This window comes from Paenibacillus sabinae T27, assembly GCF_000612505.1.
GTDB lineage: Bacteria > Bacillota > Bacilli > Paenibacillales > Paenibacillaceae > Paenibacillus_AQ > Paenibacillus_AQ sabinae.
The window spans coordinates 4,492,501-4,548,272 of the sequence record NZ_CP004078.1 but is presented as its reverse complement, the minus strand read 5'-3'; the positions used below and the strand labels follow the sequence as shown (position 1 = coordinate 4,548,272).

General features: G+C 54.5%; 59 protein-coding genes and 2 rRNA genes (2 of these 61 only partly in view). 47 read left to right on the top strand and 14 right to left on the bottom strand.

The features are described from left to right. Window positions 1-778: the 3' portion of a transglutaminase domain-containing protein gene (locus tag PSAB_RS20985; protein WP_025336535.1), read on the top strand. Its footprint begins 347 nt before the window's first position; 778 of the gene's 1,125 nt are visible here — the last part of the coding sequence; the start codon falls outside the window, past its left edge; it ends in the stop codon at window positions 776-778. Between the two features lie 107 nt (window positions 779-885). On the opposite strand, the gene PSAB_RS20980 is transcribed toward PSAB_RS20985, so the two are convergent. After that, the gene (locus tag PSAB_RS20980) at window positions 886-2,025 is read right to left on the bottom strand and encodes a conserved virulence factor C family protein (RefSeq protein WP_025336534.1); all 1,140 of its coding nucleotides are present in this window, start codon (window positions 2,023-2,025) and stop codon (window positions 886-888) included. 176 nt (window positions 2,026-2,201) lie between these two features. Between PSAB_RS20980 and PSAB_RS20975 the strand changes: the two genes are divergently transcribed. Both PSAB_RS20975 and PSAB_RS20970 read left to right on the top strand, forming a co-directional pair. Next, a complete protein-coding gene (locus PSAB_RS20975) occupies window positions 2,202-3,191 on the top strand; it encodes an MBL fold metallo-hydrolase (RefSeq protein WP_025336533.1) in 990 nt (329 codons plus the stop codon). 155 nt (window positions 3,192-3,346) lie between these two features. Next, window positions 3,347-4,972, top strand: a complete 1,626-nt coding sequence (locus PSAB_RS20970; protein ID WP_025336532.1) for an ABC-F family ATP-binding cassette domain-containing protein — start codon at window positions 3,347-3,349, stop codon at window positions 4,970-4,972. A 150-nt stretch (window positions 4,973-5,122) separates the two neighbouring features. Here the strand turns inward: PSAB_RS20970 and PSAB_RS20965 are convergent, their stop codons facing one another. Continuing rightward, on the bottom strand, window positions 5,123-5,740 hold the full coding sequence (locus PSAB_RS20965; RefSeq protein WP_051529799.1) for a cyclase family protein: 618 nt from the start codon (window positions 5,738-5,740) through the stop codon (window positions 5,123-5,125). Between the two features lie 15 nt (window positions 5,741-5,755). After that, on the bottom strand, window positions 5,756-5,938 hold the full coding sequence (locus tag PSAB_RS20960) for a hypothetical protein (RefSeq protein WP_025336530.1): 183 nt from the start codon (window positions 5,936-5,938) through the stop codon (window positions 5,756-5,758). Window positions 5,939-6,210: 272 nt separating this feature from the next. On the opposite strand from PSAB_RS20960, the gene PSAB_RS20955 reads away from it, so the two are divergent. Both PSAB_RS20955 and PSAB_RS20950 read left to right on the top strand, forming a co-directional pair. Beyond that, window positions 6,211-7,035, top strand: coding sequence for a cation diffusion facilitator family transporter (locus tag PSAB_RS20955; RefSeq protein ID WP_193373934.1), 825 nt, complete (start codon window positions 6,211-6,213; stop codon window positions 7,033-7,035). A 209-nt stretch (window positions 7,036-7,244) separates the two neighbouring features. Continuing rightward, window positions 7,245-8,057, top strand: a complete 813-nt coding sequence (locus tag PSAB_RS20950) for a C40 family peptidase (protein ID WP_025336528.1) — start codon at window positions 7,245-7,247, stop codon at window positions 8,055-8,057. Window positions 8,058-8,344: 287 nt separating this feature from the next. Here PSAB_RS20950 and PSAB_RS20945 read toward each other — a convergent pair whose 3' ends face one another. After that, window positions 8,345-8,782, bottom strand: coding sequence for a hypothetical protein (locus PSAB_RS20945; RefSeq protein WP_025336527.1), 438 nt, complete (start codon window positions 8,780-8,782; stop codon window positions 8,345-8,347). 133 nt (window positions 8,783-8,915) lie between these two features. Between PSAB_RS20945 and PSAB_RS20940 the strand changes: the two genes are divergently transcribed. Beyond that, on the top strand, window positions 8,916-9,536 hold the full coding sequence (locus PSAB_RS20940) for a hypothetical protein (RefSeq protein ID WP_158442612.1): 621 nt from the start codon (window positions 8,916-8,918) through the stop codon (window positions 9,534-9,536). Between the two features lie 94 nt (window positions 9,537-9,630). On the opposite strand, the gene PSAB_RS25205 is transcribed toward PSAB_RS20940, so the two are convergent. Then, on the bottom strand, window positions 9,631-9,798 hold the full coding sequence (locus PSAB_RS25205) for a DUF1328 domain-containing protein (RefSeq protein ID WP_025336525.1): 168 nt from the start codon (window positions 9,796-9,798) through the stop codon (window positions 9,631-9,633). 201 nt (window positions 9,799-9,999) lie between these two features. On the opposite strand from PSAB_RS25205, the gene PSAB_RS20930 reads away from it, so the two are divergent. From PSAB_RS20930 to PSAB_RS20885, 10 genes are all read left to right on the top strand, one after another. Further along, on the top strand, window positions 10,000-10,500 hold the full coding sequence (locus PSAB_RS20930; RefSeq protein WP_025336524.1) for a DUF948 domain-containing protein: 501 nt from the start codon (window positions 10,000-10,002) through the stop codon (window positions 10,498-10,500). Between the two features lie 56 nt (window positions 10,501-10,556). Then, the gene (locus tag PSAB_RS20925; RefSeq protein WP_025336523.1) at window positions 10,557-11,111 is read left to right on the top strand and encodes a hypothetical protein; all 555 of its coding nucleotides are present in this window, start codon (window positions 10,557-10,559) and stop codon (window positions 11,109-11,111) included. 100 nt (window positions 11,112-11,211) lie between these two features. After that, window positions 11,212-11,559 (top strand): YflT domain-containing protein, encoded by a 348-nt coding sequence (locus tag PSAB_RS20920; protein ID WP_025336522.1) that lies wholly within the window; start codon window positions 11,212-11,214, stop codon window positions 11,557-11,559. Window positions 11,560-11,811: 252 nt separating this feature from the next. Further along, entirely contained in the window at window positions 11,812-12,981 is a 1,170-nt protein-coding gene (locus PSAB_RS20915; protein ID WP_025336521.1) for a PP2C family protein-serine/threonine phosphatase, read from the top strand. A 3-nt stretch (window positions 12,982-12,984) separates the two neighbouring features. Beyond that, entirely contained in the window at window positions 12,985-16,668 is a 3,684-nt protein-coding gene (locus PSAB_RS20910) for a response regulator (protein ID WP_025336520.1), read from the top strand. Window positions 16,669-16,751: 83 nt separating this feature from the next. After that, complete coding sequence (locus tag PSAB_RS20905; protein WP_025336519.1) at window positions 16,752-17,621, top strand: CheR family methyltransferase; 870 nt, start codon at window positions 16,752-16,754, stop codon at window positions 17,619-17,621. Between the two features lie 18 nt (window positions 17,622-17,639). Next, window positions 17,640-19,325 carry a response regulator gene (locus tag PSAB_RS20900; RefSeq protein ID WP_025336518.1) on the top strand — a complete coding sequence of 562 codons (1,686 nt, stop codon included), beginning with the start codon at window positions 17,640-17,642 and terminating at the stop codon, window positions 19,323-19,325. Window positions 19,326-19,422: 97 nt separating this feature from the next. After that, window positions 19,423-19,761: an STAS domain-containing protein gene (locus tag PSAB_RS20895; RefSeq protein ID WP_025336517.1), complete on the top strand. Its 339-nt coding sequence runs from the start codon at window positions 19,423-19,425 to the stop codon at window positions 19,759-19,761. 18 nt (window positions 19,762-19,779) lie between these two features. Continuing rightward, entirely contained in the window at window positions 19,780-20,229 is a 450-nt protein-coding gene (rsbW, locus tag PSAB_RS20890) for an anti-sigma B factor RsbW (protein ID WP_025336516.1), read from the top strand. Then, window positions 20,226-20,996, top strand: coding sequence for a sigma-70 family RNA polymerase sigma factor (locus PSAB_RS20885; protein WP_025336515.1), 771 nt, complete (start codon window positions 20,226-20,228; stop codon window positions 20,994-20,996). The genes rsbW and PSAB_RS20885 overlap by 4 nt, the downstream gene beginning before the upstream one ends. 121 nt (window positions 20,997-21,117) lie before the next feature. On the opposite strand, the gene PSAB_RS20880 is transcribed toward PSAB_RS20885, so the two are convergent. From PSAB_RS20880 to PSAB_RS20870, 3 genes are all read right to left on the bottom strand, one after another. Continuing rightward, complete coding sequence (locus PSAB_RS20880) at window positions 21,118-21,450, bottom strand: DUF5665 domain-containing protein (RefSeq protein ID WP_025336514.1); 333 nt, start codon at window positions 21,448-21,450, stop codon at window positions 21,118-21,120. A gap of 209 nt (window positions 21,451-21,659) precedes the next feature. Further along, entirely contained in the window at window positions 21,660-22,118 is a 459-nt protein-coding gene (locus tag PSAB_RS20875) for a YtxH domain-containing protein (RefSeq protein WP_025336513.1), read from the bottom strand. A gap of 37 nt (window positions 22,119-22,155) precedes the next feature. Continuing rightward, a complete protein-coding gene (locus tag PSAB_RS20870; protein WP_025336512.1) occupies window positions 22,156-22,413 on the bottom strand; it encodes a GlsB/YeaQ/YmgE family stress response membrane protein in 258 nt (85 codons plus the stop codon). A gap of 296 nt (window positions 22,414-22,709) precedes the next feature. On the opposite strand from PSAB_RS20870, the gene PSAB_RS20865 reads away from it, so the two are divergent. Together PSAB_RS20865 and PSAB_RS20860 are read left to right on the top strand one after the other, a co-directional pair. After that, complete coding sequence (locus tag PSAB_RS20865) at window positions 22,710-23,711, top strand: asparaginase (RefSeq protein WP_025336511.1); 1,002 nt, start codon at window positions 22,710-22,712, stop codon at window positions 23,709-23,711. A gap of 131 nt (window positions 23,712-23,842) precedes the next feature. Continuing rightward, window positions 23,843-24,559, top strand: coding sequence for a pirin family protein (locus tag PSAB_RS20860; protein WP_025336510.1), 717 nt, complete (start codon window positions 23,843-23,845; stop codon window positions 24,557-24,559). A 108-nt stretch (window positions 24,560-24,667) separates the two neighbouring features. Here the strand turns inward: PSAB_RS20860 and PSAB_RS20855 are convergent, their stop codons facing one another. Continuing rightward, window positions 24,668-24,889, bottom strand: coding sequence for a DUF1128 domain-containing protein (locus tag PSAB_RS20855; protein WP_025336509.1), 222 nt, complete (start codon window positions 24,887-24,889; stop codon window positions 24,668-24,670). Between the two features lie 142 nt (window positions 24,890-25,031). Here PSAB_RS20855 and yyaC point away from each other — a divergent pair, with 142 nt between their 5' ends. Then, a complete protein-coding gene (gene yyaC / locus PSAB_RS20850; RefSeq protein WP_025336508.1) occupies window positions 25,032-25,562 on the top strand; it encodes a spore protease YyaC in 531 nt (176 codons plus the stop codon). Between the two features lie 78 nt (window positions 25,563-25,640). Continuing rightward, complete coding sequence (locus PSAB_RS20845; protein ID WP_025336507.1) at window positions 25,641-26,432, top strand: alpha/beta fold hydrolase; 792 nt, start codon at window positions 25,641-25,643, stop codon at window positions 26,430-26,432. Window positions 26,433-26,666: 234 nt separating this feature from the next. Here PSAB_RS20845 and PSAB_RS20840 read toward each other — a convergent pair whose 3' ends face one another. Beyond that, entirely contained in the window at window positions 26,667-27,944 is a 1,278-nt protein-coding gene (locus PSAB_RS20840; protein ID WP_264370910.1) for an MFS transporter, read from the bottom strand. Then, entirely contained in the window at window positions 27,944-28,459 is a 516-nt protein-coding gene (locus PSAB_RS20835; RefSeq protein WP_025336505.1) for an ArsR/SmtB family transcription factor, read from the bottom strand. The genes PSAB_RS20840 and PSAB_RS20835 overlap by 1 nt, the downstream gene beginning before the upstream one ends. 245 nt (window positions 28,460-28,704) lie before the next feature. Between PSAB_RS20835 and PSAB_RS20830 the strand changes: the two genes are divergently transcribed. The 6 genes from PSAB_RS20830 to PSAB_RS24755 all read left to right on the top strand — a co-directional run bounded on the left by PSAB_RS20830 (window position 28,705) and on the right by PSAB_RS24755 (window position 35,965). Beyond that, entirely contained in the window at window positions 28,705-29,376 is a 672-nt protein-coding gene (locus PSAB_RS20830; RefSeq protein WP_025336504.1) for a DUF6483 family protein, read from the top strand. Continuing rightward, window positions 29,376-30,182: a PhzF family phenazine biosynthesis protein gene (locus PSAB_RS20825; RefSeq protein WP_025336503.1), complete on the top strand. Its 807-nt coding sequence runs from the start codon at window positions 29,376-29,378 to the stop codon at window positions 30,180-30,182. Before PSAB_RS20830 ends, PSAB_RS20825 begins: the two co-directional genes overlap by 1 nt. Window positions 30,183-30,256: 74 nt before the next feature. Beyond that, window positions 30,257-31,450 carry a class I SAM-dependent methyltransferase gene (locus PSAB_RS20820; protein WP_038596164.1) on the top strand — a complete coding sequence of 398 codons (1,194 nt, stop codon included), beginning with the start codon at window positions 30,257-30,259 and terminating at the stop codon, window positions 31,448-31,450. A 454-nt stretch (window positions 31,451-31,904) separates the two neighbouring features. Continuing rightward, the gene (locus tag PSAB_RS26255) at window positions 31,905-32,222 is read left to right on the top strand and encodes a transposase (protein ID WP_025332950.1); all 318 of its coding nucleotides are present in this window, start codon (window positions 31,905-31,907) and stop codon (window positions 32,220-32,222) included. Between the two features lie 11 nt (window positions 32,223-32,233). Further along, entirely contained in the window at window positions 32,234-33,094 is an 861-nt protein-coding gene (locus tag PSAB_RS20810; RefSeq protein WP_264370884.1) for an IS3 family transposase, read from the top strand. Between the two features lie 654 nt (window positions 33,095-33,748). Further along, a complete protein-coding gene (locus tag PSAB_RS24755) occupies window positions 33,749-35,965 on the top strand; it encodes an O-antigen ligase family protein (protein WP_025336499.1) in 2,217 nt (738 codons plus the stop codon). On the opposite strand, the gene PSAB_RS20795 is transcribed toward PSAB_RS24755, so the two are convergent. Both PSAB_RS20795 and PSAB_RS20790 read right to left on the bottom strand, forming a co-directional pair. After that, window positions 35,944-36,597 carry an SdpI family protein gene (locus PSAB_RS20795; protein ID WP_025336498.1) on the bottom strand — a complete coding sequence of 218 codons (654 nt, stop codon included), beginning with the start codon at window positions 36,595-36,597 and terminating at the stop codon, window positions 35,944-35,946. The genes PSAB_RS24755 and PSAB_RS20795 overlap by 22 nt on opposite strands. Before the next feature lie 12 nt (window positions 36,598-36,609). Further along, window positions 36,610-36,948: an autorepressor SdpR family transcription factor gene (locus tag PSAB_RS20790; protein WP_025336497.1), complete on the bottom strand. Its 339-nt coding sequence runs from the start codon at window positions 36,946-36,948 to the stop codon at window positions 36,610-36,612. Between the two features lie 237 nt (window positions 36,949-37,185). Between PSAB_RS20790 and uptA the strand changes: the two genes are divergently transcribed. From uptA to PSAB_RS20700, 18 genes are all read left to right on the top strand, one after another. Continuing rightward, complete coding sequence (gene uptA / locus PSAB_RS20785; protein ID WP_025336496.1) at window positions 37,186-37,803, top strand: undecaprenyl phosphate transporter UptA; 618 nt, start codon at window positions 37,186-37,188, stop codon at window positions 37,801-37,803. Then, window positions 37,800-38,366 carry a thioredoxin family protein gene (locus PSAB_RS20780; protein ID WP_025336495.1) on the top strand — a complete coding sequence of 189 codons (567 nt, stop codon included), beginning with the start codon at window positions 37,800-37,802 and terminating at the stop codon, window positions 38,364-38,366. Before uptA ends, PSAB_RS20780 begins: the two co-directional genes overlap by 4 nt. 3 nt (window positions 38,367-38,369) lie before the next feature. Then, window positions 38,370-38,996 carry an MBL fold metallo-hydrolase gene (locus PSAB_RS20775; protein WP_025336494.1) on the top strand — a complete coding sequence of 209 codons (627 nt, stop codon included), beginning with the start codon at window positions 38,370-38,372 and terminating at the stop codon, window positions 38,994-38,996. Between the two features lie 184 nt (window positions 38,997-39,180). Next, window positions 39,181-39,498 (top strand): hypothetical protein, encoded by a 318-nt coding sequence (locus PSAB_RS20770; protein ID WP_025336493.1) that lies wholly within the window; start codon window positions 39,181-39,183, stop codon window positions 39,496-39,498. An 80-nt stretch (window positions 39,499-39,578) separates the two neighbouring features. Continuing rightward, on the top strand, window positions 39,579-40,109 hold the full coding sequence (gene sigY / locus PSAB_RS20765; protein ID WP_025336492.1) for an RNA polymerase sigma factor SigY: 531 nt from the start codon (window positions 39,579-39,581) through the stop codon (window positions 40,107-40,109). Continuing rightward, the gene (locus PSAB_RS20760; RefSeq protein ID WP_025336491.1) at window positions 40,102-40,509 is read left to right on the top strand and encodes a YxlC family protein; all 408 of its coding nucleotides are present in this window, start codon (window positions 40,102-40,104) and stop codon (window positions 40,507-40,509) included. Before sigY ends, PSAB_RS20760 begins: the two co-directional genes overlap by 8 nt. Continuing rightward, window positions 40,506-40,727 carry a hypothetical protein gene (locus PSAB_RS20755; protein ID WP_025336490.1) on the top strand — a complete coding sequence of 74 codons (222 nt, stop codon included), beginning with the start codon at window positions 40,506-40,508 and terminating at the stop codon, window positions 40,725-40,727. Before PSAB_RS20760 ends, PSAB_RS20755 begins: the two co-directional genes overlap by 4 nt. Next, window positions 40,724-40,912: a PLD nuclease N-terminal domain-containing protein gene (locus PSAB_RS20750; RefSeq protein ID WP_025336489.1), complete on the top strand. Its 189-nt coding sequence runs from the start codon at window positions 40,724-40,726 to the stop codon at window positions 40,910-40,912. Before PSAB_RS20755 ends, PSAB_RS20750 begins: the two co-directional genes overlap by 4 nt. Next, entirely contained in the window at window positions 40,909-41,832 is a 924-nt protein-coding gene (locus PSAB_RS20745) for an ABC transporter ATP-binding protein (RefSeq protein WP_025336488.1), read from the top strand. The genes PSAB_RS20750 and PSAB_RS20745 overlap by 4 nt, the downstream gene beginning before the upstream one ends. Then, entirely contained in the window at window positions 41,829-42,611 is a 783-nt protein-coding gene (locus tag PSAB_RS20740) for an ABC transporter permease subunit (RefSeq protein WP_025336487.1), read from the top strand. The genes PSAB_RS20745 and PSAB_RS20740 overlap by 4 nt, the downstream gene beginning before the upstream one ends. Window positions 42,612-42,763: 152 nt before the next feature. Continuing rightward, window positions 42,764-43,147, top strand: a complete 384-nt coding sequence (locus PSAB_RS20735) for a hypothetical protein (protein WP_025336486.1) — start codon at window positions 42,764-42,766, stop codon at window positions 43,145-43,147. Window positions 43,148-43,390: 243 nt separating this feature from the next. Then, window positions 43,391-43,678 (top strand): Asp-tRNA(Asn)/Glu-tRNA(Gln) amidotransferase subunit GatC, encoded by a 288-nt coding sequence (gene gatC, locus PSAB_RS20730; protein ID WP_025336485.1) that lies wholly within the window; start codon window positions 43,391-43,393, stop codon window positions 43,676-43,678. Window positions 43,679-43,703: 25 nt separating this feature from the next. Continuing rightward, the gene (gene gatA, locus PSAB_RS20725; RefSeq protein ID WP_025336484.1) at window positions 43,704-45,161 is read left to right on the top strand and encodes an Asp-tRNA(Asn)/Glu-tRNA(Gln) amidotransferase subunit GatA; all 1,458 of its coding nucleotides are present in this window, start codon (window positions 43,704-43,706) and stop codon (window positions 45,159-45,161) included. Between the two features lie 29 nt (window positions 45,162-45,190). Next, entirely contained in the window at window positions 45,191-46,630 is a 1,440-nt protein-coding gene (gene gatB / locus PSAB_RS20720; protein ID WP_025336483.1) for an Asp-tRNA(Asn)/Glu-tRNA(Gln) amidotransferase subunit GatB, read from the top strand. An 84-nt stretch (window positions 46,631-46,714) separates the two neighbouring features. After that, a complete protein-coding gene (locus PSAB_RS20715) occupies window positions 46,715-47,185 on the top strand; it encodes a GNAT family N-acetyltransferase (protein ID WP_038596159.1) in 471 nt (156 codons plus the stop codon). A 36-nt stretch (window positions 47,186-47,221) separates the two neighbouring features. After that, window positions 47,222-49,147 (top strand): DUF4097 family beta strand repeat-containing protein, encoded by a 1,926-nt coding sequence (locus PSAB_RS20710; RefSeq protein WP_025336481.1) that lies wholly within the window; start codon window positions 47,222-47,224, stop codon window positions 49,145-49,147. A gap of 131 nt (window positions 49,148-49,278) precedes the next feature. Then, on the top strand, window positions 49,279-49,710 hold the full coding sequence (gene perR / locus PSAB_RS20705; protein WP_025336480.1) for a peroxide-responsive transcriptional repressor PerR: 432 nt from the start codon (window positions 49,279-49,281) through the stop codon (window positions 49,708-49,710). 180 nt (window positions 49,711-49,890) lie between these two features. After that, a complete protein-coding gene (locus tag PSAB_RS20700) occupies window positions 49,891-51,603 on the top strand; it encodes a glycosyl hydrolase family 18 protein (RefSeq protein WP_025336479.1) in 1,713 nt (570 codons plus the stop codon). 124 nt (window positions 51,604-51,727) lie between these two features. Here PSAB_RS20700 and PSAB_RS20695 read toward each other — a convergent pair whose 3' ends face one another. After that, on the bottom strand, window positions 51,728-52,093 hold the full coding sequence (locus PSAB_RS20695; protein ID WP_025336478.1) for a DUF2614 family zinc ribbon-containing protein: 366 nt from the start codon (window positions 52,091-52,093) through the stop codon (window positions 51,728-51,730). A 139-nt stretch (window positions 52,094-52,232) separates the two neighbouring features. Between PSAB_RS20695 and PSAB_RS20690 the strand changes: the two genes are divergently transcribed. From PSAB_RS20690 to PSAB_RS20680, 3 genes are all read left to right on the top strand, one after another. Beyond that, on the top strand, window positions 52,233-53,105 hold the full coding sequence (locus PSAB_RS20690) for a nucleotidyltransferase-like protein (protein ID WP_025336477.1): 873 nt from the start codon (window positions 52,233-52,235) through the stop codon (window positions 53,103-53,105). Window positions 53,106-53,437: 332 nt separating this feature from the next. After that, window positions 53,438-54,994: ribosomal RNA gene (locus PSAB_RS20685) — 16S ribosomal RNA — on the top strand. Window positions 54,995-55,202: 208 nt separating this feature from the next. Beyond that, window positions 55,203-55,772, top strand: a 23S ribosomal RNA gene (locus PSAB_RS20680); it runs 2,361 nt beyond the window's last position. The 16S and 23S rRNA genes sit together here, the layout of an rRNA operon.

The following is a 55,772-nucleotide window of genomic DNA, read 5'->3' as shown; positions in this document are numbered from 1 at the left end:
ATCGCTTCAGCAGACCGCTTACGTCAACGGGCGGGTGAAGGCGATTTTGAGTAAGATTATCACTCCGGGAATGACGGGCGATGAGAAGGTCAAAGCGATCCATGACTGGGTGGTACTGAATCTGAAGTATGATACCACTTACACCAAATTTACGGCGTATGAAGGGCTGAAAAGCGGCAGCGCCGTATGCCAGGGCTATTCGCTGCTGACCTACAAGCTCCTGAAGGGGGCCGGGATTGCGAATAAAATCGTCGAAGGCACCGCCTGGCAAGGGGGGACGGGGCAATCGCACGCCTGGAACCTGGTTCAATTAAACGGACGCTGGTACCACCTGGATACGACCTGGGATGATCCTACACCTGACCGGAAGGGGGCTGTCAGCACGGCTTACTATTTACGCACCGACAATCAGATGCGCCGCGACCATACCTGGACACGCGCCTATCCGGCGGCGGCTGTAGAATACTCACGCACGCTTGATGAATTGGCGCAAGCCGGGGGAGAGAAGCGGGCGGTCTATCAGAAGCTGCAGCGGGAGCTGCGGTACGATTTATATGAGGAAAGCGCCATTGTTGATACAGCGGCCGACCTGACCCGTCTGGCGCAGCAGGCACGGAGTGCGGGAGAAGCTTCACTGCTGCTGCGCTACGGCGGAAGCGAGAACAGGCTGGTGAGCGATCTGCGGCAGCTGTACAAGGCAGGCTTCACAAGCCTGAGCTACAAGGCCTCCTCGTTCGAAGATACAGGAGATTTGAAGGTGGAGCTCTTTTGGCAATAGTCCGGAATATAAAAAAGATCGCCCTTCCATCCGTCCTTAAAGGACGCCCGGAAGGGCGATTTTTCATTTAAGTAAGCAGGGCAGGGTTGCCCGTTGCCCGGAGCAGCTCATCCGCGTCCGCGTTCCGCCATCTGCTGCCAGACGGTTCCGGCCGCTTCCTCGCCAGATTCGATGCGTTCCAGCGCCATGCGCGCCTGGAGCCCGACTTCGAACTCGGGATCGTTAACCGCCGCCTCCAGCGCCTCGCGCGCTTCGGACGTGCCGACTTCGTACAGGAAGCGGGCGGCGCGCCAGCGGACGATTTTGCTGTCGTCCTTCAGCGCGCCGATCATGACCGGCGTGGCCGCGTGATCGCCGATGTCGGAGAGGGTGTCACCGGCGGTACGCCGAACGGCCGGAGCCTTATCCCGCATCGCCTCGTACAATAGCCCCATCGCTTCTGGCGTGCGCAGATCGCCGAGGTAAACGACGGCCAGCCGGCGGATTTGCAGCTTCGGATCGCGCAGGGCGGCGGCGATGTGCGGCAGCAGCTCCGGCGAAGGTGTCAAATCCTCCAGCGCCGCGTAGCGCACGCGCCAGTCTTCGCTCGCCAGGCCCTGCAGCAGTTCGTCCTGTCCGCGCTTTCGGCGCTGCTCGACGAACTCGCCACCCGCGGCCCCATGCTCGATCGCTTGCTTCACGAGCGAATCAAGACGCTCCTGCGGATAAGCGGCCTCGAGCTCCTGCTCGACCTCACGGGCAATGTCCTTCGGATCGCCGTAGCGGACGCCGTAATCGCTAAGCTTGCGCTCCTTGATGAGGACGGCGCTCGCGACATCCGTCACCGCCTTGGTGAACCGCGGCGCCAGCGCGATGCGCTCCTCGCTTGCTCCGGTCTTGACCCGGATCTGCATCGGGATGGCGCGGAACATCTGGACGAATACCTGCGCCTCCCCGAAGCTGGCTCCGGCACTCTCATCCGTCAGGCTCCAGTCAGTCTCCCCGGATGCTTCACCGCCGAAGCGGGACTGCACCTCGCGGAGGATCGCCGCCCAATCCGCAGATGGCTTGCGCTCAATCGCCGCGAAATCGGCGGTATGAAAGACGCTCGTCACGCCCGGAATGGACAGCATCTCCCGCGCCCAACTCGGCGCCGAGCGCAGGGTCTCCGGCGTATAGGTTCGGCGTACCCCAGGCTCGAGACTTTCATCCAGATGAAGCTTCATCGTATGCGGACTCGGCGTCGGTTCAATAAATGTGATCTTCATTCGGGTAAAACCTCCTTTAAGGCGGCAGCGCCGCAAAAGATATACGAAAGGATGTATCCGCATTTTACATCAAATTTGAATGGAAATACAAAGCAGGGCAGAGGAGGAAACGGAAAGGGCAAATCTGGTAAAATGGAAGCATTCCGTGTTTCAGACGTTCAAGGAGAGAAACGGCCATGCCCAAAATCCGCTATAGCAATATAGATAATATCAGCGTCGTCAAAACGTTCAAGGAAATCCGCGAGTGGCGCGCAGAGCGGCGGCGAAAGGTTAAAGACCTCTCATTCGTCGTTCCCAGCGTGCTGCCGCAGCTGGCCTATCTGGGTGCGAACAGCCTGGATACCACGATAACCTGGATCGGCCATTCGACGTTTTTTATTCAATATGAAGGAATGAACATCATCACCGACCCGGTTTGGGCCGGGAGATTGGGTTTGGAAAAACGGCTGGTGCCGCCGGGAATGGCGATCGGCGATGTGCCGCCTGTCGACCTGATCCTTATCTCCCACTCCCACTATGACCACATGCATGTGGCGTCGATCCGGAGGTTGTACCATGCGAAGACGACCGTGGTCGTACCCGCGGGGCTGGGACGGAAAATGCAGCGCAAAGGCTTCCGGAACTGCATGGAAATGCAGTGGTGGGAAAGCCTGAATTTCGGCGGCATCAAGCTGTCCTTCGTTCCGACCCAGCACTGGACGCGGCGGACGCTTTTTGATACGAATACCTCGCACTGGGGCGGCTTCGTTCTGGAGCCCGCGCGGCCGGAGCGGCTTGCCGAGGCAGGGGAGCAGGGAGGCGAGGGCGGACATAAGCTGCCGCCCAATCTTTATTTTGCCGGGGACAGCGGTTATTTCCCGGGATTCAAGGAGATTGGAAGACGCTTCAAGGTGCATATCGCCATGATGCCGATCGGCGCGTATGAGCCGGAATGGTTCATGGCCTCGCAGCATGTAAATCCGGAGGAGGCGGTGCAGGCGTTTCTCGATGTGGGCGCGGAGACGATGATTCCGATGCATTACGGCGCGTTCCGGCTCGCTGACGATACGGCGAGCGAAGCGCTGGGCCGGATGGAAGCGGCGCGCAAGGAGCGCGGCCTTGCCGGGGAGCGGATTCGGACGCTCGGAAATGGCGAGACGCTCATTATTCATCCCGAGAAGCGCTAAAGCCGGAGCGGGAACGGGAGCCATGACCCGAAATCCCTCCGCTTTATGGCCCAATTTTGCTCTTTTCGCGGTAAATCAAGGAGTTTACGGGCTTTTCGGTGCGTTTTTGTGCTATAATATGCCGGAAACCTATGTGTAAAGGATGGTATGAAACAATGATCAGCACAAGCGGCGTGACTCTCCGTTACGGAAAACGCGCACTTTTTGAAGATGTAAATATAAAGTTCACTCCAGGGAACTGCTACGGCCTGATCGGAGCCAACGGCGCCGGCAAATCGACGTTTCTGAAAATTCTGTCCGGTGAAATCGAAGCCAACTCCGGCGAAGTTCATATCACGCCAGGCGAACGCATGGCCATATTGAAGCAGAACCACTTCGAATATGACGAAAACCAGGTGCTGGAAACGGTCATTATGGGCCACGCGCGCCTGTATGACATTATGAAGGAGAAGGACGCGCTCTACGCGAAGTCCGACTTCTCCGAAGCCGACGGTCTGCGCGCCGGAGAGCTGGAAGGCGAATTCGCCGAGCTGAACGGCTGGGACGCCGAACCGGATGCCGCCGCGCTCCTGATCGGCCTCGGTATTCCGCGCGACCTGCATGACAAGAAAATGGCGGAGCTCAGCGGCAACGAGAAGGTACGGGTGCTGCTGGCCCAGGCGCTGTTCGGCCGTCCGAACAACCTGCTCCTTGACGAACCTACCAACCACTTGGATCTCGAATCGATTGGCTGGCTGGAGAACTTCCTCATGGACTATGAAGGCACCGTTATTGTCGTATCCCATGACCGTCACTTCCTGAATAAAGTATGTACGCACATCGCGGACATCGACTTCGGCAAAATCCAGATGTATGTCGGCAACTACGACTTCTGGTACGAGTCCAGCCAGTTGGCCCTCCAACTGCAGCGGGAATCCAACAAGAAGAAGGAAGAGAAGATCAAGGAGCTGCAGGCGTTTATTCAGCGCTTCTCGGCCAATGCCTCGAAATCGAAGCAGGCGACGTCGCGGAAGAAGCAGCTCGATAAGATCACGCTGGACGACATCCGTCCGTCCAACCGGAAATATCCGTTCCTGAACTTCAAGCCGGAGCGCGAAGCGGGCAAGCAGCTGCTTACCGTCACCAGCCTGACGAAGTCGATCGAAGGCGAGAAGGTGCTGGACGAAGTCGGCTTTGTCGTCAACAAAGGCGACAAGATTGCCCTCGTCGGCCCGAACGGGCTGCCGAAATCGACGCTGTTCGATGTTATCATGGGCGAAACGGAGGCGGAGTCGGGCGAATACACCTGGGGCGTCACGACCTCCCAGGCCTATTTCCCGAAAGACAACTCCAAATATTTTGACGGTGTGGAGCTGAACCTCGTGGAATGGCTGCGCCAATACTCGAAGGACCAGGACGAGACGTTCCTGCGCGGCTTCCTGGGCCGTATGCTGTTCTCCGGCGAAGAAGCGCTGAAGAAGGCAAGCGTATTGTCCGGGGGCGAGAAGGTGCGCTGCATGCTGGCGAAGATGATGCTGAACGGCGCGAACGTGCTTGTCTTCGACGAGCCGACGAACCACTTGGACCTCGAATCCATCACAGCGCTGAACAACGGGCTGATCGACTTCGACGGCACGATTCTGTTCACTTCGCATGACCATCAGTTCATCCAGACGATCGCCAACCGGATTATCGAAATTACGCCGAACGGCATTATCGACCGCGTGATGAGCTACGATGAGTACCTGGAAAGCGACGAGATCAAGGAACTCCGCCAGCGGATGTATCCGGTGGAAGTGTAAGCGCGCGGATGCGCATAAATAAGGAAGCTCCCAAAGCCTTTCGGCTGCGGGAGCTTCCTTATTTTTGATATTGAGCACATGGGGATACATGTTAAAGAGACGATGCCACATATTTGGCATATGCGCTTGTACACTGCTCCGGCTTCTTGCTTACGGGATCGTACGGGCGATGACCCGGGCAATCGAGGAATCGGCATCGATATTGAGCGGGAGGGCAATGATTTCAAAACGCGGTAACCCGCGAAGCAGATGGAGATTGGCCAGATTTTCGATAATCGGGATTTTATGTCTGAACAGCAGCCGATGGATGTCAAACGGATATTGTTCGACCGAAGGGGTGTCGACCCCGATCATTTTAACCTTGCTGCGGATCAGCATTTCCGCGAATTCAAGCGTAAGCACCGGGTGGTCCGTGTAGTAATCGGGCTCTCCGAACCGTGCTCCGTGGCCGGTATGGACGAGAACAATTTGCCCTTCGGAGACGGCCTGCTCATACTCCGGTTTGTTCCCGATCCTTCCGCTGCCGCACGCATCCAGCAGACAGCCTTCGCCGATAAAAACATCCAGCGGATATTCATTGATGTACTCGGTGCAGTCCGTCATATGCATATGTCCGTCGATATGGGTTCCCGTGTGCATGCCGATGGTCAGCAAATGGTTGTTGTAGCCGTCCCGGCGATATTCGGCGGACCTGGCAAGCCTGGTTTCAGGATCGCCCGGATAGGCCGGCAGCCCGTCCCGAATAGGCTGGGTCAGATCAATGATCATCGTCAGTCTGTCCGGTCAGGACCCGCCGGTGCGGCGGCGCTGGTTATTCGGTTTTTTGTTGTTCTGGGTTTTAAACGTCTTGGCTGCGCCGGCTTGAAAACCGCCCGGTTTGGAGTTGTTCTGCTGCTTCTTCTGCTCGAGCTTTTGCCGGATGGCATCGGCGAGATTGATTTTGGGCTTGTCGCTGCTCTCGGTCATTTGCGTTAATCCTCCTTGAAGCTTGTAATGAGAATATTTTAATGGTTTTTGAAAACGCCGACAAGGGCAAGAATAGTTATAGCGTCTTTGATTGAAGCTTCTTTATGCGAGGCGAGCTTTGCGGCAGGGCAACACTGTTGCTCTGGACCCACTGGGATGCGCTTTGCTAGGATAGAGTGGCACTGGAAAATGTATACTTTGGTATATTTTAAAAAGGAGTGGCGGCATTGGTTGATATTTATGAGGATATACGCAAAGGCGAGCGGGGGGCGATGATCAGCATAGCGGCCTATCTGATCCTGTCGACCTTCAAGCTGATCTGCGGATATCTGTTCGCTTCCAGCGCGCTGCTCGCGGACGGCTTCAATAACCTGACCGATATTGTCGCTTCCGTAGCCGTGCTGATCGGCCTGCGCATATCGCGCAAGCCTCCCGATTCGGATCATGCTTATGGACATTTTCGGGCGGAGACAGTAGCCGCGCTGATAGCTTCTTTCATTATGGCGATGGTCGGCATTCAGGTCATCATAGAAGCGGTGCGCACCCTGTTCGAAAGAAAAGAGACCGCTCCGGAATTATGGTCCGCCGGGGTTGCGGTAGTGAGTGCCTTGGCGATGCTCGGAGTGTATTATTACAACCGCCGGCTTGCCCTCAAAATTAACAACAACGCGCTCATGGCGGCGGCCAAGGACAATTTTTCGGATGCCATCGTCAGTATTGGAGCGGCCGTCGGCATTGTCGGCGCCCAGTTCGGGATTCCCTGGATGGACCCGGTTGCGGCTTTCGCGGTCGGCCTGCTGATCTGCAGAACGGCCTGGGAGATTTTTCGCGACTCCACCTACTATCTGACGGACGGATTTGACGAGAACCGGCTGCTGGATTTGCGCAGCACCATTGAACGGATTCCGGGCGTGGAGGGCATTAAGGATGTGAAAGCGCGGATTCACGGAAATCAGGTGCTGGTGGATGTCGTCGTGGAAGTCGATGCCGATTTAACTGTAATGGAAGGTCATGAAATCAGTGACTCCATTGAGGAGCGCATGCACAGGAAGCACAATATCATGAGTGTACATGTCCATGTCGAACCCAAAAGCTGAAAGTGTGAATTTTCCTAATTAGCTGTAATTTCCACCAAATATAAGTAGGATTCAAGACTATAGACCCGCAAATTACCATGAATTGGCATGGTTATTTGTGAAATTTGGTGCATGTTCCCATATCCTTGTGAGCCTATAATGAGTGCAGAAAACAATAACGGCGGCGCCACCCTTGTTGATTTCTCATCATAGCCATTCGGGGGAACGGTATGAACAAATTAACCAAGCAGCTTGTTGCCGCGTTATTTTTATCGACCGCATTTTACGCTTCTTCTGGAGAGTTTGGCGTCCAGACCGCCCGCGCATCCGAGGTTCTGTCGACTTCGTCGGCGCAGACGGCCGTTATCCAGTCCACAGTTCGGCTTCGCACCGCGCCATCGGTAAGCAGCGGAGTGCTTTCCTATTTGAAAGAAGGGGAGACGGTAACGGTTCTGGAGAAGACGAACGCCTATTTCTACAAGGTCCGCACCGCGGATGGGGAAATCGGCTATTGCAGTTCCCAGGGCAGGTACATCTCTTTGACGGGAGCGGGCGCTGCCCCTCAGCCTTCGCCGGTTGCTCCGGCACCTGTCCCGGCGGCGTCCGGGGCCATTGAAGCCGTCATTGCAAAAGGGATGGCCTATCTCGGCACGCCTTACGAATTTGGGTCAAGCCGCAGCGACACATCCACCTTCGACTGTTCGGATTTTATCCGCCAGATTTATCTGGAAGGGATGAATATCAAGCTTCCGGCCGATTCCAGGCAGCAGGGGGATTGGGTGAAGCAGAACAGCTCGGCTGTAACGGATATATCGGACCTCAAGCGCGGCGATCTGATGTTTTTTATGAGCTACAGAGGAAGCTCGCCGGCGGCGTATGCCGGAATCGACAAGTCGGCCCAGAGGATTACGCATGTCGCTCTTTACTTGGGGGACGGGCAGATTCTGCATACGTATTCCGTATCTTCCGGGGGCGTCAGAGTGGATAAATTAAGCGCTTCTTGGACCAGCCGTTTTCTCTTCGGAGGCTCGGTCGTCCACTGATTATACAGCCTGATTCAAGGCGAAGCGACAGCAGTATGTATGTGACGGGTACAGCAAACAAGAAGAAAGGGGTGCCTTCGGCGATGCGAATATCGCTTTGAAGGCACCCCTTTCTCGCGGTCAAATAAGGTTCATGGATGGAATGATTTCCTTTTGGAATATGTATATTTTGAATGACGGTATCCCGATTGACGGGGCCATAAAGTGAATATCATCCAGCGCTGATGAGTGAAGGCTGTGAAATGCCGGCCGGAATGATATCACTGCATTTGCGTTCGAAGGTGATCTTAAGGCATGATTACATAAGCGGTATTGGGAACCTTGATCCAGGCCAGTCCCAGCCAGGTATAGACCTCTCTCCATTCATTGCCGAGAGCATCGGTTATCATTTGTCCGGTCGTATCGACCGCCTGCGGACTAAGCATGCCGGCTGCCTTCATGACGGAACCCCTAGAGAAATAGAACGGGGTAACACGCGTCAGGATGATCACCGGCGTAGCCGGTTTGAGATCCTCTGGTGTGATTACCGGTTCAATCACCGTATTGCTGCCGTATGTGCTTGAGGTAGCGGTACCGCTGTAGGTTGCCGTGGTAACGGTGCTGCCGTAGGTGCTTGAGGTGGTGGTGGCCGGCGAGGCCGTTCCCGTTACTTGGTCAGCCGAAGCGGTGGCGGCGATGGAAGCCGTTAAACCGATAGCTGCTGCAATAGTGGTGATCTTTTTCATATTCAATTCCTCCCTTAGATGTTGTTCTCACCGGAATTATCCGGTAGTCGGTGCGTCAATATCCTAGTAAACAAATGCGGACCTCATGAACCAACATAAGAATCGGAGCATGACAAGGAAGGGGTGATGCGTTATGCCTCCTCGTACGAGTAACACTAGAACACCACGCAGAATGTGGCTGCGGCTGTTTGCCGGCTTCTCGCTCGTCCTGCTGCTTGCGGGAGCGGCTGCCGTCTGGTACGTCAAGCCGGAGGAGAAGCTGGATTTGTCCTACGACCGTCTGGACCTTGAGCCGCAGCTGCTTCAGATGGCGAAGGAGAGAAGACCCGTTCTGACGCTGACCGAAGACGAACTGAACAATCTGTTCAAAAAAGGGCTGAATGACTATCTCGCCGAACATCCTTCAACCTTTGTCCGGATTACCGGGGCGAAATTCCGGCAGAGCGGGGACCGCCTGACCGCGGATATTAACGGGATGGCCGGACCTGTGCCATTCGGCGCAGAATTCGGCATGACGATGGAGGTTTCGACGGGGGCGGGGGGAATGATTACGCTGCACAATGACTATACTTCGATCCGCGGCCGGAAGCTGCCGGAAGGCACATTGAAGGTTCCGCAGATTACGGTTCCCCTGAGGGAGCATATGCCGTTTATGGTCGAGGTGGAAAGAATCGAGCTGCTGGGCAGCGGCATGCGCATCTCGTTTGCCGTTAACTGGAATGATCTGCTTCAACTGCTGCTGAAATGGAAATAAGTCCGGGACATCTCTCTCGTGTGAGGGAGATATCCCGGACTTATTTTTGTTTGGGGCGGTGTTTATGCCCTTTTTTCAATATGGGCGCATACACTTACATTGACCGGCCTCTTCGCCCGGTGAAGAGAGAAATGATAAACAGCACAAGGAAAATAAAGAACAAAATCTTGGCGATTCCCGCTGCCGCAGCGACAAGATTAAAGAAACCGAAAATTCCGGCGATTAAGGCAATCACCAGCAAAATAACGGACCATTTCAGCATGTTTTTTTCACCCTTTCATGTTGTTGGTAGTCAATGTTTAAACCCGGTCGGGGAGGATTGAAACACCACGGAAACCGGGGACGCGGAAGCCCGAAGGCGAGCGGCCGAACGGTTGTTTCGCCCATGAAACCTAGGGGTAACTATGCAATATTAAGGCAGGCTGAAGCTGCAACCATTTCGAACCGGAAGGAGCTTGTACTCATGATAATTAGCCTAAGCGTAGCGCTTGTTGCCGTCGCATTCGCAGTTCTCGTCTTCTTTTTAATCAAAACTTTGAATTCCGCCAAGGACTCTCTCGATAAAGTGAGCCAGACGCTTCAGGAGGTCCAGAAGACGGTTGATGAACTGACATATGAAGTGAAGACAACCGTGAGGCATGCCAACGATATTACGGCGGATGTGCAGAGTAAAATCGGGAAGATCGATCCCATCATGGATTCGGTGCAAAACCTGGGCGAGGTGCTGAGTGAGCTGACGCTGACCGCCAAGCAGGTCTCGGTAACGGTGATTGAGAAATTCCGCAAAAACCGGGAGCTGAGAGAAAAATCGGAGCTTGTGTCGATCGACAACGCGCCGATGACCCCGGCTGAAGAACGCACGGTGAATTCCTATAAAGCGGCAAACAGCAAGAAAGGAAGAGTGCAGGCGATCCTGAAGGGTGTCGACGTGGCGGCGGGCCTTTGGCAAAAATACCGCAAATGATTTCGGCCGGCAGATCAGGGCAGCCGAAATGCAGACTGGAAAGGCGGGGCAATCATATGAATGTATGGATTCTTCTGTTTGGTCTTCTTTCCCCTCTTTTTGCTGCGGATTCGTCTGCCCCGAATGCGCCAATGAACGCTGACGGTTTCGGATTCGGGTACCAGGCGGTGCTGGCGGCCCATAACGCAGCGCAAGAAACCGGGGATAGCGAGAATAAGTTCATTCGCAGCTTTGAGTCGCTGGCCGGAGTGTCGCTGTATTCCTCGGAGGAAGAGCTGACGGCGCGTAAAGGCCAGCCGCTGAGTATCGTTCCCGATCCTTGGCAGGACAGCCTGGAGTATCGCTATGCGGATATGTCGGCCGGCGTCTCGGACGGGGTTGTGGTGTATGTGCATGTCAGCCCGCAGCAGGCCCGGGATTACGGGCTGCGGCTTAACGAGATCAGGATCGATCCTGTTAACGATACGCTGCAGGAGACGCTCGGCTCCCCGGATTTCGTGGCGGAAGATGGCGACGTGTACATGAGGGGCAGCACGGCCCTTAAAATCTACCGGAGCCAGAAGACCGGGCAATGGGATGGAATTGATTTGTTTGACGAATATTCGTCGTGAGCCGTTTCAACCGGAAACGACAGGTTTATTAAGATATAGTTGTCTATGCCGTTACTGCCTTGTAAGAAATGATAAATTTCGCGCTAAGGAGAGTGAGATCATGGATTCTGTCGGTGCACATGCCTATGCCAAGGTGTTGGAAAATGGTGTACAGGCTATTGAAGAAGTGAATCGGTTGTGGGACAGCGGGTATAGGAAGGAAGATTTGTACGTTATTAGCCATGACCGGGACCGGGAAGAACGGATCGCGGAGGCTGCGGACAGCAATGAAGTCGGGCTTAGAGAAGAGGGATTGTTCGGTACGTTGGCCAATATGTTCCGCTCGCGCGGCGACGAGCTTCGCTCCAAGATTACCTCGCTCGGGTTTAGCGAAGCGGAGGCTGATTTTTTCGAGAGAGAGCTTGATTTGGGCAAAGTGCTCGTAGTCGCCAAAAAAACATCCGCATGAGCGCCGAACTCTGAGCCGAACTCTAATCGGTAACGATTCATAGTCCAATAACGTAACCTCCAGTCCCACTTTAGCCAGTGGAGCTGGAGGTTACTTTGTTGAAGAAATGTTCTTTAATTTTCCTGACGGAGGAAAGAAAAGGCCGCCTCAACAAATCTTGCGGATGGAAAATATCAGGCTAAGTGTCGTAAGATAGAATTATGCGCATTTTGGCATTTTCGGTCGAAACATGAAACTGTGCGAGGTGAAGTGATGAAGATTTTAATCGTAGACGATAATCCCACCAATATTATCATTATCCGCGAAATTCTGAAAAAAGAGGGGTACCGCAATCTGGTTACGGCTTCTTCCGCTATAGAAATGCTGGAGATGATCGGGATCAGCCGTGAGAATAACAGTGAGCTCAGACCCAAGCACTCCGACGTAGATTTGATTCTGCTGGACATGATGATGCCGGAGATGGACGGCATCGAGGCCTGCCGGATCGTGCAGCGGTACGAGCATTTGAAGGATATACCCATTATTATGGTAACCGCCGTGGGCGACTCCAAAAAGCTGGCCGAGGCCCTGGACGCCGGCGCGGTCGATTATGTGACCAAGCCGATCAACAAGGTCGAGCTCATGGCGAGAATCCGGCTGGCGCTGAGACTCAAAGCCGAGAAGGACTGGCACAAGGAGCGGGACCAGCGGATACAGGATGAATTGAAGCTGGCGGCCCTTGTGCAAAATGCGGTACTCAGCCTGCCGCTGGTAAAAGAAGAGATTGAGGTGCATGCCATTTACCAGCCTTCCTTCGAGCTGGCTGGAGATTTATACGCTTGGTATGACCTGGGTGAAGGGCGGTACGCCGTTATCCTGCTGGATATGATGGGGCACGGCATTTCTTCTTCGCTGTTCTGCATGTTCATTGCCTCTGTACTCAAGGATACGGTCACGACGTACGTGGAGCCGGAGAAGGTCGTACAGGAGCTGAATCGACGCTTCAACCAGCTTTATATTGAGAAGCAGCTTGTACAATACTATTTTACGGCTATATATATGGTAATCGATACCAGATTGCGGCGCATTGACTATATCAATGCGGGTCATCCGCCGGCCCTGTTCTTCGAAGGCGATGCCCGGGAACCGCTCATGCTCGAGACCAACTGCCATCCTGTAGGCTTGTTCGACCGGATTGAAGCCACGCCGCAGAGCGTCAGCTATGAGCGGGAAGGCCACCTGGCGCTCTATACCGACGGGCTCCTGGAAATGGTCGACGGAGACCACGAGGAGCAGCTGGAATATCTGATCCGTCAACTGGACGGGGGGCATGAGTGGCGGGAACAGCCGATGCGGGCCGCTTTCTTCGATGGGGCGCCTCCGGGTGAGCGCGACGACGATAAATGCCTTGTGTGGATTTCACTCAAGAAGGGAAAAGAATAACCGATGAAGATCAAAGCCAAGCTGCTGATCGGCTTCAGCGCGCTTATGGTCATCATGCTAACGCTGGCGCTGGTCGGATACGACCGGCTTCATAATATGAACAAACAGCTCGGCAGCATTTATCAGGACCGCTACAAGAAAATTCAAGCCTCGTCCGGCATGCGCGGCGAAGTCAATGACATGGCCCGTATTCTGGCGACCATTTTGCTGAATCCCGATGTGGATATGGATGTTCAGCGCAATGAGATCGGACGGAGCAAAGCCAGATCCGCGGGATATACGGCCCTGATGAATGCTGCGAACAAAACCGCGGAAGAGCAGCAGATGTTCGCGCGCATTGAAAAGACGACCGAGGCCTATTTTTCATACCAGGAAAGCGTGCTGAACCTGTTGGCCAAGGGCGACAGGGAGGGGGCGACCGCCTACCGCAACGCGTTCGGAACGAGTATTCAGAACGAGGTGCTGGCGAGCCTGAACAATTTGGCCGATTATGAGAATTTCAAAATCAATGAGGAAATCAATAGTGCCAAGAGCAGCTATCAGAGCTCCACTCAAATCGTTGCGATGGTGATAGCCGCAGGTCTGCTGCTTGGACTTGGCGTCATCTTGTGGGTGCTTCCCAGCATCACAAGGGGACTGGCTACCGTCTCCATGATGATCCGAAGCGTCGGCGGCGGGAATATGCAAGAAATCCGCAAGATAAAAGTGACCTCGAAGGATGAGTTCGGCGAGGTCTCCCGTGCTTTTCAGGTTATGGCGAAAGAGATCGAGGAGAAGCAGGACAGGGAAGCCCGCTATATCCAGGAACAACAGGAGCACGCCTGGCTTAACGCCAATGTGGCGCGGACTACCGAGCTCCTGCGCGGTGTGAACTCGCTGGCCGAGATTTCGCAGACCTTCGTGAGCGAGTTCGCCCCCGTTGTCGGAGCGAAGTTCAGCGCGGTGTATCTGAGAGAGAAGAACCATCCGGACAGGCTCGGGATCTACGGGGCATATGCGTTTGACGAGAGCAAACCCAGGGACGGCTTCGACCTTGGCAGCGGCCTTGTCGGCCAATGCGCGCTGGACCGGAAGCCGATCCGGCTGGAAAGCGCGCCCGAAGATTATCTCAAGGTTGCTTCAGGCTTTGGAAGCTCGGCTCCGGGCAATATTGCGATTTACCCGCTTCTATTCAACGAGGAGCTGCTGGGCGTTATGGAATTTGCCTCGTTCAAGCCGTTTTCGGAGCTGCATTACGAGCTGCTGGAGCAGCTTGCCGTGAATTTGGCGGCAATCGTTAATAATACGACGCATCGTCTGGTGGTTGAGGAGCTGCTGCGGGAATCGCAGGCCCTTACGGAAGAGCTGCAGTGCCAATCCGAAGAGCTGCAGTCCCAGCAGGAGGAGCTTAGACGTTCCAATGAGAACCTGGAAGAGCAGACGGAAGCTCTCAAGCGTTCCGAAGAGCTTCTGCAGCGCCAGCAGGAAGAGCTGGAGCATTACAACAGCGAATTGGTAGCCAAGACGCGCTCGCTGGAGGAACAGGTTGGGCTCATTGAGGAGCAAAAGGATGAGATTGAGAGCGCCCGGGTCCAATTGGAGAAGCAGGCCATGCAGTTGACCGTTACAAGCAGGTACAAATCCGAGTTCATGGCCAATATGTCCCACGAGCTGCGGACTCCGCTGAACAGCCTGCTTATCCTGTCCCAGCTTCTGATGGAGAACAAGGAAGGCAATCTGACGGATAAGCAGGTGGAATTCTCCCAGACCATCTACACGTCGGGATCGGATCTGCTGAAGATGATTGATGAAATTCTCGATTTATCGAAGGCGGACGCGGGCAAGATGGAGCTGAACCGCGAGAAAGTCACCCTCACGGATCTGAAAACGTTCGTGAAGCAGAACTTTGCCCCTGTGGCTCAGAAGAAGGGCCTTTCTCTGCGTTTATCCTTCAACGAGCCTCTGCCGGATCATATTGTAACCGACGGCTACAGGCTGAAGCAGGTGCTCCGCAATCTTCTGTCCAATGCCTTCAAGTTTACGAATAAAGGCTTTGTGGAGTTCTCGGTCAGCCGCGCAAGCGAGAAGTCTCTGCCGGTGTATTTGCCGCTGGACCGGGAATATATGGCTATAAGCGTCAAGGACAGCGGCATCGGCATACCGGAGGACAAAAAGGATTTGGTATTCGAGGCGTTTCAGCAGGCGGACGGAACGACCAGCCGCAAATACGGCGGCACCGGCCTTGGCCTGTCCATCAGCCGCGAGCTGTCGCGCTTAATGGGCGGAGGCATTGTACTGGAGTCCAGGGAGGGCGAAGGCAGCGAATTTACACTGTACTTGCCTGTTGTCATCAATTACAGCCTGCTGCCGGGAGCGCAGCAAGCGGCGGCGGCCGGCGAAGCCCGCGTGCCCAGCTCTGCAGTCGGCTATCTGCCCTCGGCCGCCGAATCCGAGTCCAGGCCGATTAGGGAACCAGAAACGCCGGAAATGCGGGAAGCGCCGTTTGCCGACGACCGCGAGGATCTGTCTTCCAGCGACAAGGTGCTGCTGATTATTGAGGACGATGACAAGTTCGCCCATATTCTGGTCGATATGGCCCGAAGCCGCGGCTTCAAGACGCTGGTCGCGCTGCGGGGGGACACCGGGCTGCACATGGCCCGTTCTTATCTGCCCGATGCGATCATCCTTGATATACAGCTTCCCGTAATGGACGGCTGGTCGATTCTCAGGGAGCTGAAGAATGAAGCCAAGACCCGGCATATTCCGGTGCATGTGATTTCGGTGGGTGATGAAATCAAGCAGGGGCTGAAGATGGGCGCAATCGCCTATTTGAGAAAGCCCTCCACCCGGGAAGCGCTGGAACGGGCGTTTACGCAGATCGAATCGTACACGGAGAGCAGTCTCAAGCATCTCCTGATCGTCGAAGATGACGGAATCCAGCGGCGCTCCATTATAGAGCTGATCGGCCACGATGATGTGGCCATTACCGCCGTCTCAACCGGAGGGGAAGCGCTGGAAGAGCTGCGGAAGCGGAAATACGACTGCATGGTGCTCGACCTCGTGCTGGGCGATATGGACGGCTTCGAGCTGCTGGATCATATACGCGACGACGAGAAGCTGAATGATCTGCCGATCATCATCTATACCGGCAAAGATCTGGACTGCAAGGAGGAGACCCGGCTGCGCAAATATGCGGAGTCCATCATCATCAAGGACGTTCGCTCGCCGGAACGGCTGCTTGACGAAACGACGCTTTTCCTGCACCGGGTCGAAGCGAATCTGCCGGAGGATAAGCGCAAGATTTTGCAGAGGCTTCATAATAAAGAAGAACTGTTTGAAGGCAAAAAGATACTGCTCGTCGACGACGATATCCGCAATGTCTTTGCGCTCTCCAGCGTGCTGGAAGGGTACCAGATGGAAGTGAAGTTCGCGGAGAACGGCAGGGAAGCGCTGGAAATGCTCAAGAACCAGCCGGAATTCGATCTCGTGCTGATGGATATGATGATGCCGGAGATGGATGGATACGAAGCCATGCGGCGGATTCGGGATATCCCGCAGTTCGCCAAGCTGCCGGTCATTGCGCTTACCGCCAAAGCGATGAAAGAAGACCGGGCCAAATGCATTGAGGCGGGCGCTTCGGATTACCTGAAGAAACCGATTGATACGGATCAGCTTCTTTCGCTAATGAGGGTGTGGTTGTATTCGTAATTCCCGATTTGGGGTAATACTCTTACAGACATAATTACAGCCGTTCCCACAAGGACGGCGATCGCAAGGGAGCCGGGATAACTATGGCAGCAACAGAACAAGGAAGCGACGAACTGTCCCTTGCAGGGCCTAACAAGAATGAGTTGGAAAATATTGAAATCGAGCTGCTGCTCACCGGCATACACCGCCTGTATGGATATGATTTCAGGAATTACGCGCTGTCTTCTATCAAGAGGCGTATCTGGCATCATGTTCATGCGGAGAACCTTCCCAGCATCTCCGCGCTGCAGGAGAAGGTGCTTCATGACCGGACCTGCTTTGAGCGGCTCATCTACAGCCTTTCCATACCGGTTACGGAAATGTTTCGGGACCCCGGCCTGTTTCTGACGTTTCGCCAGAAGGTCGTTCCTCTCCTGAGGACCTACCCGTATATCCGTATCTGGCATGCCGGCTGCTCCACGGGAGAAGAGGTCTACTCCATGGCGATCCTGCTCCAGGAGGAGGGCCTGTACGAGAAGGCGCGCATTTACGCCACGGATATGAATAACCGTTCGCTTCAGCAGGCCAAGGAAGGCGTCTACGAAATTAGCAAGATGAAGCAGTATACCAAAAACTACCTGGAGGCGGGCGGGAAGCATGCCTTCTCCAAGTATTATACGGCGAAATACAATTCGGTCATCTTTCAGCCTGACTTGCGCAAAAATATTATTTTTGCCGAGCATAACCTGGCGACCGATACTTCATTCAATGAATTTAATGTCATATTTTGTCGAAATGTAATGATTTACTTTAACGATGAGCTTCGGGATCATGTCCACGGATTGTTCTGCGAGAGCCTCAGCCGGTTCGGTGTGTTGGTCCTCGGAGCGAAGGAATCCATTCATTTTACCGGGTACAGCGATTGCTACGAACCCCTGGACCGAGTGGAGAAAATCTATCGTAAAGCCAAATGACGTCTTTAGGAGGGGCTTATGGGGGTTCAAGAACCGATTCATATCCTGCTGGTAGACGACCGTCCGGAAAACTTGCTGGCGCTTGAGGCGGTCCTTGAAAGCCAGCAATACAAACTGGTTAAGGCAAACTCCGGGGAAGAGGCGCTCAGATGCCTGCTGAGGCATGAATTCGCCGTTATCGTTCTTGATGTTCAGATGCCGGGAATGGACGGGATTGAGACCGCGAAGCTGATCAAATCAAGGGACAAGACGAAGGAGATTCCGATTATTTTTATTTCGGCCAACAGCAAGGAAGCGGAGCATCTGTTCGCCGGATATTCAGCCGGGGCCATTGACTATATGGTTAAACCGTTTATCCCGCAAATTCTGAAATCGAAGATCGAAGCCTTTGTCGACATGTTTCTGACGACCAAGAAGCACCAGACCCAGTCGATGCTGCTGCAGCAGAAGACGCAGGAATTGGAGCGGATCAACCAGGAGCTGATCAATGCGAAGGAAGAGGCGGAAAGCGCCGCAAGGGCAAAGACCGAATTTTTGGCCATGATGAGCCATGAAATACGAACACCGATGAACGGGGTCGTAGGGATGATCGATCTGCTGATGGAAACCCCGCTTACGAAGGAGCAGCAGGAGTACGCGGAAATCATCCGCAGGAGCGCGGACACGCTAGTCACCGTCATTAACGATATATTAGATTTCACAAAGATGGAATCCGGCAAAATGGAAATGGAAGTCCAGCTGTTTGAGCTGCGGACCTGCATTCAGGAGGTCTTCAGCCTGTTCTCGGCCGAAGCGGGTAAGAAGAATCTGGAGCTGGCCTATTTTATCGACCACACGCTGCCGGAGGTGCTGTACGGGGATATGGCCCGCCTTCGCCAGGTGCTCATGAATCTGGTGTCGAATGCGGTCAAGTTCACCAATCAGGGCGGGGTTTATTTAGTCGTTTCCGGCACAAAGAGAGGAAATAACGAGATTGTTGTCGAATTTACGGTCAAGGATACCGGTATCGGTATCTCGCCGGATAAGCGCGACCGTCTGTTTCAGCCCTTCTCCCAGCTTGATTCATCGATGACCCGGAAGTATGGAGGCACCGGCCTTGGCCTTGCCATCTGCAAATCGCTGGTAGGCATGATGGGGGGCGAAATCCGGGTGGAATACATGGAAGAGAAGGGAGCCGCCTTCGTGTTCACGATTGTGGCGGGACTCCCGGAGGATGACCCGGGCGGAGGCAGCCAGCCGGAGAAGAAAGAGACCGAAGTCCCGCTTCGCAAGGAAAGCAAAGGCGAAGGGGAAGGCAAAGTGCTTATCGTCGAAGATCATCCCATCAATCAGAGGCTGATGATCAGCATGCTGGAGAAACTGGGCGTGAAGGCGGACGTAGCCGAGGACGGCCGTCAAGCGGCGGACATGGCGCTGTCCCGTCCGTACAAGCTGATATTTATGGACCTCCAGATGCCCCGAATGGACGGACTTGCGGCTACGCGGGAGATTCGCCGGAGACACAAGCGGGAATTCGGATCTCCCGTTATTATCGCCATGACGGCCAATGTCATGGACGGCATTCAGAACCGCTGCCTGGCCGCCGGCATGAACGATTATATCAGCAAGCCGCTCAAGCTGAGCAGTATCAAACAGATTATATCCCGCTATTCCGGCGAGGAGAGCCTGGATCACGACCGGGATACCACGTATAATCCCGCCTGATCCAGCGGTTACCAGGGAATGAAGACCGATTTTTTTGTTTCAAAACCATGCCTTAAGGGTTATTGGTAAAGAAAACATTTATCAGGAGAGAATGTCTATGAATACAAATAAGAGTGAGAAGTTTCATGCTACGACCAAGACCGAAGGCAGTGTCTGCACAGTCTACTTAAGCGGAGAGCTGGATTTGTCGGTTGCTCCCGATTTCCGGCTGATTATGGAGCCGCTTGTGGGAGATACAGCGCTTGATCTTGTCATTAATATGAAAGAATTGAAGTATATTGACAGTACGGGAATCGGAATTCTCTTGTCGATCCTCAAGGCAAGACACGGGATGGATGTCAAATTCACCGTGGAGGAAGTGCCGCCGCAAATTCAGAAGCTGTTTGATATGACAGGGATCGCCAAATTTTTTGCCTCCCAAGAGAATTCCCACTAGGAAAGGACCGAACGTAGAATGAGTGATGATATACAAAAAGTGATACTTCAATTGCCGGCCAGCGCGGAATATGTCGATATTGTCAGACTCAACTTGTACGGAATCGCTTCGAAGATGGGTTTTTCGTACGAGGATATTGAAGATATGAAGGTAGCCGTTTCCGAAGCTTGCAACAATTCCGTTCTTTACGCCTATGATCAGGAGGATGGATTTGTCGATGTGATCTTTGAAGTAGGCGCCGACGCTTTGTCCATTACTGTCAAAGATGAGGGGGAGAGCTTTGACAATGTGGCATCCAGAGAACGCATCACCCTGCATGACAAGGAACTGAGCGATGTTCAGGTCGGGGGTCTGGGCTTCTATCTGATGCAGGCGCTTATGGATGAGGTAAACGTAATAAGCGAGTCGGGGAAGGGGACGGTCGTAACATTGACCAAAAGACTACATCTCAGCGAGGAGAGAGTATGAATGATAAAGTGACTCCCCCAGAGTCCATGGACGAATCCGTTTCTCTCATTTGGGAATATCAGCAGACCAAGGATAATGATATTGCCACCGCATTAATCCATAAATATGAACCTATGGTCAAAATGGCTGCAGGCAAGATCGCCCGCAACCGCCCCGACTTGTATGAAGACCTGTATCAGGTTGGCCAGATGGCTCTCATCCGTCTTCTGCAGCAGTACGATATCAGTTTAGGTATTCCTTTCGAGCCGTATGCCATGAAGAGCATGATCGGGCATATGAAGAATTTTCTCCGCGATAAATCCTGGTACATACAGGTTCCGAGACGCATCAAGGAAAAAGGTGCATTGGTTCAGCAGGCGATTGATGAACTGACCGTCAAGCTGGAGCGTTCTCCGGACGTGGGCGAAATCGCCAACTACCTGGATCTGTCGGTGGAGGAAACGGTCGAAGTGCTCGCAGGCAGGGAATGCTACCATTACGTTTCTCTCGATTCTCCGCTGTCTCAAGAGGAGACTGGCGCTACGCTGGGCGAATTGATCAGCTCGGATGCGAACGACTACGACACCGTAGAGCGCCGCATGGACCTTCAGCAGGCGCTTGGACAGCTGAAGGAGCAAGAGCAGAAGGTGCTGCTGCTGGCCTTCCAGGAAGGACAGTCCCAGCGGGCAATCGCTCAGAAGCTGGGTGTATCGCAGATGAGCGTTTCGCGTATTCAGAAGCGCGCGACTGAGAAGCTGAAGCAGATTATGTCCAATTCTTCTTACTGATATGAATGGACAAGCTGCTAACCTCACTAATTAAGGGTATGTGTTTCTCCCAAGAAGGAGGCACATACCCTTTATTAGTGTGGGGAGGCCTCAGGCGGGCTGAGTATGCGGCACGGACGCTTTAGCTGTTGGCGTCAATATATTTCTTGATCTCGGCCAGATACTCGCCGATGACCGGCACATTGACGAACAGGCTAATAATGTAGCCCAGAATACCGAGAATGATGAAAGTGCCGAGCGACAGCCCCAGACCGCGGGAAATACCGGCCATGAGGTTCGTAATGATCCGCTTTTTGGGATCGGTATAATTCTCCAGAATATCCTTGAATTCCGATTTCTCGAGCGAATCGGCGATTTTGTCCAGCCGGGCATTCAGCCGCTTCACTTCATGGCGGAGTTCAAACGGGTGGTCATCCACTTCGTAGGTTTTCGTTCTTCCAGTCAGATTTCCCATAAAGTCCCCTGCTTTCTTCCAGCCGTACCGGCTTTATTTGAATTGGAAGCCGTCGCTTCCGGTTCATGAAATGAGGCGCTATACATGCCAACAGCCAGCTGATCGCAGCTGGCTGTTGGCGGAGTAAAGATAAAGTGAAAGCTTGAAGCAGGCCGCGCCTTTAAATGGTCAAACTATTAAAATGCGCGCATTTCTTAATAAGAGGTCGATTAATAGGAAGCTTTGACCTCATCCGAGGCGTCCTTTGCTTCCTTCGAGATATCCTCGGAAGCCTCCTTGACATCTTCGCTTACCTCTGCGGAAGCGGAGCTGACGGTATCGGCTACATCTTTGCCGGTTTCCTGCAAGGTTGCGGCAATTTGCTTCTTGCTGTCGCTGACACTAGACAGGATATCGGAAGCTTTGGACGAGACGGTGCTGGCCAGATCCGACGCCTTTCCGCCAACCGTTGCAGCAATGGATTTGGTCTTGTCGCTGACCTTTCCCGAAAGCTCTTTCGTTTTATCAGTCGCCAGGCTCAGCTTATCAGACAGATCACTCCGTATTTCGCGTCCCGGCTTGGGCGCAAAGAGGAGAGCCGCAGCCGCACCGAGCAGGCCGCCGATTAAGATGCCTTTTGCAAAGGTCCCGCCGCTCTGTACCGGATATTCTGTTTCTGCTTTATTCATCACAATCACTCCTCATTAGAATAATGTAAATCTTAAATCAGGCGGCGCGTCGCAGTAGTCTGGAAATCAAACCCAGCAGGAATATAAACAGCGCCGTACCGATAATTGCCGGAATGACGGCGAAATTACCGACCACGGGGCCAAAACTGCCGAATAAGTACGCTCCGACCCAAGCGCCGATAAATCCGGCAATCATCGAACCGATGATCCCGCCGGGCATATCGCCTCCGGCGATAGCGTCACCGATAATGCCGATAACGATTGCCATTATGATACTGATGATGATCCCCCACATACGATCGCCTCCTTTGCCCTGGAAATCGGTAGTACGATGAGTTCATCTTACTTCGTATATAAACTTGGGTGTATGCGCTGAAACAGCGGAAGCGTACGGGAAAGATTGGTGAAGGATAACGGAGGAAACGGAGTGTATAGGCGCTAATATATAGAGTAAACCGTTCTTTTTGAACCTTTACAAACGGCGTCTTTTCGATGCTAGATTATATAGTTCTTTCAAAATGATGCATTCATAAACGCTCAATTCGATTCACTAATAATAGGAAACCATATAGAGAAAGAGGAGAGACCAGCATGGAGACGGTTTTGGTAAAAGAGTATCGGGCCAATCTGATGGAATGCGCCCACAGCGGGCATATTGCAATGGTGGGGGAGAACGGGGTGCTAAAAGGCTACTCGGGGGACCCCGGCTTTGTGTCCTTCACCCGTTCTTCGGCGAAGCCGCTGCAGGCGATCCCGGGCATCCGCGGCGGAATTGCCGGCAAGTACGGTCTGAGCGCGGCCGAAGTCGCCCTGATGACCGCTTCGCACCGCGGCGAGGATTACCATCTTCAGGCGCTCGAGAGCATCTCGGCCAAGACAGGCATCACGGAAAGCTGCATGATCTGCGCTTCCAGCTATCCGCTTGACGAGGGCAGCCGCGAGGAAGCCATCCGCAGCGTGGGCAAGCGGAAGCTGTACCATAACTGCTCCGGCAAGCACCTGGGTCTGCTGTCTTACAGCAAATCCAAAGCGCTGCCGCTGGAAAGCTATGCGCAGCCGGACCATCCGGTTCAGCAGGAGGTTCTCCGGACAGTCGCCTATATGGCGGGCCTGTCCCCCAAAGACATCAGCCTGGGAACGGACGGCTGCGGACTGCCGGTGTTCGCGCTGCCTCTGACCGCGCTGGCCCATGCTTATTTAAAGCTCTCCTGCCCCGAGCTGATCGAAGATATCGCGACGAGAGAAGCCGTTAAGCAGATTACCTCGTCCATGCATGCCCATCCGGAAATGGTGGCCGGTTACGGGCGGCTCGATTCCCTGCTGCTGGAGGACGACAATATTGTAGCCAAGGGCGGATTCAAGGGCGTATACTGCTTCGGGCTGCGGAGCGAGCGTCTCGGATTTGCCTTTAAAATTCTGGACGGCTCCGAGGAAGAGTGGGGGCTCATTGTTCGCAGCATTCTGGAGCAGATCGGGTACAGCAACCGGGCGACGATAAGCAAGCTGGAGGCCGCCTTCCCAAATGAAATTGTGAATGACGAGGGCATGCATGTGGGCCGCGCGGAAACGGTGTTCAAGCTTGAGCTTATCTAAAGGGAAGCGTGATTGAGCCTGACGCGGAAAGGGTAAAAAATACATAATTAAAGCGCCTATTTACTAGATTCAAAGGTTTGCCTTTGCCGAAGGGCGAGGGGAGCTTCCTACATCTTTGGAGGTGCGTAATTATGATTAAAGTGGTGACTTCCGCGGAAAGGCATACTTCAAATAGAGAGTGGATACACAGCGAATTCAGCTTTTCTTTTGCCGATTATGACGACCCAAGCAACGCCCATTTCGGCTGTCTGCTGGCCCATAACGATAATGAGCTTAAGCCGGGGAAAGGCATGCACAGGCATCCCCATCATGACCTGGAAATCATTACGTATGTCGTATCGGGGACGCTGCGGCATGAGGATGACCTTGGCAACAAGGCCGATCTTCAGGCGGGCTCGGTTCAGGTGATGAGCGCGGGAACGGGAATCAGCCATTCGGAGACGAATCCGTCCGGGACGGAGAATGTCCGTTTCCTGCAGATTTGGCTGCTGCCGAATCGGGCGGGGCTTCCGCCCAAGTGGGACGCCAAGTATTTTCCGCCGGATTCAAGACGGAACACCCTCCTTCCGGTAGCTGCCGGGAATGGAGCCGACGGCGCACTGACCATACATGAGAATGCCGTCGTCTATTTGGCTACACTTGAGACCGGCAGAGAGATCATCCATCCGCAGAGGGAGGAACGGCGGACCTATGTGTTCCTGATCGATGGACATGCGGAAATCAGCTGCTCCGACGGCCATTTCCAATTGAGGCCCGGCGATGCGGCCCGTATCCGCAAATGCTGCGAGCTGAAGATTAAGGGAATGAGCAGCGGCGGCGCGGAGCTTATTTTAATCGATTTGCCTTGACAACAGGACCGGAATATTTAAGGTCGACACGTAAAAAACAGGCCCCCTGTCATCGAACCCCGTTTGCACGGATCGATCACAGGGGGCCTGTTCCCTTATCAAAGGCTCCTACTTCCGCAGGCGTCCCAGTTCGGAGACGAGAGCCTCCACCTGAGCAATGCTGAGCCGGTCGCTGTCCATAACGACTTCGTAGATGTCCCGGATATCTTCATATTTGTCCAGCGAGAAGGCGGAAGACTGCATCGCGGCGGCGCTGGCCATTTTCAGCTTGGTCTTGATGCCTTCGATCATATATTCAATATTGCCCTCTGTCGGCTTCGTCAAATCCATGATGTTCTCGTTCATCCTTTCTTTTGCATTAATCTATGTATTTTACCACGATTGGCGCCGCAGACACTATATTTTGTCCCCGAAATTAATTTCATGTAAAATGGATGGAACCAAAGTTTAAGAACGAGGGGGAATGCAGGGCATGGCAATCAGGGAACAAGGGCCCGGGGGCGGAAAAAGAAAGATGGCTGCCGACGGCCTGACGGCTTTTTTTCGCGAAATCCGCGAACGGCATACACCGGGCGAAGTGACCTTCCTGTGCGTCGGTACCGACCGGTCCACCGGAGATTCGCTCGGTCCGCTTACGGGAAGCCGGCTGCTCGAATACGGATTTCCCCACGTGGTCGGCACGCTGCCATCTCCCTGTGATGCGAATAACCTGACGGAGAGAATTGCTGAAATTCCCTTGGAGCATGTCGTTATTGCCATTGACGCCTGCCTTGGTCCGCTCGCGGCCGTCGGTCATTATTTCGTTTCGATGGAACCGCTGCATCCAGCCAAGTCGGTAGGAGGGCTTCTCCCGGCAGTAGGCCATTACAGCTTGGCCGCCGTCGTGGACGCGAACGGACCGAAGCCGTACCGGACGCTTCAGACAACGCCGCTGCACCGGGTGATGGGCATGGCCGGAACGATTGCCGCGGCGGCGGCCGAGGGCTTCGGAATCTCCCGTTGAAGGCGTTTCAATCCTGCCCGTTTAGCTTAAATAAAGATTACCGGTCAGGTACATATAAGAAGAAAGAAGGATGCTGTCATGGAAACGGTGCGTTGTGAAGGAATTCCTATATGTTACAGCGATCAAGGACAGGGTGAAGTCCTTGTTCTGCTTCACGGTTTCTGCGGCAGCTCGGAATATTGGGAGAAGGTCATTCCGATTTTGCAGGGAAGCTACCGTGTTATTGCCCCCGATCTCCGCGGGCACGGTTCTTCCGATGCGCCGCTTGGCGCCTATACCATTGAACAAATGGCCGATGACGTTCTAACTCTGTTGGATGCGCTGGACATCCCCAAAGTTACGCTGCTGGGCCATTCGCTTGGCGGTTATGTCACCCTTTCGTTCGCGCAGCGATATGCGTCGCGCCTCAATGCCTTCGGCCTGATCCACTCCACGGGCTATCCGGACAGCGATGAAGCGAAGGAGAAGCGGCTCCAGGCTGTTGCTGCCATCCAGTCGAAAGGCATTACGGACTTTGTGGACGGGTTCGTGCCCGGACTGTTTGCGCCCGAGACGGTGAAGTCCTCGCCAGCGCTGCTGCAGCGGGCCCGGGAAATCGGCTATAAGACGCCGCCTCAGGGCGCGGTGGGAGCCGCTTTAGCCATGCGGAAACGTCCCGACCGGCGCGATGTAATCTCGGCAAGCGGGCTGCCGGTGCTGCTTGTGGGAGGAGAGAAGGACGGCCTTGTCCCGCTGGAGAAGACTTTTACGGCAGATACACCGAACGTAACGAAGGTTGTCATTGTCCGGGCCGGCCATATGAGCCTGTTTGAGGAACCCGAGCAGCTTGCCGATGTGATCAAGGATTTTGCCGCCGTATTGGTAAAATAACTAAAAGAGGGCGCATGCCCTCTTTTTCGAAATATCAGATAGTATAAGCTTCGCGCCTATCCTTAACCTGATATTTTTACGAGAAACGGATGCCTTCCTCTTCCAGAGGACGGCGAAGCCGTTTCTTCTTATGTACCCGCTGATTGGTTTGACCTAAGGCTCGCTCCCAATCCCGCCCGGGTTATTATGCGATACATCGAATCCCTGTATCCGCCCCGGATAACCGCTCCCCTGTCACTGGAACCGCCGGATGGAAGGAATGCACAGTACCAGAAGAATGGCGGCTATGCCAAGCCCGGAGAAGATGGCGATGGTCGGGATCCCTCCGATCCAATCGGCCGTCCAGCCCACCACAATAAAGCCAACCGGCAGCAGCGCGAAGGAGCCCATCATATCCAGACTCGCCACGCGTCCGAACGCTTCCTGGGGCACCAGATCCTGCAGGCTGATTTCCCAGATCATCGAAAAGAGCATGATGCCGAAGCCCTCCAGGGCGAACAGCGCGATTGCGGCTCCTGCGGTCTGCGCAAAGCTGAGCGAGAGCAGTGCGAGTCCGCTGATCAGGGCGCCGCCGTAAGCGATAAGCCCCCGATGGTTCCACTGGCTTCTCATGCCGAGCAGCAGGCCCGCAATAATGGCGCCCACCCCCGAAAAGGTTACGGCAAGCCCGTACAGATAAGGCTCCCAGCTGTGATGCACCTTGAACAGCCAGGGAATCAGCACGCTCGTTACCCCGGTGAAGCAGATGTTAATAAAACAAAAAGCCAGAATCGTAATCCACAGCCACGGATGACCGCGCAAAATCGCGAGGCCTTCCTTGAAGTCCTCCTTCCAGTGAACGGAGCGGCGGATCGCCGTTTCGCCAAGCCGGGACCGGCCCCCGAGCGCCTTCCGCAAATACAGCATACAGACCATGGAGATCAGGTAGGTGAAAGCGTCGATGCCGAAGCCCAAGCCCGCCGACCAATGCGTAATGAGCAGACCGCCCAGCGCAGGGCCGATCAGACGCGCCGCCTGAGTCGTCACTTGGGACAAGGAGTTGGCGGCGATACGGATGTCCGGCGTGAACACGGAAGCGCGGACGGCGGCGTAGGCGGGCTGAAACAGGCCGTCCAGCAACCCGTAGCCGCCCACCAGTACGAGTAGAAGGGGGATACTCAGCAGATGCATAAGCGCCAGAAAGGCTGTTGCGGCCATGATCAGGAACCGCAGAATATCCGCTACCAACATGATTTTGACCCGGTCAACCCGATCGACAATATGTCCGGCAAAAGGGAGCATCAGCACATTGGGCAGCATATACACGGCCATGACAATGCCCATGGTGGCCGAGGATCCGGTCAGCGAATAGACAAGCACCGGCAGAATGACCATCGTAATCGAGCTGCCCAGGAAAGAAATCAGATGGCCGAGCCATAAAAAAGGAAATGCCCGCGACTGCGCAAAAGGCGCCGCAAACCTCCGCAGCGGACTGGATGCCGAAGGTTTGGCTTTTTCCGATTCAAGAGGCATCATGGCTGGTCACCTCCGTTTCCATTCCCGTCACCGGAAGGGGGAAGGAGCTGTCCGATGATCATTTCAACCCCGTACTCCTCGCCATGAGTCGCTTTGGCTTCCCATTGACCAATGAGCTGCATGACCTCCTGCCGGAAAAGAGCCAGCTCCTCCTCGGACAAGCTGAGTCTTGTTGTGAAGTGCTCTACGGTATCCTCCTTGCGGAATCCGAACCCGCTGAAGCTCGGGGAGCGGAACCAGGTCGCCTTGGATCGGTAGAACTTCTGCATAATTCCGCCTGCGGCTTCCGTCCGCACAAGCTCCAGCAGTCCGCCTTCGAACAGCTTTTGAATATGGTAATGAATATTGCCGGGCGTCTTGCCCAATTTCTCGGCCACCTGCTTCGAGGTCAGGGGATCGCCTGCGAGCGCGTGCATGATCTTAATGCGAAGCGCGCTCTGCAGCAGCTTCTCCTGTTCGCCGGAGATGGGCAGGGCAGATTCCGGCTTGCCGGGTACCAAGTTATTGCGCATAGGTTGAGCCTCCTGCCATTTTTGATCTGGTTAACAGTACGATCTGGAATCCAGATCAATCTTGATTACAGATTAATGGAAGCTGGACCGTAATGTCAATCATCGGATTTACAAGGAATGGTTATAGCATTCATTTACAGCTTCCGGAACCGGACTATCGCCACTAGGCGGGCAGCGCGGTGGAATTACGCAGAGGAATGGTTTAAGATAGGGCGTGAACCTATGCTGCGGAGGAGGCGAAAGAGATGTTCCGTAGGGATTACATCGTCCGGATGATTGAAGATATGACGGGAATGATCGCCAAAGTATTCACTCTGAAACAGGAGCGCAAGACTACTGAAGCGTTATGGGAAGTAGACGAGCTGCTGAACAAGCATTTCCGGTTGAACTCCCGGCTGCTGAATTCGCTGTCCGTGGAGGATATTATCGAGATATTCCGCCTTGGCGGAGGAATAGAGGCCGACAAACTTCAAGGGATGGCCCGCTTGCTGTATGAAGAAGGAAGCATATACGCATCTGCCGGCAATCTTCCCGAAACGCTGCCCCGGCTGATGAAGGCACTGCACCTTTACCTGTACGCTGCGCTTCACGGCGCCGACCGCGAGCTGCTGGGATTGCCGCAGGAGATTGATGATTGTTTGCGGGATGTGGAGGCTTACCGTCTTCCGGCAAAGACCGAGCGTCTGCTTATGTCCTATATGGAATCTATCGGGCGCTACGGCAAGGCTGAGGATTCGCTGTACCGTCTGATGGAGCATGGGGAGGCGACCGCGAAGGAAGGCGAGGAGCTGTATGACCGACTGCTTGAGCAAGATCCCGGTGAGCTGGAACGGGGCAATCTTCCTTTGGAAGAAGTCAGACAGGGCCGGCAGGAATGGCTCGAATTAAACCGGCAGACAAAGGAGACGGGTGTATAATGAGCGTTCCCATTTATATCGTCGATGCTTTTACCGAGCATGCTTTTGGAGGCAATCCGGCCGCGGTCTGTCTGCTGGAACAGCCGGCTTCCGAAGAGTTCATGGCGCGGACGGCTGCTGAAATGAATCTGTCGGAAACGGCGTTTCTGTGGCCGGAGAACGGAGGGTACCGGCTGCGCTGGTTTACCCCGGCGGCCGAGGTGAAGCTGTGCGGGCATGCCACGCTCGCAAGCGCCCATACCCTCTGGGAGACCGGACGCCTTCCGCGCGACAAGCGGGCGGAATTCCATACGCTGAGCGGCCTGCTTACGGCGGAGCAGAGTGAAGGTGGAATTACGCTTTGCTTCCCCGCCTACGAGCTGATCCCCGCAGAGCCGATTCCGGGGCTGGCCGCCGCGCTGGGAGCGGAAGAGGGAGATATTAAGGAAGTATTTTTCTATGCCGATAACGCGCTGGTCCGCCTCCGGGACGAATCTACGGTAAGGAGCCTTAGCCCGGATTTTGCCGCGCTGAAGAGCCTGCCGCCCCGCGCCGTTGCGGTAACCGCCGATGGAGGCGGGGAGGGCATTGACTTTGTCTCCCGTTTCTTTGCCCCGGGCATCGGCGTGAACGAGGACCCGGTAACCGGCTCCGCGCATACGGCTCTGACCCCTTTCTGGGCGGAGAGGCTGAAGCGCCTGGAGCTGACCGCTTATCAGGCCTCCCGCCGAGGCGGCGTACTCAAGCTGAAACTAAGCGAAGACAAGGTCTTTCTGACCGGGCAGGCCGTGACAGTGGTCAGCGGATTGTTCCATGCCCGTCCCTAGCGGAAATCCATGGAGGAATCAAGTATTTGCCGCCAAGACGACTTTGTCTCCATTTTATTATTTGAAAGCGGGTTATGATTGTGGAATCCCTGAATACTCTCATTGAACGCATAATTGAAGACCGTACCCTGATTACGGGAACCCTGAGCCAGCTTCGCAAAAAGGAAGGCGCCACGTATACCAAAGTAGGCGTCAAGCCCGTGCAGCTCAAAAACGGACTGCATTACCAGTTTGCCTACTATACCGGCACTCAGGTGGAGCACCGGAATATGCCCGCGGAATCCGCGGCGGATGAGCTGTCATCGCTCCTGGGCGATACTTTCCGGCAGGGACTGCTCTGTACGGCGGAAGCGGATTACCAGGTGCTGATCAGCAAAAAGCAAAAAGCGACGGTCCTCACCAAACCGCCAACGAAAAAAGCGGTCGCCGACCTCTCCCATAACCGGCGCAAGCAATATGTGCTGGAGGAGGGTGAGCCGGTGCCGTTTCTGATCGAGCTTGGCATTATGAGCGACAGCGGCAAAGTGCTCGCCAAGAAATACGACAAGTTCCGCCAGATCAACCGGTTCCTTGAGATGGTCGAGGACGTGCTGACTTCCCTGCCGCAGGGCAGGCCGCTGACGATCGTCGATTTCGGCTGCGGCAAATCGTATCTGACGTTTGCGCTGTATCACTATTTGGCCATCCGGGAAAAACGGGAGCTGAGCATTGTCGGACTCGATCTTAAAGCCGATGTCATTGCGCATTGCAGCGCTCTTGCGGTCAAGCTGGGCTATGACAAGCTTCGTTTTCTTGTCGGCGACATTGCCGATTACAACGAGCTGGACCGGGTCGATATGGTCGTCACGCTGCATGCCTGCGATACCGCGACCGATGCGGCGCTGGAAAAAGCGGTCCGCTGGGGCGCCTCCGTCATCCTATCGGTTCCCTGCTGCCAGCACGAGCTGTTCGCCCAGATAGACAATGAAATCATGGAGCCGCTGCTGTCGCACGGCATTCTCAAGGAGCGCTTCTCGGCGCTTGCGACCGACGCGATCCGGGCGAAGCTGCTGGACCTGATGGGCTACCGCACCCAGCTGCTCGAATTTATCGACATGGAGCATACGCCCAAAAATATTTTGATCCGCGCCGTCAAAAGCGGCAGCGGAGACAGCGGCGCCAAATGGCGCGAATATGCGGCGTTTCGGGATTTTTTGGGCGCGAAGCCATATCTGGAGCGCGCATGCGCCGATCTGCTTCCGGGGGAAGCCGAGTCAAGGAGCAATTGAAATCGGCGAAAAATCATATCCGCCGATCAGCCAATAACTGGTTATGAAACGGGCAGTCTTCCGAATAGGAGGGCTCCCGTTTTTTGCTGCGGCCAGCGGTTCCCTACCAACGATTGCAAGAGTTCTTGCAGATAAAAAGGCTATTCGGCTGCTATTACATGTCTCCATCACTTGGCGCAATCCGAAGCGGAAGCTTGGACTGTCTTTTTCCTCCAATAATAAATAGCGCCTATGGGAAACCGGCGTCCTTGGAAATTAAAAGGGAAAAACCCCCCTCCAATTTCAACAAATCAGTTCCTTTCCAGGGGTGAAATGGAATTTCTCCCGCTTATTCCGGAGGAAATGGAGATGTACGAGGTATTAGTCCAAATAAAAGGGAGGAATAGAGCTAGTATAAAAAGTGGACACCTCGTTAAGAGAAAAAGATAATAGAGTTATCTAAGGAGGTGTTCACATGAGTGAACCACGGAAACAGTATAACGAAGAGTTCAAGAAACAAACGGTAAAGTACCTGCAGGAGCAAACGAAGTCGGTAGAGGACATCGCTCTGGAGCTGAATATTCCTGTGAAGACCCTGTATGCCTGGAAGGCGAAATACCGCGAGTTTAAGAACGAGCCTATCGCCAGCCTGGATCGAGTCCGCGAACTGGAGCAGCTGCTGAAAGAAAAAGAACGTGAACTTCACGAAAGCCAGCAACGTGCTGCCGATGCGGAGGAGGAACTGGCCATCGTAAAAAAAGCAGTGCACATCTTCAGCAAACCAAAGAACTGAGATTTCAGTTTGTGGAAGATCATCGCTCCGAGTTCCCTTTGGAGAAGATGTGCAAAGCACTAGGTGTCTCCCGGAGCGGCTACTACACCTGGCGCAGCCGAAAACCCAGCGAGCGAGTGCGGCGCANGGTGCGGCTGTTAAAGCGGATCACGTATCATTTCAACGATTCACAGCAGCGTTATGGTGCGCCCAAGATTGCACATCTTTTGCGCCAGGAAGGCGAAACCGTCACCGAACGTACCGTCGGCCTATACATGCAAGAACTCGGATTCCGTGCCTGTGTCAGCCGTACCTTCAAGGTTCAAACCACCGACTCCAATCATGATTTGCCGATCGCTCCAAACCTCCTGAACCAGCAGTTTCACGTGGAGAAACCCAATAAAGTATGGGTAGCCGACATTACGTATATTCCATGCCGGGAAGGCCGCCTGTATCTAGCCAGTGTGCTGGACTTATGCACCCGTGAGATCGTAGGCTGGCGTCTGAGCGACCGGATGAACACCGATCTCGTCCTGGGCGCCCTAAAGGATGCCCACCTTGCCAAGAGACCTAAAAAAGGACTGATCCACCATTCGGATCGAGGAAGCCAGTACGCGTCCGAAGATTACCGAAAACAGCTCAAGACTTACCGTATGATCACCAGCATGAGCCGCAAAGGAAACTGCTACGATAATGCTTGCATGGAATCTTTCCATAGCATCCTGAAAAAGGAGCTCATTTACTGCAAGCGATTTAGAACGAAACAGCAGGCCTACGATGAGATCTACCGATACATTGAGTTTTTTTATAACCGCAAACGAATCCATGGTGCACTAGGGTACCTGTCACCGATTCGCTTTGCTGCTCGGTTCAATAAGAGAAAAGCAAGCTAAAGGGTGTCCACTTTCTTGACAGAGGTCCAGAATTCCCGTTTATCTCTGAAATATAGGTTTTCCCCTTGAATAAGATGGAGTTTTTCCTGCTTATTTTCTGGCGTAGGGCCTGCACCGGATCAAAAAGGTTTCCCTCCGGGAAAAACCGGTAAGAATGATGCTAATTAATCATTTGGGAGACAGGGCGATGCGAAAAAGCGGCGGGTACAATGGGCGCGCTGTGAAGTTAGAGTTGAGAGACCTTTGCGCGGTGATGGCGGCTGGGCTTGTTGCAGCCGCCTGTCTGAAGCGGGGACTGTTTTTCTCCGAGGATGGGTATCCTGTTCTAACTATATGGTTCTTGCTGTGCGGAGCCGCCGCGGCCAGCCTGCTTTCTGGGGGAGATACGCGGCGGAGTGTATTCCGGCCATACTGGCGGGCTGCCGGTGGCGGAGCCGAAAATTCCGGGCAGTCCCTCAAAGGAACGAGGAAGCGGGCGGACAAGGAAAGAGCTTTGGACCACGGCTGTGATGCTGGGCGGGCCCTCTGCGATGATCATTCTGTACGCGGCCGCCTGGATCAGAGGTCCTTTATCCGCGCAGGGCACGATGAACGAGCTGCTGCGCTGGAGCGGCTACGCAAGCTTCGCCATCCTGGTATGGACGGCCGCATCCAGTGTCAGCGCCGCCCGTATCCTCCGGGCGGCATGGCCATGCGGCGGGCATGGTGTTATGCTGGAGCGGACTGCTGGCCTTCTTCGGGGCGCTGCCGATCCCGTACGCAGTATTGCACAGCGCTTCGCCCGAAGTCAGCACCTCGGGTGCAAGGCTCGGCGGGCTGCTGCAGTATCCGAACGCCTTCGGCGCGGCGATGGCGGTATTTCTGCTGGAGCGTCTGTTCGCGGCTGCTCAAGGGTACACCGATTCGAGCACCGAGCGGTTCGGACGGAAGAGCGAAGCCGGAGGCGCTGTGCTTTCTTCCCGGAGAGGCGAGGGGCTTGCCCGGAAGGCACGGGCCGGGGAAGGCCTCCCTTCGGGTCGGACCGGTAGTGGCCGCCCGGGCTTCAGCGGGCGGGGCGGAGAGACGCTGCCGACCCATCTGGCGCCTGTTGGCCGCGGCACACCGGCCAACAGGCCACTTCGCGGCGAGCTGCTTCGCCTGGCGCCGCTGTTCCCGTACGCCGCCGCGCTGCTCCTCAGCGAGTCGCGCGGCGCGTGGCTGGCGGCGGCCTGCGCCGCGGCCGCCGCCCTGCCCTTGCAGCGGCGCCTCGCCCTGCCGCTGCTTGCCGCCGGCGCCGCCCCCCTCGCGGCGGCGGCGCTGCTCTGCCGCGGGCTGGCCGCCCTGCCCGCGGCTCCCTGGCCCGGCCTGCCGCTGCTGGCCGGGCTCTGGGCCGGCGCACTGGCCGCCGGCCTGTGGCTGGGCCGCCGCGCGCAGTATGCGGCCGGCCGGGGACGCGCCGCCGCGCTGGTGCTGGCGGCGCTGGGCTGGACGGCATGCGGAGCCGCCGTCCTGGCGCTTGCGAGCGCGCGGGGAATGGGACCGTCCTCGACGGTCGCCGCGCGCGGGCTGATGTACCGCGACGCCTTGCGGTTCGCGGCGAAGGCGCCCTGGCTGGGCCAAGGCGGGGAGACCTGGCGCAGCGCCTGGCTCGCTATCCAGTCCCGCCCCTATGTAGGCAGCCAGGTGCACAGCGGATACCTCGATCTCCTCCTGAACACCGGAGTCATCGGGACAGCGGCTGCCGCCGTAAGCCTCGCGGCGGCGGGATGGCTGATCAGCGCCCATTCCCGGCGGCTCTTGTCCCCGTTTCTGGTTATCGTCCTGCATGGCGCCGTCGATTTCGACTGGAGCTACAGCCTGTTTGGGCTGCTGCTGTTCTGGCTGCCCGCGCTGGCCCGGGCTGATGCTGTCACTGCCTACGGTCATTCCTGCCGGCGTCTATCCGCATTAACTCGGCCGGCAGCGGTTTTTCCGGCAAAGCTGCTCCCTGCAAAGCTTCTCCATGCCTGGCGCCGGTCCAGAACGCTTTCAACCACGAAGCCTCAGCCTGCGAATCATTTACGAGGTAAATCTTTAGCCTCGAATCTTTTGCCAATGAAATATTTACCGGGTAAATCTTTCATCTCGAAGCATCGGCTTGGAGATTCTTTACCTGCTGAATACTTAGCCTCGGAGTATCTGACTGTGGAACATGTTTCCGCCGGCAGGAAAGACGGCTGCCATAACCTGTACCTGCTTGTCCGAAAGCTGGCGGCCACCGGAATCTGCGTCCTGATGCTTGCGCTCACCCTCCTGTCTTTCCGCGCTTACCGGAGCGAGGCGCTGTACCGCGCGGCGTCATCGGCGCTCCAGGCGCCGGAGGCGATTTCACTGCTGGAACGGTCGCTTGCCTGGAACCCGTTGTCTCCGAAGAGCGCCTTGGCCCTATCTACTTTTGTTGAGCCGGAGGAGAGGGAGGAGATATTAGCGGCAGGCCTGCGCTATTCGCCGATAAACCCTGCATTAACCTGGGCCATGGCCGAAGCCGTCTCGGAAGTAGGGACTCCGGAGGAAGCCTTGTACTGGCTGGTCCGGGGACAGCGGCTGGATGTGTTTAATTCCGTTAAACGAACGGAAGCTGCAAGCTTAATGCTGGTGAAGGGAGAGCGTTATCTGGCTGAGGGAGACGCGAAAAATGCGCTGCGCTGCGCGGAAATGGGAGAAGAGCTGCTGAGGCAGTATGTTTGGCTTGCGGGTGAAACAGCGGGAAACGCCGGACATAATGACCGGAATTTTCGTTTTACAGCGGGGGCCCGCGCTCTTTACGAACAAACGGAAGCCCTGAAGCGGGAAGCCTCAGGGCTGAAGGGGAACGGCAGGGGGGAGGGCGCCTATGCTTTTAGACGACGGTAATCCGCCCACGAGTATACACACGGGATCACGACGGCAATCAGCAGCGCGAAGATCATGGTATAGGTGAACCATTTTTCCGGAAGAAATGTGCTGATAATGATAACGAGGCCTGCCACAGACCAGAGCGCACCGGCGAGACGGTGGGTCCTGCGCCACACTTCCGGACTGGCCAGCGTCCAGGGCGTCTTCACGCCGAGGAAGTAGTTGTCCTTCACCTGCGGCAAATAATTGCCGATGACGAGCAGCGCCGCTCCGAGCACGATAATGGCGACTCTGGAGCCTTGCAGGGAGATGCCGAGCCCGTATAATACGGAAACAGCAAGCGCGGAGTCGAAGATCAGGGACACGGCCAGCCGGATCATCGCATGGGCATTCTCGAATTTGGTGTAACGCTCTTTTTTTGGATCAAGGGAACGCGTAATCTGCATCAATACCGGCAGCAGCACTCCAAGACCGCCAAACAGCAGAATGACCGAGCTCTTTTTCCAAAATTCATCGAACTCTCCTGATGCACCAATATGGGCCGGGAGCTGTGCAGGCAGACGGTTATAATTGACCAGAGCAAAGCCGACTGTAATCAGACCCGCCGCAACGGCCAAAGTGTCCTGCCATTTCCATTTGAAATTTTCCATCTCTTCATCCTCCTAAGAGTGGGCGGGAGTGTCGTCATCCGAGTCCGCCGATTTTGAAATTTCCTGCTTTTTTGTGTTCCCTTTTTTGTCCCGGGTGCCGTCTGTCAGCTCCAGCAGCCAGCTCAGCACCTCATCCAGAACAGTGGTGTTCAGCGTATAGCGGATAAACTGGCCCTGCCTCTCGTCCTGCACGAGTCCCGCAGTTTTAAGCGCGTTCAGATGGTGGGAAATGCTCGGTTTGGACATGTTGAAAAATTCCGCGATTTCCCCTGCGGTCCGGTCTTTGTCGCGCAGCAGACGGATGATTTGCCGGCGGGTAGGGTCGGCCAGCGCTTTGAAGGATTCATTCATGTTATCGGCGACCTTTCGATATTTAGATAATTGTTTAAATATATAATAGTTTAGGACAATCCATCATGTCAATGACAGAAGTTCCATTCCCGCCGGCCAAACTAGAAGTCGCAAGCGTCACTATGCTAGAATAGGCTCATAGAAACCTACTGCATAGACAAGAATGCGGGCAAGGGTCCGGGTTATACATAGGGCGCACTGACGGCATTCAGCAAAAACGGGAGGGAGGAACCAAAGTTGCACGTCATTTCAGATGTGGTCTCGCAGCTGTTTGAATGGATTCAAAGTTTGGGGTACATCGGTATTATGATTGGGCTTATGATTGAAGTCATCCCAAGCGAGATCGTCCTGGCCTACGGCGGTTATCTGGTTCATTTGGGAGAAATTAATTTTTTCGGGGCCGTTCTCTTCGGTACGATTGGCGGGGTAGTGGCCCAGATTTTCGTGTACTGGATTGGCCGTTACGGCGGAAGGCCGGTGCTCGAGCGGTACGGCAAATACATTTTAATCAAAAAGCACCACATCGATCACGCGGAAGCCTGGTTTGAGAAGTACGGCACCGGCGTTATTTTTACGGCCCGCTTTATTCCGGTTGTACGGCATGCCATTTCCGTTCCGGCGGGGATTTCGCGTATGCCGATCTGGCGGTTTATTATGCTGACGACGCTGGCCGTCATTCCCTGGAGCGTTTTGTTTGTTTATCTCGGCATGACTCTGGGTGAAAATTGGGAGAATATTGATGAAACAGCCGCCGCGTATACGCATGAAATCATCATCGGCGCGATTGCGCTGATCGTGGTTTATTTTCTGTTCAAGTGGCTTCAATCCAAAAAGAAAAGAGGTAATGCGGCATGAAGCAAAATCTCGCCTCCAAATTCGGACAGGGACTGTCGCCCCGTCAATTCGTGGAGGGCATGACCAAGAACCAGCAGGCGTTTGAATCCTGGTATGAGGCTTTTTCCTGGCAGGACGAGAGCGACCGGGAGTTTTTTGAAAGCCTTAACCACCGCGACGATCTGCGCTCGCTTATCCTGGCCGCCGACTGGTGCGGCGACGTCGTCCGCAATGTGCCTGCCGTATTCCACATCCTGGAGACGGCGGGAATCCGGACAGAAGTACTCATTCTGGAAGAAAATCAGGATGTGATGGACGATTATCTGACCATGGGCGGACGTGCGGTGCCGATCGTCATTATTGCGGATACGGGCGGACATGTGCTTGGACACTGGGGTCCGCGGCCGCAGCATGTGCAGTCGCTGATGAATAATTTCAAGAGAGAGAACCCGGACCGCGAGGCTCCGGACTATGAGGCCAAAATCGCGGAGGTCCGCAAGGCGATGGGCCAGGCTTACGGGGAGGGAACGGAATATCAGGCCGTGATCGCGAAGGAATTGCGCGAACTGATTTCCGGATTTTAAGCCATGCTGAACATTCGAAGCTTTAATCTCGGTCCATTGCAGACCAACGCCTATCTGTTGACGGGAACGGACCCCGCCAAAGGCATTATTATTGATCCGGGCATGAACCCGGCCCCGCTGGTGCGGGCCATTCAGGACATCGAAATCGAAGCGATTCTGCTGACGCATGCTCATTTTGACCATATCGGCGGCGTCGACGAGATTCGCAAGCTGAAGAATTGCCCGGTCTATCTCCACGCCCTGGAGAGCGATTGGCTGACAAGCGCCAAGCTGAACGGCTCTCTTATGTGGCCGAACGTATCGCCTCCGATGACGACGGACCCCGCCGAGTTCGATCTGGACGAGGGCCAGACCCTTGAGCTGATAGGGAATACCTTCCGCGTCTTCCACACGCCGGGGCATTCTCCGGGAAGCGTAAGCTTTTTGTGCGGAAACGACTTGTTCGCCGGCGATGTGCTGTTCCGGCTGAGCGTTGGACGGACGGATCTGCCTGGCGGAAAAGAGCGTGATCTGCTGGATTCCATCCAGAACAAGCTCTTCAAGCTGGACGACGATGTGACTGTGCACCCGGGTCACGGTCCGAAGACGAGAATCGGCTTTGAGCGCGCGAACAATCCTTATGTATCTTGACGGATTGCGTCGGCAATCGACAAAAAGCGAGAAACAGGCTGGACAAAAGACTACAAACTTGCTACAATGATGTTAATTGAATGTAACATTTACCTTGCGAAGCACGCAGACTGTGGAATCATCCCGGTTTGCGTTCTTTTTTTTGTCTTGAATGGGGGATAAAGGGTGAACGGAGGAGCTTTAGTTGAAGAGCAGGATGCGCTATCTTTTGGACTCTGGGTACCATGATAATCGAATCGAAGCTGCCGGAGAGAAGAATGGGCCGGACCGCCAACGGGTTGGCTCCCGGGATGAAGAGGCGGAGATAATTGGACGATGCCATATCCGGGAGGATGCTGCCCGATATTACGACGCCTCGGAGCGCTTACCTCAAGAGATGCTCAAGAGCGAATCGACTTCACCTCCGAGGGCCATTCCTTTGTTCTGGAGTTTCCCGAATGGAAGGGGAGCGAAGCAGCCGTGGAGACGCAGGCTGTGGGAGCACAGGAGAGATGAGCTGTAAATTTTTTTTCACATGCCTTTGAACGATCTCTTCGGGCCAAACGTATTACATATGAATAAAAAATAACGGCGGGAGAACCGATGAGCGACGAGGAACTTGGATTGATCCGCCAGGCGCAGCATGGTGACCGTCTTGCGCTGGCGCAGCTGTTTCAGAATCACTATTCCTTTCTGTACAAATATTTGCTGAAGGCGACAATGGATCCTCAGGTGGCTGAAGACATCACTCAGGATACGATTGTCAGATGCATGGAGAAGATGGCTTCCTACAACGGTTCGTCCTCGTTCTCCTCCTGGATGATTACGATTGCTACCCGGCTGTATATCGACAGGATGAGGCGGCGCAGCCGTGAGAGAGAATGGATTCGGCGCGAGCAGGGCATTCGGTCCATCCGCTGGCAGTTTGAAACCCAGGGCGAAGAGTGGAGCAATGTGCTGGACTCCTTGTCCCGGGTCCCTTCGCCCCAGCGGATTTCCCTGCTGCTCAAGCATTATTACGGCTACAGCTATGCGGAGATCGGCCGGATTCTCGGCATCCCGGAGGGGACGGCGAAGTCGCGCGCGGCGTATGGTCTGCGGCAGCTGAGAGAGGAGATGAATGAGGATGGCTAACGACATCACCGGTCCGGGTAATAGCGGCAAGTCCGGGAATGCTTCGGATATGGAACACCGCCCGAAAGCAGAGGGAAGGCCCGACTCAGCGGAAACGGCGGTAACGGAGCTTATCGCGGGTCTGGATCGGCTGGACCGGGCTTACGACAATAAAGCAGCGCCGCCTTCGCTCGGCGTGCTGCAAGCCCGGCTGATCGCCGCATCCGAAAGGCATCGCCGCCGGGTACTGAGGGAATGGCTGCTGTTCTGGCTGGTCTCCTTGGTTATACTCGGGTTCTCTCTGCTCGCGATTACTTCGGCGCCGCCGGTGTATTGGACGGTTCAGGGGCTTGTTCCTATCGCCGGAATCATCGCGGCGGCGATGCGTTCCGGACGGAAAGGGCGCGGTGAGCGGAGATGAAAGAACAGCATAGTCTGCCGCTATGGGCCTGGTCTTTACTTGCGGTACTGCTGATGACCCAAGGCGCGCTGTTATTCCGCGACGCACGCGCCCGGGGAAGGTGGCACTGGTTCTGGGGGTTGTGGGGAATGACAACGTTCCCGCTGCCTACGGTTCTCTACCTATTGTTTGTTATATTTCCCGAACACCGCCGGAGACGGAAGGAGAACAAGCTATGAAGTCCATCGATTTATCATTGTTATGGCCTCTCATTGCGCTGCAGGGGCTGCTGGCCGTTATCGGGCTGGTTTCTCTGGTCAGAGCGCAAAGTGTGCGCGGTCCGAAGTGGATGTGGGCAATCATTATCCTGCTTGGGAATCTGCTCGGCAGCCTTGCCTATTTTACGATTGGGAGGAAAGAATGATGCCGCCGCTGCTAGAAGTTTCGGAGCTTTACAAGGCTTTTCAGGGGCGGACTTCCGTAAATGGGATCAGCTTCAGCATGGAGCAGGGGCGCTGCGTTGCCCTGCTCGGCCCGAACGGCGCCGGCAAGACGACGACGCTGCGCATGCTTGCCGGCCTGTTAAATCCCGGCCGGGGCACGATTTTATTTGACGGCAAGCCGATTGGGCAGGATTACCGGAGGCAGATCGGTTATCTTCCCCAATCGCCGGCTTTTTACAACTGGATGACCGGAGAAGAGTACCTGATCTTTGCCTCAAGGATTAGCGGCATGGGCAGGAAAGAGGCTGCGGGCCGCGCTGCCGCCATGCTTGAGCGGATGGGACTTGCGGAAGCTGCCAAGCGGCGGATCGGCGGTTACTCCGGCGGCATGAAGCAGCGCCTCGGGCTTGCCCAGGCGCTTGTCCACGCCCCGCGCCTCCTGCTGCTGGATGAACCGGTATCGGCGCTTGATCCGATCGGCCGCAGGGAGATCATGGAGCTGCTGCGGGAAATCGGCAGGGAGACCAGCGTTCTTTTTTCCACTCATGTCCTGCATGATGCCGAAGAGGTCTGTGACGACATTATTCTGATGAACCATGGTGTCATCGCCGAGCAGGGAACATTGAATTCGCTGCGCGCCAAGTACAACCGGCCGGTTATCGCCCTGCGCGTGGAGCAGCGGGAGGAAGCCTTGCAGTGGCTGGAAACGCTGAACACCCGCTCGTATATCCTTGAGAGCCGTTCTGAAGGAGAAGGCTCCATATTTCTGAAGGTCAAGGATATGGAGGCGGCCAGGTCCGCGATTCTCCGGGAAGCAGCCGAACGGGGGATTCCGGTGGCCCGCTTCGAAGCGGGCTCCCTGTCTCTGGAAGATGTATTTATGGAGGCGGTGGGAGAATGAGAAACGCATTGATTTTTTACCGGAAAGAAATGCTGGAGGCGGTTCGCAGCTATAAGCTGCTGTGGATACCGGTCGTGTTTATCATTCTCGGGATGATGCAGCCGATCTCGGCCTATTATATGCCTGAGATTTTGCGAATGTCGGGCGATGTGCCCCCCGGAATGCTGGAATTATACAAGATGCCGGGGGCGGGGGAGGTCATGGCCAAGTCGATCGGGCAGTATGGAACGGTAGGCCTGCTCGTGCTCGCTCTCTCTGCGATGAACAGCTTTGCGGGCGAACGTGAGGGAGGGGCCGCGGAGCTGGTGCTGGCGAGGCCGTTGACTCCAATTGCGGCCGCTTCCGCCAAGTGGCTGGCGCAGCTGACGCTGCTTGCGCTGTCGTTGGGGCTCGGCGCCGCATGTGCAGGCTATTATACCGTCCGGTTAATCGGCAGCCTGTCTTGGAGCGGGGTGCTGGCCGCGTCGGCGATGTACGGGTTATGGCTGATGTGCGCCGTCTCGCTTACGCTCCTGTTCAGCGCCTGCCTTCGGGCCCCCGCCGCGGCCTTTCTGTCGCTCGCGGCCGCAGCGGCTCTCGCTCTGCTGCACTCTTTGCTTCCCCGGCAGCTGAACTGGTCGCCCGCCGCTCTGCCGCAGCTGTCCGCTCAGGCGCTCACGCAGCAGTCCGTCTCGCCTGCCGATTGGACTTTTCCGGTACTGTCGGGAATTGCGCTGATTGTTCTTTGCTTTTTGGGCGCCTCGGTATTATTTGGACGCCATAAACTGCCACGCTTTTAGTCCTTGCTGAAAATGTAACAACTTTTTTTCAATTTCATGTTTTTGCGTTTATTTTCAAAATTGCGCCGTTTCTTCCTGTAGACAGGTCTATCTTTTTTTAGTAGACTGTGAAAAAGCACAACAAGAAAGATATTGGCTCAGGAGGTAGGGCGATGCTGCGTTTAGGAGAAAAGGTTGTCATTGTCGCGGACGCTTTCGAGCAGAATCTTCCTATCGGGGATTACGGATACGTGATCGCTTACGACCGCAATCCTGATAATGCGTTTGATTATGTCATTCGCATCCCTCAGGCGAACCGGAACTTCTATGTCACGGCGGATGACGTTGAGACGGAAGCGGATCTGCTGATCGAGGAAGCGGAGAGAACTACGCGAGAGGCATTGGTCGATTATGCTTTGTCCACGCACAACGAGAAGTTGTTTTACCAATTGATGAACGGTGAGGCCGAGCAGGCGGAAGATATAGAGACTAGTTCCAAGGAAAACATGTCCCAGGCGGAATTCATCAAGCAGGTGAATCTCCGGGCCTGGATTTAAGAAAAACCGGCGCAAGCCGGTTTTTTTCAAAGTCGCTGCAAGGGAAGAACTCGGCTTAAGAGGGATTTAGCAGCTTTTTACAAAAGCACCCGGAGGTGCTTTTCTTGTTTTCTAACACTTCGCAAGGTGCATATTACCTGCATGCTGCGGAGCATATCCGCATTGAATTGTCTACGTATCTACAATATAATAAGAAACGTTATCCGGGCACTTTAGCCCTTTAAACAGGAGGGATACGTAAGTATGAGCATTACCGTCAAGGATGTGCAGCATGTGGCCCGGCTGGCCCGCCTGCATTTGAGCCCGGAAGAAGAGGCTGTGTTTACGGAGCAAATGAACGCCATTTTACAATATGCGGAAAAATTGAGCGGACTGGATACGGAAGGCGTAGAACCGACGACACATGTGCTGCATGTCAGCAATGTCATGCGCGAGGATGTTGTGAAGGAGAGCCTTTCCATAGAAGATGTACTGCTGAACGCGCCGGAGGAAGAGGACGGACAGTTCAAAGTACCGGCGGTCTTGGAATAATCTGAATAGGTAGGGAGATGACATTTTGAGCTTGTTTCAATATCGGTTATCCGAATTACATAATATGCTGCATGCCGCCCAAATCTCGGCCAGTGAGCTGACCGAGGAATCGCTGTCGGCCATCGCGCGGGTGGATGGCGATGTGCACGCTTTCCTGACGCTTGATGAAGAAGGCGCACGCGCGGCTGCCCGAGGGCTGGACGACAAGCTGGCCACTGGAGCGGCCAGAGGCTTGCTGTTCGGGCTGCCTGCGGGCATCAAGGACAACATTGTGACCAAAGGTCTGCGCACGACTTGCGCCAGCCGTTTCCTGGACAATTATCAGCCGATTTACGACGCGACCGTTGCCGTTAAGCTTCGCCAGGCGGACGCCGTGACGATCGGCAAACTCAATATGGACGAGTTCGCCATGGGCGGCTCGAACGAGAACTCCGCTTATGGAGCGGTCCGCAATCCTTGGGATCTGGAACGCGTTCCGGGCGGTTCCAGTGGCGGCTCTGCGGCGGCGGTGGCTGCGGGCGAGGTGTTTTTTGCGCTCGGCTCCGACACCGGCGGATCGATCCGCCAGCCCGCTTCGTACTGCGGCGTTGTCGGTCTGAAGCCGACCTACGGCCTCGTTTCCCGCTATGGCCTTGTGGCGTTTGCGTCCTCGCTCGACCAGATCGGGCCGCTGACGCGGACCGTTGAGGACTCCGCCTATGTGCTGCAAGCGATTGCCGGTTATGACGCCCAGGACTCCACGTCCGCCAAGGTCGACATTCCCGACTATTTGAGCGCCCTCACCGGCGACATCAAGGACCTGCGCATTGCCGTGCCGAAGGAATACCTCGGCGAAGGCGTCGATGCCTCCGTCCGCGAGACGGTGCTGGCCGCGCTGAAGGTGCTGGAAGACCTCGGTGCCATCTGGGAAGAGGTTTCCCTGCCGCATACCGAATATGCGGTAGCGACGTATTATCTGCTTGCTTCCTCGGAGGCTTCCTCCAATCTGGCCCGCTTCGACGGCGTCCGCTACGGCGTGCGTGTCGATGATGGAGGCGGGCTGGTCGATTTGTATCATAATTCGCGTAGCCGCGGTTTCGGACCGGAAGTCAAGCGCCGGATTATGCTTGGAACGTATGCGCTAAGCTCAGGCTATTACGATGCCTATTATTTGAAGGCGCAAAAAGTACGTACGTTGATCAAGCAGGATTTTGACGAAGTCTTTAAGAAGTACGATGTGGTCATCGGACCGACTGCGCCTACAACGGCGTTCAAGCTCGGCTCCCAGACGGAGGACCCGCTTACGATGTACTTGAACGATATTTTGACCATTCCGGTCAATCTTGCCGGCATTCCGGCGGTCAGCATTCCTTGCGGTTTTGCCGAAGGAATGCCTGTGGGGCTGCAGATTATCGGCAAAGAATTCGATGAGAGCACAGTGCTGCGCGTCGCGCACGCCTATGAACAGCATACCGATCATCACAAGCAGCGTCCGCAGCTGTAAACGGTCCATAAGGAGGGAAAGAGATAATCATGTCATCATCCAAGTATGAAACAGTTATTGGACTGGAGGTTCACGTCGAGCTTCATACCAAGTCCAAAATTTTCTGCGGCTGCTCCACGGAGTTCGGCGCACCGCCAAATACGCAAACCTGTCCCGTCTGCCTGGGACATCCCGGGGTGCTGCCCGTGCTGAACCGCCAGGCGGTAAACTATGCGATAAAAGCCGCAATGGCGCTGAACTGCACGATCAGCGATGTCAGCAAGTTTGACCGCAAGAACTATTTCTATCCCGACTTGCCAAAGGCTTACCAGATTTCGCAGTTTGACCAGCCGATCGGCCTGAACGGATGGATCGATATCGAAGTGAACGGTGAAACGAAGCGAATTGGTATTACCCGGCTTCATCTGGAAGAGGATGCCAGCAAGCTTACACATGTAGACGGCGGATTCGGCACGCTCGTCGACTTTAACCGGGGAGGAACTCCGCTGATTGAAATCGTCTCCGAGCCGGATTTGCGCTCCCCTGAAGAAGCCCGCGCTTATCTGGAGAAGATGCGGGCGATTATACAGTACTGCGACGTATCCGACGTCAAGATGGAAGAAGGATCCATGCGCTGCGATGCGAACATCAGCCTGCGGCCCGTGGGCCAGAAGGAATTCGGCATCCGCGCCGAGCTGAAGAACATGAACTCCTTCCGCGGCGTGCAGCGCGGTCTGGAGTATGAGGAGTTCCGCCAAGCGGATATTCTCGATGGAGGCGGCGAAGTCGTGCAGGAGACCCGCCGCTGGGATGACGCCCAGGGCAAGACTTTTTCCATGCGGGGCAAGGAAGAAGCCCATGACTACCGGTATTTTCCCGATCCGGACCTGATTGTGCTGCATATTGATGATGCTTGGAAGGAAGCCATCCGTTCTTCCATTCCCGAGCTTCCGGATGCGCGGCGGGTCCGCTACAGTGAAGAATTCGGTCTGCCCGCATACGACGCAGGGGTACTCACCGCATCCAAGCCAATTGCCGATTTCTTTGAGGGAAGCTTGAATTTCACCAGCGATGCCAAAGCCGTCGCCAACTGGATTATGGGCGATCTGCTCGCCTATCTGAACGGAAACAATTTGGAGCTGTCTGAGGTGAAGATCACGCCGCAGGGGCTTGGCGAGATGATCGGATTGATCGAGAAGGGCACCATCAGCAGCAAAATTGCCAAAACGGTGTTCAAAGAGATGATTGAATCCGGAAAGCTTCCGGCGAAGATTGTGGAAGAGAAGGGGCTTGTGCAGATCAGCGACGAAGGAGCGATCAAGGGGATTGTGGAAGCGGTCGTTGCGGCCAACCCGCAATCGGTCGAGGACTATAAGGCCGGCAAACAGAAAGCAATCGGCTTCCTGGTCGGACAAGTCATGAAAGAAAGCAAAGGCAAGGCCAATCCGGGGCTTGTCAACAAGCTTCTGACAGAAGTATTGAACAGCTAACATAAAATGCAATAAGTGGGTAATGAATACTGAAGGCTTGTCGGCAGCGACAGGCCTTCGGCAATATATAAGGAGATACCCGGTATGACCAAAATCGTGAAACTGGACCTGCAGGACAAAGATACTCTGGGAAGTCTGTGGAGCCTTCAGCATAAGGCCTATCGCCTGGAGGCGGAGTTGATCGGGTTTCATTCTATACCTCCGCTGCTGGAGACACGGGATACGTTAAGAAGCTGCGGCGAGGATTTTTACGGCTGCGTCAGTGAAGACGGCGAATTGTCCGGTGCCGTGGCCACGGAAGAAGAACACCCCGAGAGCCTGACGATTACACGGATGATGGTGAGTCCGGATCATTTTCGCCAAGGAATTGCCGGGCGGCTGCTCGAGTATGTATTCGCTCTTTATCCGGATAAGGAGCGTTTTATCGTGTCTACGGGCAAAAAGAATATGCCGGCCGTTTCTTTATACACCAAGCATGGCTTTGTTCCCGTTTCATCCGCGGAAGTGGCTCCCGGCGTCGAATTGATCGAATTTAACCGGAGCGGTAAACGTTGATTCCGGCAATTACACGGGGAAGGAGAGACGGTCCAGATGAAAAATGATTCGCGTACAGCGTTGTCGATGAATGAACGGGAGCCTTTACCCATAACGGAACGGGGCGGCAAGCGGTCTGGGCGGGAGGAAGAGAGCGGCGGAGCGGAAGTCATTCCTCCCCGGACAAAGCGGCAGCCAGCCAAGCGCAAATTCATAGCCGGCCTGCTGTCGGCTGTAATTCCCGGGGCCGGTCATTTCTATGTGGGCCTTGTCCGGAAAGGGATATCCTTACTGTTTGTGATTGCCTTGGACATTGCGGCGCTGCTGTATTTCTCTTCCATCGGCATGCAGATCAATGTACCGCTTTTGATTTTGCTGGCCCTGTTTATTCCCGTTGTCTATTTCTATAATGTATACGATGCCCTCCAATCGGCGGACCGGATTGTTCGTCTCCGGAAAATGGCCGTGCCCCCGGAGTTCTATACACAATCCGTTCAGGCGCGGCGCCGGCGTTCGATCAGCGAACCGGATATTTCATTCGGCCTGCTCCTGCTGGTCGGCGGAATCCTGCTGTTCCTTTTTCGGCAAAGACCGCCATGGCTTCGGTATTTTATTGAGCATCATGCCGGTGCGGCCATAGGCATACTCTTGATCGCCGGTGGAGTGCTTTTTGCGGCAAGAGAAATGGGCATTAAGTTCATGTCTAGGCAAGGAGACCGGAGAGAACGCCGGGTAGGCCGCTTTACCGCCTCTTTCCTGCTGGCTGGAGTCGGCATTATCCTGTTTCGGGATTGGCTGAAGGGAACCGACGATATGCTGCTGCTGCTGAAATGGTGGCCGGCCGTTCCCGTGATCTGGGGCGTGGAATATTTGCTTGGCTGCATGTTGGCTCGGCGGCCCCGAAGAGCGGGGACCGGTCCGAGATTCCGTCTGGATCTCCGCGGCCTTCTGCTTGCGATTGTGCTTGGCGCCAGCGTGTTTATTGTCTCGGAGCAGGAGCATTATCTTCATCTGTGGAACAAGGTCAGTCTCAATTTAACGGCGGCCGCCGTCGATTATGGGGAGGCCAAGGGCAGCAAATTTCAGAAGCCCGTTGTAACGGTGCCGGTGGAGCTGCAGTCTGCCAAGCTGACCGTTGACGCCATTAACGGGGACATTGTCGTACACCGGAGTCCCATTGATGATATTGAAGTGAACGCCACCGTATGGGTCGACCAGCTGGACGGAGCAAGAGCGGAAGCGGTATCGGACCAGTCGTTCATTGAAGTTACCGAAGGAGCTGCCATCAAGCTTTCGACTAAGGGCAAGGCCTACGGTGAATCGGGCAAGCGCCAGCCGCGAATGGATTTGGATATCGCCGTTCCGGACAGCCGCCGTTTCAATCTGGACATCACGACCATGAACGGCGGCATCACGCTGCAAAATACGGAAGCGATCCAAGACATCCATCTTGAAACCGGCAACGGACCGATTATTTTGCACAAGGTTTTCGGTAATATCGTAGGAAAGACCCACAATGGGGAAGTGAGGGTCAGAGAAATCCAGGGAGATGTGGACCTGTCCACGAGCGGCGGCGATATGCAGGCTTGGGATGTTGCGGGAAGGCTGAAGCTCTCAACGGCTGTCGGCAATATCCGCGCCCAGCGCAGCGGGGCCGATATCGACGTCTCCACCAAGAACGGCAATGTCGAAGTGAATGAAGCAAGAACGGCTTTGAACGCGCAGACTCTTAATGGAATCATCGATATCCGCTCTCCTTATGTCCAAGGGGACTGGGATATTTACAGCGCCGCTGGCGATATTCATCTGTTTTTGCCGACAGAAGGGAATTATTCCATTAAAGGTTCCAGCGGCTACGGAGATATCGTTACGGACTTCACTGAACTGGATATCGACAAAAAAACAGTCTCCGGCAAAGTTGGCACAGGCGAGTTCAAGGTGAACGTCGAGGGAAACAGCAACCTAAATGTGAGGAAAAATTGAATAAACTAATTTTTATCAAATAATAATCAGTATAATTAACCGATCGCGTTGACAATACTGAAGAACCGGTCTTACAATAAATACAATAACGTTTATTTACTCATGACTTAGATGTGAAGGCGGTGACAGGAATGGGAAGCGGTGTACAGCACGCATTGGAACAACTGAAGACAACGGGGGTCCGTATTACGCCACAGCGTCATGCGATTTTAACCTACTTGATGGAAGCGATGAATCATCCTACCGCTGATGAGATTTATCGTGCGCTGGAACCGAAGTTTCCAAGCATGAGCGTTGCCACCGTGTACAATAATCTCAAGATGTTTATGGAAGCGGGAATGGTCCGCGAGCTGACATACGGCGACAACTCCAGCCGCTTCGACGCCAATGTATCCGACCATTACCACATCATATGCCAGGAGTGCGGCAAAATCGAAGATTTCAGTTATCCTTCACTGCATGAGGTTGAACTTGAGGCGGAGAAGGCTACCGGCTTCAAAGTAAACGGATTGCGCATGGAACTGTACGGCATTTGCGGATGCTGCTCGAACAAACAGCATTAATAACTGAAACGGTAATACAGTATAGCGCAAGACTCCGCCGCTTCTTTAAGGGCAGTGGACGCTTTGCCTGAAAAGCAATGACAACGTGCGGAGTCCGAATCTAACGCGGATGCCTCACGTTTTCTTTTTTGTAGCAGCATTTCTCTAACTTTAAATCCAGCAGGGTACGGAGGATGTATTTTGAACAAAAGACAGAAATATAGACGCGGACGCCCCGGCAGACGAGCCGGGCTTCTTCGCAGGCTCTCGGGCCTGCTTATTATTGCGGCAGCGGCATATGCGGTCATTTTTTACGTGCTTCCCAATCCCCTTCAAGTAGACCCGGAGTGGAAAGGGAAGGACAAGCCGATTTTTGTCAAGGGCAATTATACCGGCTATTTCGCTTCCGGTTCAGGGGAGAGCCTGCTGCTGCCGCTTCCACTTTTGCAAAAAAACGTCGACTCTTCCATTCGGTATGAAGCCGGGACGAAGTCGGTCATTCTTACGACGGACAGCGAGCTTTTATATATGCAGGCGGAGAAGAAGTCAGCCAGTCTTAACAATAAGCCGATTCAGCTTCGGCTGGCACCTGAAGAGCGCGGCGGGATAACCTATTTGCCGGCCGAGACGCTCAAAAGCTTATACGGTCTTGATGTGCAGGAGAATGCCGATACGGGCGCGGTTCTGATTATGACAGCCGGAGAAACGGTACAGCTGGGACAAGTGCAGGACAAAAAAGCCGCGCTGCGGACCAAGCCGACGATTCATGCGCCCGCCCTGGCCAAAATGAAGGCAGGAACCAAACTGAGAATCTGGGGGCGTCAGGAAGGATGGCTGTACGTTCAAATGGACACCGGATACGCAGGTTATGTAAAGGCATCGGAGATAGCCAAGACCGGAACCAAAACGGTGAAAAAGAAGCCCTCGGCTCCAACCCGGGCGGAACGCCGCTGGGATGGTAAAGCCGTAAATCTTACCTGGGAAGCCGTGTATAACCGCAATCCTAATCCCGCTTCCATCGGCAAGCTGACCGGTGTAAATGTCGTAAGCCCCACCTGGTTTAAAATTGTGGACGGCGAGGGCAATGTGCGAAGCCAGGCGGATCAGGCTTATGTGTCATGGGCTCACGGCCGGGGAATGGAAGTCTGGGGGCTGCTGAGCAACAGCTTCGATCCTGACTTGACCACACAGGCGCTATCCACCTATGACAAACGGATGAGGACGATCGTACAGCTGCTGGAATACTGCGACCTTTACAATCTCGACGGCATCAATATCGACTTTGAAAATGTATATACCAAGGACGGCGGCAGTGTCACACAATTTATCCGCGAGCTGAAGCCGATGGCCCAAGCTAAAAATCTCGTTCTTTCCATTGACGTCACCCCAAAGTCGAACAGCGAAATGTGGTCGCTCTTTCTCGACCGGCGCGCGCTGGGGGAGTTGGCCGATTTTATTATCGTTATGGCCTATGACGAGCATTGGGCATCCAGCCCTGAAGCCGGTTCGGTGGCATCCCTGTCCTGGTCACAGAACGCCGTTGAGCGGATTCTTGAAGAGGACTCGGTGCCGGCCCGCAAGCTGGTTTTGGGAGTTCCCCTGTATACGCGTATTTGGACCGAACAGAAGGTTGAAGGGAAGAACAAAGTAAGCTCCAAGGCGGTGGGGATGGAGGCCGTTGCCGAAATCATCCGCTCCAAGAAGCTTAAGCCCGTGCTTTCCAAAGATACAGGCCAAAACTACGTGGAATATAAGGAAAACGGAGCTCTCCGCAAAATATGGATTGAGGACAAGGTTTCGCTTAAATCGAGAGTGGAACTGGCCAAGTCTTTGAAGCTTGGGGGAATTGCCTCTTGGAACCGAAGCTTTGCGGATGATTCCGCTTGGAATACACTGCACGGAATACATCAATAATACGGCTGAACGGCATTTATATAATCCTTCATTGAAAAAAGAGGTCTCTCCGACGATTGGAGAGCCTCTTTTTTTGATGCCGGTTGCCTGCGCCGGCATCCCTTTTTGCTGCGCCAGAACTCCTTTACCGTTCAGCCTTCCCGTCTTTAAGCTGCTCGGAGGTAATGGTCGCCTGCTCAGGGTCCAGGGTAAGAATCGTATGGCAGAACATGCAGCGGTCTGTTTTGCCGAGCATTTTGGTCCGTTTGCCGCACTCTGGACATTCTACTTGAACGGCGCTTGTGGAGAGCATACCTGCCCAAAAATAAATTACAAGACTGGCGACCATCGAAACCAGGCCGATTACAAGACCGATTCCGGCGACAATTTTACCTGCCTGACCCCAGAACACAATGCCCGCTGTACCCAGAATCATAAGCCCCATACCGAGCATCGTCAGCAGCAGACCCCAAGTGCGAAATGCGTTAATCTTAGCGGATTTAAACATCATGAGTATTTTCTCCCACTAAATATAGTTCGGTCGTCCAGAAGGAACTGACATCAATATGTAGAATTAATAGATTAAGATTCTAAGATAAAAGAATTATAACTGAATTGACGCAAAATCGCCAAATTTGATGGAGGACGATATGGAATTATCCAATCTGACATTATTAAATGGAGATATTTTTGACGTGAATGCTCTGGGAGCGATTGTTTTGGGGTCCCAAGGAAATGCTCTTTTTCAGAGTGCTCTGCTTCACGACTTTGATAAAGTCATATTGATTCTTCATGAGAACGGGGCAGAAAACCGACTGATTGATCATATGGTTGCAGGCGAATTTCGGACTCAGACTCTCCGCGTCGGTCGTTCGATGCTGGAGCGTTCGATCATCACAGGGGACAATAATGAGCGGGTTACCTGCCTCCTGGAGGGTGAAATCATTTGGGATCCAAAAGGAATCCTGGAGAGGCTCCGCGAAGAAGTGATTCGCTTTGAGCAGCCACTTAGAGAACGGGTACTGTTCTTGGAATTTGCCAGGTTTCTGCATATGCATGTGAAATCCAAACGTTACTTGCAGGCAGGCTGCTACATGGATTCGTACAATTGTATCTTGGTTGCCCTGTATCATTGGGCTCGGCTGGAGGTCAGCGAGGCTGGTCATTATCCGATGCCGGCGGTATGGGAGCAGGTGAAGAATCTCAACAACTCGGTATACAAGCTGTACGATGAATTGACGATCAGCGGCGAAACGATGGAACAAAGAATTGAGCTTGTTCAGCTTGCTTGTGAGTTCTCTCTTATGTCCAAAATGGGGGATTGCTGCAAATGGCTTCTTGATCTATTGAGAGACCGCAAAGAGCCGTGCAGCATAGAGGAGCTTCTCGCTCTTCCGGGACTCAAAGATGTGGAAGCGGAACTGCCTTTGGTCCTTCGCAAGCTGACATCCCGCTCATTGGTAAGAGAAATGGCGTCCTGGGCCGATGCGGGCGGCAGGTATCCGATACGATATACATTATAATATATTGACCTTATGTTAAATATGAAGGGTTTTGAATTGGAGAGGCTCGGCGCTCTCTTTTTTTTATTTATTTATGGTTGACTACCCACTCATTCATGTGATAAATTATAACTCGTCCCTCTGGAGCGGAAACCTTTTAATAAGAACCAGATAATGGATTTTGAAAAAAAGGTTGACTAAAACGGAGAAGATGTGATATATTATAAAGGTCGCTGCAAGAGACACGGCGACGCACTGAAAGAGACTTTGATCTTTGAAAACTGAACAACGAGTGAGTATAAAATGAGAAGAAATTCTCGTCAGTTTGTTTGAATGAGCTATCGGCTCTACCTTTTTTGGAGAGTTTGATCCTGGCTCAGGACGAACGCTGGCGGCGTGCCTAATACATGCAAGTCGAGCGGAGTATTTTGAAGAGCTTGCTCTTCAAAATACTTAGCGGCGGACGGGTGAGTAACACGTAGGCAACCTGCCCCTTGGACTGGGATAACTACCGGAAACGGTAGCTAATACCGGATAAGACCTTCTGGTGCATACCGGAAGGCGGAAAGGCGGAGCAATCTGTCACCAGGGGATGGGCCTGCGGCGCATTAGCTAGTTGGTGGGGTAACGGCTCACCAAGGCGACGATGCGTAGCCGACCTGAGAGGGTGAACGGCCACACTGGGACTGAGACACGGCCCAGACTCCTACGGGAGGCAGCAGTAGGGAATCTTCCGCAATGGGCGAAAGCCTGACGGAGCAACGCCGCGTGAGTGATGAAGGTTTTCGGATCGTAAAGCTCTGTTGCCAGGGAAGAACGTCTCTTAGAGTAACTGCTAAGAGAGTGACGGTACCTGAGAAGAAAGCCCCGGCTAACTACGTGCCAGCAGCCGCGGTAATACGTAGGGGGCAAGCGTTGTCCGGAATTATTGGGCGTAAAGCGCGCGCAGGCGGCTGTTTAAGTCTGGTGTTTAAACCATGGGCTCAACCTGTGGTCGCACTGGAAACTGGGCAGCTTGAGTGCAGAAGAGGAAAGTGGAATTCCACGTGTAGCGGTGAAATGCGTAGAGATGTGGAGGAACACCAGTGGCGAAGGCGACTTTCTGGGCTGTAACTGACGCTGAGGCGCGAAAGCGTGGGGAGCAAACAGGATTAGATACCCTGGTAGTCCACGCCGTAAACGATGAGTGCTAGGTGTTAGGGGTTTCGATACCCTTGGTGCCGAAGTTAACACAGTAAGCACTCCGCCTGGGGAGTACGGTCGCAAGACTGAAACTCAAAGGAATTGACGGGGACCCGCACAAGCAGTGGAGTATGTGGTTTAATTCGAAGCAACGCGAAGAACCTTACCAGGTCTTGACATCCCTCTGAATCACCTAGAGATAGGTGCGGCCTTCGGGACAAAGGAGACAGGTGGTGCATGGTTGTCGTCAGCTCGTGTCGTGAGATGTTGGGTTAAGTCCCGCAACGAGCGCAACCCTTGACTTTAGTTGCCAGCAGGTAAGGCTGGGCACTCTAGAGTGACTGCCGGTGACAAACCGGAGGAAGGTGGGGATGACGTCAAATCATCATGCCCCTTATGACCTGGGCTACACACGTACTACAATGGCCGGTACAACGGGAAGCGAAGCCGCGAGGCGGAGCCAATCTTATAAAGCCGGTCTCAGTTCGGATTGCAGGCTGCAACTCGCCTGCATGAAGTCGGAATTGCTAGTAATCGCGGATCAGCATGCCGCGGTGAATACGTTCCCGGGTCTTGTACACACCGCCCGTCACACCACGAGAGTTTACAACACCCGAAGTCGGTGGGGTAACCCGCAAGGGAGCCAGCCGCCGAAGGTGGGGTAGATGATTGGGGTGAAGTCGTAACAAGGTAGCCGTATCGGAAGGTGCGGCTGGATCACCTCCTTTCTATGGAGAATCGTTTCCCGCAGCGGAAACATTCAAATCTTAAATCTAGCCATTCTGGCTAGTTGCTCACTCGTTGCTCAGTTTTGAGAGCTCAAACTCTCAACTTGATCCTTGAAAACTGGATACCGAAACGAAAATTGCGTTTTAGAACATCTTTTAGCTGAGCTTGTGTCAAGCGATTGATCAAGTGAAGATAAAGTGCTTAATTGGTTAAGCTATTAAGAGCACACGGAGGATGCCTAGGCGCCAGGAGCCGACGAAGGACGTGGCGAACAACGAAAAGGCCTCGGGGAGCTGTAAGCAAGCTTTGATCCGGGGGTGTCCGAATGGGGAAACCCGGCTGTGGTAATGCACAGTCACTTCCATCTGAATTCATAGGGTGGGTAGAGGCAGACCAGGGGAACTGAAACATCTAAGTACCCTGAGGAAGAGAAAACAAGAGTGATTCCGTCAGTAGCGGCGAGCGAACGCGGAACAGCCTAAACCAGGGAGCTTGCTCCCTGGGGTTGTGGGACGTCTCACATGGAGTTACAAAGGAATCGAGTAAACGAAGAGGTCTGGAAAGGCCCGCCAAAGAAGGTAAAAGCCCTGTACTTGAAATTCTATTCCCTCCGAGACGGATCCCGAGTAGTGCGGGGCACGTGAAACCCCGTATGAATCCGGCAGGACCATCTGCCAAGGCTAAATACTCCCTGGCGACCGATAGTGAAACAGTACCGTGAGGGAAAGGTGAAAAGCACCCCGGAAGGGGAGTGAAACAGTACCTGAAACCGTGTGC

Bases quoted from the DNA above. Each gene is read 5' to 3' on its own strand.
- rsbW (WP_025336516.1), top strand. From the start codon at position 19,780: ATGAGTGATGATATACAAAAAGTGATACTTCAATTGCCGGCCAGCGCG.
- gatC (WP_025336485.1), top strand. From the start codon at position 43,391: ATGAGCATTACCGTCAAGGATGTGCAGCATGTGGCCCGGCTGGCCCGC.
- PSAB_RS20960 (WP_025336530.1), bottom strand. From the start codon at position 5,938: ATGACCGAGAGCAGCGACAAGCCCAAAATCAATCTCGCCGATGCCATC.
- PSAB_RS20965 (WP_051529799.1), bottom strand. From the start codon at position 5,740: ATGATCATTGATCTGACCCAGCCTATTCGGGACGGGCTGCCGGCCTAT.
- PSAB_RS20690 (WP_025336477.1), top strand. From the start codon at position 52,233: ATGGAATTATCCAATCTGACATTATTAAATGGAGATATTTTTGACGTG.
- PSAB_RS20880 (WP_025336514.1), bottom strand. From the start codon at position 21,450: ATGGGAAATCTGACTGGAAGAACGAAAACCTACGAAGTGGATGACCAC.
- PSAB_RS20790 (WP_025336497.1), bottom strand. From the start codon at position 36,948: ATGAATGAATCCTTCAAAGCGCTGGCCGACCCTACCCGCCGGCAAATC.
- PSAB_RS20760 (WP_025336491.1), top strand. From the start codon at position 40,102: ATGGCTAACGACATCACCGGTCCGGGTAATAGCGGCAAGTCCGGGAAT.
- perR (WP_025336480.1), top strand. From the start codon at position 49,279: ATGGGAAGCGGTGTACAGCACGCATTGGAACAACTGAAGACAACGGGG.
- gatB (WP_025336483.1), top strand. From the start codon at position 45,191: ATGTCATCATCCAAGTATGAAACAGTTATTGGACTGGAGGTTCACGTC.
- sigY (WP_025336492.1), top strand. From the start codon at position 39,579: ATGAGCGACGAGGAACTTGGATTGATCCGCCAGGCGCAGCATGGTGAC.
- PSAB_RS20975 (WP_025336533.1), top strand. From the start codon at position 2,202: ATGCCCAAAATCCGCTATAGCAATATAGATAATATCAGCGTCGTCAAA.
- PSAB_RS20870 (WP_025336512.1), bottom strand. From the start codon at position 22,413: ATGTGGGGGATCATCATCAGTATCATAATGGCAATCGTTATCGGCATT.
- PSAB_RS20895 (WP_025336517.1), top strand. From the start codon at position 19,423: ATGAATACAAATAAGAGTGAGAAGTTTCATGCTACGACCAAGACCGAA.
- PSAB_RS20930 (WP_025336524.1), top strand. From the start codon at position 10,000: ATGATAATTAGCCTAAGCGTAGCGCTTGTTGCCGTCGCATTCGCAGTT.
- PSAB_RS20970 (WP_025336532.1), top strand. From the start codon at position 3,347: ATGATCAGCACAAGCGGCGTGACTCTCCGTTACGGAAAACGCGCACTT.
- PSAB_RS20780 (WP_025336495.1), top strand. From the start codon at position 37,800: ATGAAGCAAAATCTCGCCTCCAAATTCGGACAGGGACTGTCGCCCCGT.
- PSAB_RS20940 (WP_158442612.1), top strand. From the start codon at position 8,916: ATGCCTCCTCGTACGAGTAACACTAGAACACCACGCAGAATGTGGCTG.
- PSAB_RS20695 (WP_025336478.1), bottom strand. From the start codon at position 52,093: ATGATGTTTAAATCCGCTAAGATTAACGCATTTCGCACTTGGGGTCTG.
- PSAB_RS20920 (WP_025336522.1), top strand. From the start codon at position 11,212: ATGGATTCTGTCGGTGCACATGCCTATGCCAAGGTGTTGGAAAATGGT.
- PSAB_RS20830 (WP_025336504.1), top strand. From the start codon at position 28,705: ATGTTCCGTAGGGATTACATCGTCCGGATGATTGAAGATATGACGGGA.
- PSAB_RS20835 (WP_025336505.1), bottom strand. From the start codon at position 28,459: ATGCGCAATAACTTGGTACCCGGCAAGCCGGAATCTGCCCTGCCCATC.
- PSAB_RS20900 (WP_025336518.1), top strand. From the start codon at position 17,640: ATGGGGGTTCAAGAACCGATTCATATCCTGCTGGTAGACGACCGTCCG.
- PSAB_RS20980 (WP_025336534.1), bottom strand. From the start codon at position 2,025: ATGAAGATCACATTTATTGAACCGACGCCGAGTCCGCATACGATGAAG.
- PSAB_RS20905 (WP_025336519.1), top strand. From the start codon at position 16,752: ATGGCAGCAACAGAACAAGGAAGCGACGAACTGTCCCTTGCAGGGCCT.
- PSAB_RS25205 (WP_025336525.1), bottom strand. From the start codon at position 9,798: ATGCTGAAATGGTCCGTTATTTTGCTGGTGATTGCCTTAATCGCCGGA.
- yyaC (WP_025336508.1), top strand. From the start codon at position 25,032: ATGGCAATCAGGGAACAAGGGCCCGGGGGCGGAAAAAGAAAGATGGCT.
- PSAB_RS20745 (WP_025336488.1), top strand. From the start codon at position 40,909: ATGATGCCGCCGCTGCTAGAAGTTTCGGAGCTTTACAAGGCTTTTCAG.
- PSAB_RS20825 (WP_025336503.1), top strand. From the start codon at position 29,376: ATGAGCGTTCCCATTTATATCGTCGATGCTTTTACCGAGCATGCTTTT.
- PSAB_RS20855 (WP_025336509.1), bottom strand. From the start codon at position 24,889: ATGGATTTGACGAAGCCGACAGAGGGCAATATTGAATATATGATCGAA.
- PSAB_RS20950 (WP_025336528.1), top strand. From the start codon at position 7,245: ATGAACAAATTAACCAAGCAGCTTGTTGCCGCGTTATTTTTATCGACC.
- PSAB_RS20710 (WP_025336481.1), top strand. From the start codon at position 47,222: ATGAAAAATGATTCGCGTACAGCGTTGTCGATGAATGAACGGGAGCCT.
- PSAB_RS20750 (WP_025336489.1), top strand. From the start codon at position 40,724: ATGAAGTCCATCGATTTATCATTGTTATGGCCTCTCATTGCGCTGCAG.
- PSAB_RS20740 (WP_025336487.1), top strand. From the start codon at position 41,829: ATGAGAAACGCATTGATTTTTTACCGGAAAGAAATGCTGGAGGCGGTT.
- PSAB_RS20885 (WP_025336515.1), top strand. From the start codon at position 20,226: ATGAATGATAAAGTGACTCCCCCAGAGTCCATGGACGAATCCGTTTCT.
- PSAB_RS20865 (WP_025336511.1), top strand. From the start codon at position 22,710: ATGGAGACGGTTTTGGTAAAAGAGTATCGGGCCAATCTGATGGAATGC.
- PSAB_RS20845 (WP_025336507.1), top strand. From the start codon at position 25,641: ATGGAAACGGTGCGTTGTGAAGGAATTCCTATATGTTACAGCGATCAA.
- PSAB_RS20955 (WP_193373934.1), top strand. From the start codon at position 6,211: ATGATCAGCATAGCGGCCTATCTGATCCTGTCGACCTTCAAGCTGATC.
- PSAB_RS20860 (WP_025336510.1), top strand. From the start codon at position 23,843: ATGATTAAAGTGGTGACTTCCGCGGAAAGGCATACTTCAAATAGAGAG.
- PSAB_RS20820 (WP_038596164.1), top strand. From the start codon at position 30,257: ATGATTGTGGAATCCCTGAATACTCTCATTGAACGCATAATTGAAGAC.
- PSAB_RS26255 (WP_025332950.1), top strand. From the start codon at position 31,905: ATGAGTGAACCACGGAAACAGTATAACGAAGAGTTCAAGAAACAAACG.
- PSAB_RS20755 (WP_025336490.1), top strand. From the start codon at position 40,506: ATGAAAGAACAGCATAGTCTGCCGCTATGGGCCTGGTCTTTACTTGCG.
- PSAB_RS20925 (WP_025336523.1), top strand. From the start codon at position 10,557: ATGAATGTATGGATTCTTCTGTTTGGTCTTCTTTCCCCTCTTTTTGCT.
- PSAB_RS20875 (WP_025336513.1), bottom strand. From the start codon at position 22,118: ATGAATAAAGCAGAAACAGAATATCCGGTACAGAGCGGCGGGACCTTT.
- PSAB_RS20915 (WP_025336521.1), top strand. From the start codon at position 11,812: ATGAAGATTTTAATCGTAGACGATAATCCCACCAATATTATCATTATC.
- PSAB_RS20775 (WP_025336494.1), top strand. From the start codon at position 38,370: ATGCTGAACATTCGAAGCTTTAATCTCGGTCCATTGCAGACCAACGCC.
- PSAB_RS20945 (WP_025336527.1), bottom strand. From the start codon at position 8,782: ATGAAAAAGATCACCACTATTGCAGCAGCTATCGGTTTAACGGCTTCC.
- PSAB_RS20715 (WP_038596159.1), top strand. From the start codon at position 46,715: ATGACCAAAATCGTGAAACTGGACCTGCAGGACAAAGATACTCTGGGA.
- PSAB_RS20735 (WP_025336486.1), top strand. From the start codon at position 42,764: ATGCTGCGTTTAGGAGAAAAGGTTGTCATTGTCGCGGACGCTTTCGAG.
- PSAB_RS20840 (WP_264370910.1), bottom strand. From the start codon at position 27,944: ATGCCTCTTGAATCGGAAAAAGCCAAACCTTCGGCATCCAGTCCGCTG.
- PSAB_RS20910 (WP_025336520.1), top strand. From the start codon at position 12,985: ATGAAGATCAAAGCCAAGCTGCTGATCGGCTTCAGCGCGCTTATGGTC.
- PSAB_RS20795 (WP_025336498.1), bottom strand. From the start codon at position 36,597: ATGGAAAATTTCAAATGGAAATGGCAGGACACTTTGGCCGTTGCGGCG.